Origin of the sequence: Spirosoma agri (assembly GCF_010747415.1) — a bacterium.
GTDB classification, from domain to species: Bacteria; Bacteroidota; Bacteroidia; order Cytophagales; family Spirosomataceae; genus Spirosoma; species Spirosoma agri.
The window spans coordinates 3806313-3863983 of record NZ_JAAGNZ010000001.1; the positions used below are offsets into that span (position 1 = coordinate 3806313).

Annotated in this window: 49 protein-coding genes and 2 tRNA genes (1 of these 51 only partly in view); 25 read left to right on the top strand and 26 right to left on the bottom strand. The window is 52.1% G+C overall.

Annotation, left to right across the window (positions count from 1 at the left end; translation table 11 throughout):
• The 3 genes from GK091_RS15930 to GK091_RS15940 all read right to left on the bottom strand — a co-directional run.
• Window positions 1-960 carry the 5' portion of a zinc-dependent alcohol dehydrogenase gene (locus GK091_RS15930; RefSeq protein ID WP_164040173.1) on the bottom strand. 54 nt of this gene lie to the left of the window's left edge, so only the first 960 of its 1014 coding nucleotides appear in the window; the start codon lies at window positions 958-960; the stop codon falls past the left edge of the window.
• A 182-nt stretch (window positions 961-1142) separates the two neighbouring features.
• A tRNA-Leu gene (locus tag GK091_RS15935) sits at window positions 1143-1229 on the bottom strand.
• A 110-nt stretch (window positions 1230-1339) separates the two neighbouring features.
• Window positions 1340-2578 (bottom strand): ABC transporter permease, encoded by a 1239-nt coding sequence (locus GK091_RS15940; protein WP_164040177.1) that lies wholly within the window; start codon window positions 2576-2578, stop codon window positions 1340-1342.
• A gap of 172 nt (window positions 2579-2750) precedes the next feature.
• On the opposite strand from GK091_RS15940, the gene GK091_RS15945 reads away from it, so the two are divergent.
• The gene (locus GK091_RS15945; protein ID WP_164040179.1) at window positions 2751-4013 is read left to right on the top strand and encodes an asparagine synthetase B; all 1263 of its coding nucleotides are present in this window, start codon (window positions 2751-2753) and stop codon (window positions 4011-4013) included.
• A gap of 1 nt (window position 4014) precedes the next feature.
• Window positions 4015-4452, top strand: a complete 438-nt coding sequence (locus GK091_RS15950) for a hypothetical protein (protein WP_164040181.1) — start codon at window positions 4015-4017, stop codon at window positions 4450-4452.
• Here GK091_RS15950 and GK091_RS15955 read toward each other — a convergent pair.
• On the bottom strand, window positions 4449-5513 hold the full coding sequence (locus GK091_RS15955) for a DNA/RNA non-specific endonuclease (RefSeq protein ID WP_164040184.1): 1065 nt from the start codon (window positions 5511-5513) through the stop codon (window positions 4449-4451). The genes GK091_RS15950 and GK091_RS15955 overlap by 4 nt on opposite strands.
• Before the next feature lie 120 nt (window positions 5514-5633).
• Between GK091_RS15955 and GK091_RS15960 the strand changes: the two genes are divergently transcribed.
• Both GK091_RS15960 and GK091_RS15965 read left to right on the top strand, forming a co-directional pair.
• Window positions 5634-6854, top strand: a complete 1221-nt coding sequence (locus GK091_RS15960; RefSeq protein WP_164040186.1) for a BaiN/RdsA family NAD(P)/FAD-dependent oxidoreductase — start codon at window positions 5634-5636, stop codon at window positions 6852-6854.
• A gap of 54 nt (window positions 6855-6908) precedes the next feature.
• Entirely contained in the window at window positions 6909-7337 is a 429-nt protein-coding gene (locus GK091_RS15965; protein ID WP_170312659.1) for a hypothetical protein, read from the top strand.
• Window positions 7338-7342: 5 nt separating this feature from the next.
• On the opposite strand, the gene GK091_RS15970 is transcribed toward GK091_RS15965, so the two are convergent.
• Window positions 7343-8485 (bottom strand): acetamidase/formamidase family protein, encoded by a 1143-nt coding sequence (locus GK091_RS15970; RefSeq protein ID WP_164040188.1) that lies wholly within the window; start codon window positions 8483-8485, stop codon window positions 7343-7345.
• Between the two features lie 148 nt (window positions 8486-8633).
• On the opposite strand from GK091_RS15970, the gene GK091_RS15975 reads away from it, so the two are divergent.
• Complete coding sequence (locus tag GK091_RS15975) at window positions 8634-10103, top strand: MFS transporter (protein WP_317166308.1); 1470 nt, start codon at window positions 8634-8636, stop codon at window positions 10101-10103.
• A gap of 66 nt (window positions 10104-10169) precedes the next feature.
• Here GK091_RS15975 and GK091_RS15980 read toward each other — a convergent pair whose 3' ends face one another.
• Window positions 10170-10580 (bottom strand): Dabb family protein, encoded by a 411-nt coding sequence (locus tag GK091_RS15980; RefSeq protein WP_164040190.1) that lies wholly within the window; start codon window positions 10578-10580, stop codon window positions 10170-10172.
• Window positions 10581-10836: 256 nt separating this feature from the next.
• Between GK091_RS15980 and GK091_RS15985 the strand changes: the two genes are divergently transcribed.
• From GK091_RS15985 to GK091_RS16005, 5 genes are all read left to right on the top strand, one after another.
• Window positions 10837-11565, top strand: a complete 729-nt coding sequence (locus tag GK091_RS15985; RefSeq protein ID WP_164040192.1) for an SDR family oxidoreductase — start codon at window positions 10837-10839, stop codon at window positions 11563-11565.
• Between the two features lie 286 nt (window positions 11566-11851).
• Complete coding sequence (locus GK091_RS15990) at window positions 11852-12349, top strand: molybdopterin-dependent oxidoreductase (protein WP_164040194.1); 498 nt, start codon at window positions 11852-11854, stop codon at window positions 12347-12349.
• Between the two features lie 53 nt (window positions 12350-12402).
• Window positions 12403-13146, top strand: coding sequence for a molybdate ABC transporter substrate-binding protein (modA, locus tag GK091_RS15995; RefSeq protein ID WP_164040195.1), 744 nt, complete (start codon window positions 12403-12405; stop codon window positions 13144-13146).
• 16 nt (window positions 13147-13162) lie between these two features.
• Window positions 13163-13828 carry a molybdate ABC transporter permease subunit gene (gene modB, locus GK091_RS16000; RefSeq protein ID WP_164040197.1) on the top strand — a complete coding sequence of 222 codons (666 nt, stop codon included), beginning with the start codon at window positions 13163-13165 and terminating at the stop codon, window positions 13826-13828.
• Window positions 13825-14664, top strand: a complete 840-nt coding sequence (locus GK091_RS16005) for an ATP-binding cassette domain-containing protein (RefSeq protein WP_164040199.1) — start codon at window positions 13825-13827, stop codon at window positions 14662-14664. The genes modB and GK091_RS16005 overlap by 4 nt, the downstream gene beginning before the upstream one ends.
• A 36-nt stretch (window positions 14665-14700) precedes the next feature.
• Here GK091_RS16005 and GK091_RS16010 read toward each other — a convergent pair whose 3' ends face one another.
• Window positions 14701-16287 (bottom strand): carbohydrate-binding domain-containing protein, encoded by a 1587-nt coding sequence (locus tag GK091_RS16010; RefSeq protein ID WP_164040201.1) that lies wholly within the window; start codon window positions 16285-16287, stop codon window positions 14701-14703.
• A gap of 305 nt (window positions 16288-16592) precedes the next feature.
• Between GK091_RS16010 and GK091_RS16015 the strand changes: the two genes are divergently transcribed.
• The 3 genes from GK091_RS16015 to GK091_RS16025 all read left to right on the top strand — a co-directional run bounded on the left by GK091_RS16015 (window position 16593) and on the right by GK091_RS16025 (window position 23004).
• Window positions 16593-17381, top strand: a complete 789-nt coding sequence (locus GK091_RS16015) for a DUF2490 domain-containing protein (RefSeq protein WP_164040203.1) — start codon at window positions 16593-16595, stop codon at window positions 17379-17381.
• 712 nt (window positions 17382-18093) lie between these two features.
• On the top strand, window positions 18094-20832 hold the full coding sequence (locus GK091_RS16020) for a T9SS type A sorting domain-containing protein (RefSeq protein ID WP_164040205.1): 2739 nt from the start codon (window positions 18094-18096) through the stop codon (window positions 20830-20832).
• 252 nt (window positions 20833-21084) lie between these two features.
• On the top strand, window positions 21085-23004 hold the full coding sequence (locus GK091_RS16025; protein WP_164040207.1) for a M14 family metallopeptidase: 1920 nt from the start codon (window positions 21085-21087) through the stop codon (window positions 23002-23004).
• Between the two features lie 110 nt (window positions 23005-23114).
• On the opposite strand, the gene GK091_RS16030 is transcribed toward GK091_RS16025, so the two are convergent.
• The 3 genes from GK091_RS16030 to GK091_RS16040 are packed head-to-tail and all read right to left on the bottom strand — an operon-like array spanning window position 23115 to window position 25376.
• On the bottom strand, window positions 23115-23621 hold the full coding sequence (locus tag GK091_RS16030) for a shikimate kinase (protein ID WP_164040209.1): 507 nt from the start codon (window positions 23619-23621) through the stop codon (window positions 23115-23117).
• A gap of 8 nt (window positions 23622-23629) precedes the next feature.
• Window positions 23630-24772: a BT_3928 family protein gene (locus GK091_RS16035; protein WP_164040211.1), complete on the bottom strand. Its 1143-nt coding sequence runs from the start codon at window positions 24770-24772 to the stop codon at window positions 23630-23632.
• A 37-nt stretch (window positions 24773-24809) separates the two neighbouring features.
• Entirely contained in the window at window positions 24810-25376 is a 567-nt protein-coding gene (locus GK091_RS16040) for a DUF1599 domain-containing protein (protein ID WP_164040213.1), read from the bottom strand.
• 82 nt (window positions 25377-25458) lie between these two features.
• Here GK091_RS16040 and folP point away from each other — a divergent pair, with 82 nt between their 5' ends.
• The 4 genes from folP (at window position 25459) to GK091_RS16060 (ending at window position 33295) form a co-directional block, all read left to right on the top strand.
• Entirely contained in the window at window positions 25459-26301 is an 843-nt protein-coding gene (folP, locus tag GK091_RS16045) for a dihydropteroate synthase (RefSeq protein ID WP_164040215.1), read from the top strand.
• Window positions 26302-26380: 79 nt separating this feature from the next.
• Window positions 26381-26456, top strand: a tRNA-Lys gene (locus tag GK091_RS16050).
• Window positions 26457-27118: 662 nt separating this feature from the next.
• Window positions 27119-31789: a glutamate synthase large subunit gene (gene gltB / locus GK091_RS16055; RefSeq protein WP_246202242.1), complete on the top strand. Its 4671-nt coding sequence runs from the start codon at window positions 27119-27121 to the stop codon at window positions 31787-31789.
• Between the two features lie 15 nt (window positions 31790-31804).
• Window positions 31805-33295: a glutamate synthase subunit beta gene (locus tag GK091_RS16060; protein ID WP_164040217.1), complete on the top strand. Its 1491-nt coding sequence runs from the start codon at window positions 31805-31807 to the stop codon at window positions 33293-33295.
• A gap of 68 nt (window positions 33296-33363) precedes the next feature.
• Here the strand turns inward: GK091_RS16060 and GK091_RS16065 are convergent, their stop codons facing one another.
• Window positions 33364-33810, bottom strand: a complete 447-nt coding sequence (locus tag GK091_RS16065; RefSeq protein WP_164040220.1) for a RidA family protein — start codon at window positions 33808-33810, stop codon at window positions 33364-33366.
• A gap of 15 nt (window positions 33811-33825) precedes the next feature.
• A complete protein-coding gene (locus tag GK091_RS16070; protein WP_164040222.1) occupies window positions 33826-34536 on the bottom strand; it encodes a DUF2461 domain-containing protein in 711 nt (236 codons plus the stop codon).
• A gap of 178 nt (window positions 34537-34714) precedes the next feature.
• Between GK091_RS16070 and GK091_RS16075 the strand changes: the two genes are divergently transcribed.
• Complete coding sequence (locus GK091_RS16075) at window positions 34715-34903, top strand: hypothetical protein (protein WP_164040225.1); 189 nt, start codon at window positions 34715-34717, stop codon at window positions 34901-34903.
• A 48-nt stretch (window positions 34904-34951) separates the two neighbouring features.
• Here the strand turns inward: GK091_RS16075 and GK091_RS16080 are convergent, their stop codons facing one another.
• From GK091_RS16080 to GK091_RS16095, 4 genes are all read right to left on the bottom strand, one after another.
• Window positions 34952-35989 carry a spore photoproduct lyase family protein gene (locus GK091_RS16080; protein ID WP_164040227.1) on the bottom strand — a complete coding sequence of 346 codons (1038 nt, stop codon included), beginning with the start codon at window positions 35987-35989 and terminating at the stop codon, window positions 34952-34954.
• A 321-nt stretch (window positions 35990-36310) separates the two neighbouring features.
• The gene (locus tag GK091_RS16085; RefSeq protein WP_246202243.1) at window positions 36311-39538 is read right to left on the bottom strand and encodes an efflux RND transporter permease subunit; all 3228 of its coding nucleotides are present in this window, start codon (window positions 39536-39538) and stop codon (window positions 36311-36313) included.
• Between the two features lie 95 nt (window positions 39539-39633).
• Window positions 39634-40800, bottom strand: coding sequence for an efflux RND transporter periplasmic adaptor subunit (locus GK091_RS16090; RefSeq protein ID WP_164040228.1), 1167 nt, complete (start codon window positions 40798-40800; stop codon window positions 39634-39636).
• 114 nt (window positions 40801-40914) lie between these two features.
• Window positions 40915-42252: a TolC family protein gene (locus GK091_RS16095; RefSeq protein WP_164040230.1), complete on the bottom strand. Its 1338-nt coding sequence runs from the start codon at window positions 42250-42252 to the stop codon at window positions 40915-40917.
• A gap of 191 nt (window positions 42253-42443) precedes the next feature.
• Between GK091_RS16095 and GK091_RS16100 the strand changes: the two genes are divergently transcribed.
• From GK091_RS16100 to GK091_RS16115, 5 genes are all read left to right on the top strand, one after another.
• Window positions 42444-44171, top strand: coding sequence for a glutamine--tRNA ligase/YqeY domain fusion protein (locus GK091_RS16100; protein WP_164040232.1), 1728 nt, complete (start codon window positions 42444-42446; stop codon window positions 44169-44171).
• Entirely contained in the window at window positions 44171-44500 is a 330-nt protein-coding gene (locus GK091_RS30075; RefSeq protein ID WP_394351869.1) for a DUF6883 domain-containing protein, read from the top strand. The genes GK091_RS16100 and GK091_RS30075 overlap by 1 nt, the downstream gene beginning before the upstream one ends.
• Window positions 44501-44511: 11 nt before the next feature.
• Complete coding sequence (locus tag GK091_RS16105; protein ID WP_164040234.1) at window positions 44512-44727, top strand: DUF4926 domain-containing protein; 216 nt, start codon at window positions 44512-44514, stop codon at window positions 44725-44727.
• An 88-nt stretch (window positions 44728-44815) separates the two neighbouring features.
• Window positions 44816-45733, top strand: coding sequence for a hypothetical protein (locus GK091_RS16110; protein WP_212592964.1), 918 nt, complete (start codon window positions 44816-44818; stop codon window positions 45731-45733).
• A gap of 62 nt (window positions 45734-45795) precedes the next feature.
• Window positions 45796-46011, top strand: coding sequence for a hypothetical protein (locus tag GK091_RS16115; protein ID WP_164040236.1), 216 nt, complete (start codon window positions 45796-45798; stop codon window positions 46009-46011).
• 84 nt (window positions 46012-46095) lie between these two features.
• Here GK091_RS16115 and GK091_RS16120 read toward each other — a convergent pair whose 3' ends face one another.
• The 3 genes from GK091_RS16120 to GK091_RS16130 form a co-directional block, all read right to left on the bottom strand.
• Window positions 46096-46599, bottom strand: coding sequence for a YybH family protein (locus GK091_RS16120; RefSeq protein ID WP_164040237.1), 504 nt, complete (start codon window positions 46597-46599; stop codon window positions 46096-46098).
• Window positions 46600-46648: 49 nt separating this feature from the next.
• Window positions 46649-48313: a M14 family metallopeptidase gene (locus GK091_RS16125; RefSeq protein ID WP_246202300.1), complete on the bottom strand. Its 1665-nt coding sequence runs from the start codon at window positions 48311-48313 to the stop codon at window positions 46649-46651.
• 93 nt (window positions 48314-48406) lie between these two features.
• On the bottom strand, window positions 48407-49999 hold the full coding sequence (locus tag GK091_RS16130) for an amidase family protein (RefSeq protein WP_164040241.1): 1593 nt from the start codon (window positions 49997-49999) through the stop codon (window positions 48407-48409).
• Between the two features lie 185 nt (window positions 50000-50184).
• Between GK091_RS16130 and GK091_RS16135 the strand changes: the two genes are divergently transcribed.
• Window positions 50185-51516: a M20/M25/M40 family metallo-hydrolase gene (locus GK091_RS16135; protein ID WP_164040243.1), complete on the top strand. Its 1332-nt coding sequence runs from the start codon at window positions 50185-50187 to the stop codon at window positions 51514-51516.
• Between the two features lie 78 nt (window positions 51517-51594).
• Here the strand turns inward: GK091_RS16135 and GK091_RS16140 are convergent, their stop codons facing one another.
• A complete protein-coding gene (locus GK091_RS16140; protein ID WP_164040245.1) occupies window positions 51595-52623 on the bottom strand; it encodes an SDR family NAD(P)-dependent oxidoreductase in 1029 nt (342 codons plus the stop codon).
• Between the two features lie 199 nt (window positions 52624-52822).
• Between GK091_RS16140 and GK091_RS16145 the strand changes: the two genes are divergently transcribed.
• Window positions 52823-53392 carry a type 1 glutamine amidotransferase domain-containing protein gene (locus GK091_RS16145; RefSeq protein WP_164040247.1) on the top strand — a complete coding sequence of 190 codons (570 nt, stop codon included), beginning with the start codon at window positions 52823-52825 and terminating at the stop codon, window positions 53390-53392.
• A gap of 68 nt (window positions 53393-53460) precedes the next feature.
• Here GK091_RS16145 and truA read toward each other — a convergent pair whose 3' ends face one another.
• From truA to GK091_RS29380, 6 genes are all read right to left on the bottom strand, one after another.
• Complete coding sequence (truA, locus tag GK091_RS16150) at window positions 53461-54231, bottom strand: tRNA pseudouridine(38-40) synthase TruA (RefSeq protein WP_164040250.1); 771 nt, start codon at window positions 54229-54231, stop codon at window positions 53461-53463.
• Between the two features lie 86 nt (window positions 54232-54317).
• The gene (locus tag GK091_RS16155; RefSeq protein ID WP_164040252.1) at window positions 54318-55703 is read right to left on the bottom strand and encodes a DUF6600 domain-containing protein; all 1386 of its coding nucleotides are present in this window, start codon (window positions 55701-55703) and stop codon (window positions 54318-54320) included.
• Between the two features lie 101 nt (window positions 55704-55804).
• Entirely contained in the window at window positions 55805-56257 is a 453-nt protein-coding gene (locus GK091_RS16160) for a hypothetical protein (RefSeq protein WP_164040254.1), read from the bottom strand.
• 333 nt (window positions 56258-56590) lie between these two features.
• On the bottom strand, window positions 56591-56761 hold the full coding sequence (locus tag GK091_RS16165; RefSeq protein ID WP_164040256.1) for a hypothetical protein: 171 nt from the start codon (window positions 56759-56761) through the stop codon (window positions 56591-56593).
• Window positions 56762-57064: 303 nt separating this feature from the next.
• Window positions 57065-57277 carry a hypothetical protein gene (locus GK091_RS16170; protein ID WP_164040259.1) on the bottom strand — a complete coding sequence of 71 codons (213 nt, stop codon included), beginning with the start codon at window positions 57275-57277 and terminating at the stop codon, window positions 57065-57067.
• 6 nt (window positions 57278-57283) lie between these two features.
• A complete protein-coding gene (locus tag GK091_RS29380) occupies window positions 57284-57433 on the bottom strand; it encodes a hypothetical protein (RefSeq protein WP_170312660.1) in 150 nt (49 codons plus the stop codon).
• Window positions 57434-57671: the final 238 nt, after the last annotated feature.

Here is a 57671-nt window from a genome sequence, read left to right on the forward strand (position 1 = left end):
CAGCTGCAATTCATCGAGAGGCATTCTCTTTGAAATGATGAATCCCGGCTTGATCACGCGGGCGGACATAAGCTGGAGCGTTCGTTTGAAGTCGAACGGATGGTCGTAAACGATCGAGGGAATGATCTGAATGCCTTCCCGGGCAATTTTGAGCGGGGTGAACGTAGCCGCCTGCGCTGACAAGCCAACCAGTACAATCTCCGAGCCACGGGGGGCTGCCGATGTCGCCAGCGAAGCCGTGGCCGCACTACCTGCGCATTCGAATACGGCGCAAACGTCGTTTTCCAGCCAGGTTTGGGCAATGAGCGTGCGCTGCTCCTCCGGTGTACCAGATGGACAGAGTGCAACAGCACCCAGCGACTGGGCCAATCGACTCTTCGCAACGTTCACCTCCGTCGCATACACCCGAAAACCAAGCGATAACGCCAGATGAGTCAGTAACAGTCCGATGGCCCCCAACCCGATAACTGCGATGGTATCGCCAGGCTTGGCGCTCGATGCCAGCAACGCATGCAGCGCCACCGCCATTGGCTCGACCGTCACCGCATCATCGTCGGAAATAGCGTCAGGAACATTCCAGCAAAAACCAGCAGGCAACACTATGTACTCGGCAAAACAACCGACTTCATTGACACCCACGACTCGCTTGTTAATGCAGATATTTCCCTTTCCCGCATAACAGAAGCGACAGCGTCCACAGGGAATATTCGGCTCAATGACAACCCGCTCCCCTACTTCCCGACCCACTACGCCCGGTCCAATTTGATCGATATACCCTAACCCTTCGTGGCCAATCACGGTTGGTTTTTCCAACAGGCGATGACCCAGAAACAGGTGCACGTCGGAGCCACAGATACCAATCTGTTTCAATTTGATGCGCAGTTCACCAAAACCCGGCTCCGGAAGGGATATATCCTGAACCCGAATCTGTTTCGGTGACTGTAGAAAAGCCGCTTTCATGGGTGTACTTGGTTAAAGTCAGGTGGGTACTTGACTGGGGTACTAGTTCGTTTTACATTCCACAATGCCAGCAGGACTTACCCAACTACTGGGCTCTCGGGTTAAGTCAGAATGGCAGTCTATACACAGCTACAAACAAGAAACGCCTAACAAACTGACGGGCAGCGTATTAGGCGTTTTTGTGGTACCGGGAGCCGGACTCGAACCGGCATGTCCTTGCAGACAATGGTGTTTGAGACCATCGCGTCTACCGATTCCGCCATCCCGGCGACAGAATCGTCTCTGTTTCCAGAGATGCGTTTGTCAAACGTGGGTGCAAAAGTAAGGAGAAAGGTGAAACGGCCAAAGAGACCCCGCAAAAAAAATCATTTATTCTTGCTTATTCGTAACGGAGCGCTTCGATGGGGTCCAGTTTTGAGGCCCGGACAGCCGGATAGATACCCGCGAATAGTCCAACCGTCACGCAAACCAGAATACCAAGACCCATCCAGGCCCAGGGAACAACGAAACCGCCCTGGCCTCCGCTGATCAGCAGCGAAATCATGTTACCGATGCCCAGTCCGAGAACGATGCCACCCACGCCCCCCAAAATACAGATAACGACGGCTTCGATCAGAAACTGCTCACGGATCCGCTTCGGTGTGGCACCCAGTGATTTCCGGATGCCGATCTCTCGCGTCCGCTCCGTAACCGACACCAGCATGATGTTCAGCAAAGCAATCGATGCACCCAGTAGTGTAATAAAGCCGATGCCGAATCCACCGATGCGCAGGTAGCCGGTAATATTTTCGGTTTCTTTCGCCAGATCATCGGCGCGTTCAATATCGAACGAGTCCTGCTGGCCCAGTGGATCACGGCGAATCTGACGCATAACACCCCGCGCTTCCCCAACGGCTTCATCCTGATCAGACACGGTAGGTACGGAAGCGGTAATGTTGAATGTTTGCTGTTGGGTCCCGGCCAACGCACGGGCATTATCCAGCGGAATTAATACCATCCGATCTTCGTCTCCACCGGTGAGTCCGCCTTTTTTGTCCAGTACGCCAACAATTTTGTATTGCTTACCGGCCACCCGTATGACCTGATTGAGAGGGTTCAGTTTTCGCTCGAACAGCGCACTCGCTACCTCGCTCCCCAGAACGGCCACGTTGAGTGCAAAATCAAGGTCATTCTCGGTAAAATTCCGACCGCTCTGCAAGGTGAACCCCTTCACCGGAACGTATGACGCATCGCCCCCAATAACCTGAACGTTCGGATTTGTCTTCTTCGATCCAAACTTAACCTGGGCCGCCCCGACTGCTACGGTCGAAACGGTAATCGTTGCGCCATAGGGGAACCGCTTTTTAAACTGAACGGCATCGTGATAATCGATCGGTTCATCCTTCTTCTGAATCTTGCCACCCTGCCGGAATGCGTCCTGACGGGCAACGATACTAAACGTGTTTGCTCCCAGCCCCGCAAAGCTGCTAGCCACCGAGTTCTGTATCCCATCGATCGCGGTCAGGATGCCAACCAGTGACGTAATACCGATCGCGATGATGAGCGATGTTAGGATCGTGCGCAGTCGGTTGCCGGCAATGGAGCGCAGGCCTTCGCGAATATTCTCAATAAAATTCATTTGTCAACGAGTGATCAGGAAAACAGGAAATGAGCAAAATTCAGACGCATTAACGACACTATTACGGCACACATTCATTCACTGGCTCCGTCACGCTACACATTTATTGCACAAAATTTGCTTATCTTTCGTTATCACAAAACTACCATTAGCATTCTTAACGGGGAAACCAATGAAACGGCTGCTGTTACCGCTTATCCTAATTCTGATCCTGACGGGCCACGCGTGGGCCTCTAAGATCCTGATTCCGATGGATGACTCCCAGAAGAATCACCTTAAAGCGTACGGCATTGCCTATTGGGTACTGAAAACGCATGATACTGAAATTGACTGGCTGCTCAACTACCGGGGTGGCTCGTTCATGATGCCTCAAACGCAGGCGTTCGTCAACGAGATGGTGATCCGGGGGGTTAGCTACGAAGTTATCTCCGATGCGCAGTCGGCACAGATTTTGTCAGAGGTCGGAGCCGCCGATGCGAACATGGACGCGGTGAAACTGCAAAAGCCACCCAAAGTAGCGGTTTATTCGCCGAAAACGAAACAGCCCTGGGATGATGCCGTCACCATGGTGATGACCTACGCCGAAATTCCGTACGATGTCGTTTTCGACGAAGAGGTAATGAACGGCAAGCTCCCCGAATACGACTGGCTGCACCTGCATCATGAAGACTTTACGGGCCAGTATGGCAAGTTCTTTCATTTTAAAGATCAGCCTTGGTACATCGCCCAAAAGCAGGAAGCGGAGAGCATAACCCGTAAATTTGGCTTTACGAAAGTTCCTCAGTTGAAGCGGGCCGTCGCCCAGAAAATCCGGGATTTTGTGCTGGGTGGCGGTTATCTGTTCGCGATGTGTAATGCAACCGATACGTACGATATTGCACTGGCGGCTCAGAACACGGATATTGTCGACTCATTCTACGACGGCGACCCTGCCGATCCGAACGCGAATAACAAACTCGATTACAGCCAGACGTTCGCGTTCCGAAATTTTCAGGTCTACACCAATCCTTATCTGATCGAATTCTCAAACATCGACAATCAGCCCGAAGAGCGGGGTCTGAGCGAGCACAACGATTACTTCACCCTGTTCCAGTTCTCGGCTAAATACGATCCCATCCCGACGATGTTGACGCAGAACCACCTGAACGTTATCAAGGGATTTATGGGGCAGACAACGGCGTTCAAGAAAAATCTGATCAAACCCGAAGTGGTCATCTTGGCGGAGAATCGTTCGGCGGGTGAGGCCCGCTACGTTCATAGCCCCTACGGTCGTGGCTTCTTCACGTTCTACGGTGGCCATGACCCCGAAGATTACCGGCACGAAATCGGCGAGGAGCCTACGGACCTCAACCTGCACCCTAACTCAGCCGGTTATCGACTGATCCTGAATAACATCCTGTTTCCAGCGGCCAAGAAAAAGAAACAGAAAACCTAGCATGAACACGTTCTCCGAAACGCAGTATTTCCGGCAGTGGTGGCTCTGGCTTATCCTGGCGGCCAGCGGCTCTTCGGTCCTGTACGGCGTCCTGCACAACCCCAGCGACTGGCCGGGCCTGATCATTTTCGGGCTCGTCATCGCGCTGCTCGTAAGCTGGCGGCTGGATACGCGCTACGACGACGACGGAATTCATTACCGCGTGCGACCGTTTCTAGGCTGGCGAACGATCCGTTGGGATGACATTCAGCAGGCGACGCTGGTTAAGTACAATTTCGTTGGTTATGGGATTCGCTGGAATTTTGGCGAATGGGTGTACAACGTAGCCGGCACAAGAGGAGTCCGCATTCGTACCACCACAAACAAGCGACTCCTGATCGGCACGCAACGCCCCGATGAACTACAGGCTTTTCTGGAGAAACTACACGTTTCCGGTTAGTTGCTGAACCACTCGTCCACCATCTCGGATCGACCTTTGCTCTCTAATTTACGTTCCAGATCATCGGGAAGTTTAGGGAAGAAATCAAGTCCGGTCAATTGCTCGATCTGGTCAACGGGTACGACGAACTGCTTCAGCGAACTCGTTGATGCCTCATTATCGAGCAGAAAGCCGATCATGCGAATAGCGGGTTTGTTGCAATACAGAATAACCTTGTAAAACTTCTGAGGTACACTTACTTCATTGGCCTTCCCAATGGTGGGCAGACCCGCTTTCAGAACGGGTCCTGTAATGACGTAAAGACCATTATCGCGTACGGCCCACGTTCGGATGAGTTCTTCCAATTCTTTCCAGATGCCCCGGTTAAAATCAGGCGTCTGGGGTGTTATGTTGCTCATCAGGAAAGTCTCACGCATCATCCGCTGCGAATACTTGAAATCGCCGGCGGGTGCCAGATGCCCCCGGTCGTAGCCCGATCGGGTGTAGTCAGCGGGCAACGCGGTCCCTTCCGAAACGGCAGGATCAGGCTTGAACTGCTCGTTCTTACGGTCGGCATCGCCCGTCGTTTCATAATCCAGCAGCGGATAAGCGACCCACTGGGCATCTTTAAACTCGTCCCGATAACTAAGCGTATACCCCTCATGGCGAATCAGTTCGCCGGCCGATGACCTGGACACCGGAAGCAAAAAATCGACCTGCTTCTCAAAATCGAACCGTACCGTTTTGGAACTCTGCCCATCGTTCGCTTTGGACGAGCGATCGCTAGCTTCATCGCTGGCTTCACTTTCGGACGACGACCGATTGTCTGTCGCTACATCGGGACCCGAATTCGGTTCAGGTACTTTATACGGATTGGATTCCTCTCTATCAGCACGCGACCGGCCCAAGCCAATGATCTGCCGGACATCGTTCCAGAAGGCAACGACGGGCTTGGTCTTACCGCCGTAGTGCAGAAATAAGCCAACCATGAAAAACGCGAATAGCAGCACGAGCGTGTTGCCCCGCAGTCGAAAACCACGGCGAGAATAGTTTTTGGTCGAAAATCGGGGTTTGAAAAACATAGACGTAAAACTACAGAGTTTGACTGGAATACAGGCGTTGGCTACTACGAAAACCGGGTAGCTGTGGCCTAAAGACGCTACCCTGACGAACCACAATCCGCGATCAACTGTTGAAAAAATATGTCGTTAACCATTGCCGTTATTGGTGGAGGAGCGGCCGGTTTCTTTGGGGCTATCACAGCCGTTGAAACGTTTCCGGATGCCACCGTCACCATTTTAGAGAAGACCCGCACTGTGCTGAACAAAGTCCGTATTTCGGGTGGTGGCCGGTGCAACGTTACCCATGCCTGTTTCGATCACCGCCAGCTCGTGAAGCATTACCCACGCGGTGAGAAGGCCCTGCGACCGCTGTTGACCCAGTTCGATGCCGCAGCTACGGTGCGATGGTTCGAGCAGAAGGGCGTTCAATTGAAAACCGAAGCCGATGGGCGCATGTTTCCAACGACAAACACGTCAGACACCATCGTTGACTGCCTGCTTACTACCGCCCGGCGGCTGGGCATAACCATTCGCACGAGTTGCGGAGTCAGTACGGTACAGCCAACAGAAACGGGCTGGCAGCTTGACCTGCTCACCGGCGAAACACTCTACGCGGACCGCGTTCTGGTGGCAACGGGTGGCTATCCACAGCGGCCATCCTACGACTGGCTACCTGAACAGACGGAAGAGCTAGTAGCTCCCGTGCCATCGCTGTTTACGTTCAATGTGCCGGACAGTTACCTGTTGCCGTTGGCAGGCGTGTCGGTTCCCGATGCAGGGGTATCCGTTACGGGCACCAAACAGCAGCAACGGGGTCCCCTGCTGGTCACGCACTGGGGGTTTAGTGGTCCGGCGGCACTGCGCTTATCAGCTTGGGCCGCCCGCGATCTGGCAGCCGTCGATTATCGATTTACCCTGCGCATCAATTGGGTGCCTACCCTATCCGAGAACGATCTGCGAACAACGTTGCAGACCTTTCGGCAGCAGCATGGACGCAAGCAGGTTAGCTCGCAAAATCCGTTTGGGTTACCGTCCCGGCTGTGGATCGCCCTGGCGCTAGAGTCGGGTATCGAGGAAAGTCAACGCTGGGCCGACCTGCCCGCTAAACTGTTCAACCGGCTGATCGAACGACTGACCAACAGCCAGTTCCAGGTCGTTGGCAAAAGCACGTTCAAGGATGAATTTGTGACGTGCGGGGGCATTCAACCCGGCGGTTTACATCCGCAAACGCTCGAAAGTAAAGCACAACCGGGCCTGTTTTTTGCGGGCGAAGTATTGGATGTAGACGGCATCACGGGTGGGTTCAACTTTCAGAATGCCTGGACAACTGGCTACGTCGCTGGCAGGCACATCGGTCTTTAAATCCGGTGCGCTTGATTTCCTGAACTGTTAGGCCTTCCGGCAGTTATAGAAGGTATGAAAGCCACGCGATTGACCAAATTTTTACCTCATTCAGTAAGCCCGCTCCGGCGAGCCCTTTCCCTGCTTTTGCTAACCGGACTGCTGGCTGGATCATCGGCCTGTAGCTCGACTAAATCGTCCGGTTCCCGACAACAGATCAAGTTGATGGTTGGCGAGATCAAAGAGATTACCCTTTCCAGTCGTGGAGACGGTTCGCGGCAATTGATTGGCACATCCGACAATCAGGAAGTGGTCGAAGTATCGCGGCCGGAGCTGGCTCCGGCCGTCGATACCCTGAAACAGGCAAATTCCAAGCCCGCTATTTTTCAACTCAAGGGGATTACGGTTGGTACGGCCAACGTCGTTTTCACCGAAAAGCAACCTGCTGAAACGGGGAGCGGACAAGTCAAAAAAACCTACGTTGTTCAGGTAATGAGCAAATAGTATGGCTACCAGTAGGTGAATTTCTTGGTGGTGAAAATTGCTTTGGGAATCATGGCATGAACACCCAGTGTCTGATCAACCACCTGACTGACTTCAAAATCGACGGCGGTGCTGGCAATCGATAAGGCTTCATTGAACGTAAAGCCTAGCTCTGTCTGTATGAACGCAACGGCTTCTGACAGCGCGTTTTTCATCGCTCTGTTCAAATCTTTGTCCAGGCCAACGGCAATAAAATGGGTAGGCGTTTCGGCTCGTGGCAGTTTCAGCGTTTTTCCTTTGTGAACAATAAACTTGACCGTCAAGGTGATGGCCGTTTCGATGGCCACCCCGCTGACCTCGCCGTTTCCTTGTGCCCCGTGTCCATCGCCCGTTGTGAATAAACCGCCGGACACCGATACCGGAAGGTGTAGGGTCGTTCCTTTTGTCAGGTGTTTGATATCCAGATTACCACCGAAAAACGCTGGAGGAATCGAACTGACCCGTCCCGTTTCGGGCGGGGGCGACAGCGCCATCACGCCCATGAACGGCTTTAACGGCACTTCGACGCCTTCTTTCAGGATGGCCACTTTTCGTTTGGCATCATAGCGGTACACGAACGTCTCGCGGGTTTTAACCTCATCCGGAATACCGCCCCCGCCCGGCCATACGCTATTAACCCCAAAACCCGCCGGAAAGGTAAGATCGAGAATCCGGATCTCCAGACTATCACCGGGCTCGGCACCGTCGATGTAGACCGGGCCCGTCAGCATGTGTCCACGTATACCCGATGGGTCGGGTTTTACGGTTTTCATGATGGCGATCACCGCCTGCGCGTGGGCATCGATGGGCAATTGGTTTTTGGTATAAAACTCTTCCGGATTGGTCCGGCTAACACCCGACGGATTGACGGTCTGGATTTCGACGACATCACCGTCTTTCACCGTATAGACAGGTTTCACGTCAGCACCGAAATAGCCATAGACCATGTTCTCTGGTATTGAACGGACCACATGATCGGGTTTTACTACCCGACTGGCAATTGATTTGTCCAACGGGTCGGGGGCCGGACTCAGGAGCGATTCCGCGTTGGCGGACAGTCCACCCAGCGAGAGAGCCGCCAGCCCGCTTTGTGTTGTTCGGTGTAAAAATTTTCGTCGCGACGTTTTCATCAGGTTGTATGGTTGGCTGATCTCTAAAGATAAAAATTTACCGACCAATCGGTTATTCAGACCCTGTTTTATGATCAGTTATTATCCCTGCTTACGAAAACAACCTGTCGGCTGAACCGGTTACGACCTAGATATAACGTACTGTACCGTGACACAACCCGTTTCAATCGCTGAACCGTCGGCCCCCAACAAGTGGATTATTCTGGGCACCGTCATGTTCGGCACGTTCATGTCTACGCTCGACAGTAGCATTGTGAACATCGCCTTGCCTACCATCCGCCGGGAACTGGGCGCGGGCGATAGTGTCGAATGGATTGTCCTGTGCTACCTGTTGACCACGACCAGCACCCTGCTCATTATGGGCAAACTGTCGGACTGGGTGGGTCGTCGGCAATTGTACATAAGTGGATTCTGCGTTTTTGTACTGGGGTCTTTGTTGTGCGGTTTTGCCTGGAGCCTCTGGTCGCTGGTGGCGTTTCGGGTGCTTCAGGGGCTGGGTGCTTCCATGATCTTCGCCGTTGGTCCCGCCATTATCAGTGACACATTTTCTCCGAAAGAACGCGGGCAGGCACTCGGCTTAATGGGTTCCGTTGTGGCAGCAGGCTCCAGCGCGGGACCCGTCATCGGCGGATTATTACTGGGAAAATTCGGCTGGTCCAGCATTTTTTTTGTCAACGTCCCCATTGGTTTACTGGCTATCTGGCGAGCGTGGACGATACTACCCGCCAGTCCGAAAGTTAGCGGACAGCAGTTCGATCTGGTTGGCGCGGGGTTGTTTCTGATCGGTGTTATTACCTTGCTGACGGGACTTGATTTTGGTCCGGAGCCTCGTTATGGCTGGGACAATGCCCTTGTCGTCGGACTGCTCAGCGTAGGGGGTATTCTACTGCTGACTTTTTTTCTGTGGGAGATGCGGGTCAAAGAACCGATGCTTCGACTTAGTTTATTCCGGGTCCGACCGTTCACCGCTGCCATTCTCGCGGCTTTCTGCGGGTTTGTTGCTTCCGGCGCAAACCTGTTTGTGATTCCCTTCTTTTTACAGCAGTTACTGCAATTGACGCCCGAGAAAGCAGGCTTGATCTTGCTGGCCGGTCCGCTGACACTCAGCGTTGTCGCACCACTGGGTGGTTATTTATCCGGCAAAATCAGCGCCCGATGGTTGTCGAGTTTCGGCTTATTGGTTACCACTTGCGGCTATTTTGCTTTTTCGTTTCTGGATGTCAACTGGGACTGGAAAGATGTCGTCTGGCGAAGTGCGCTGGTTAGCCTAGGCTTTGGTTTGTTTCAATCGCCAAACAGCAGCAGTGCCCTGAACGCGGCTCCTCTGGCGCAACGCGGCATTGCCAGCAGCATGATTGCGTTCATGCGCAATTTGGGATTTGTGATCGGCATTGCGCTGGCCGCTGCCGTCTGGTATAGCGTCCGCAATCGGTATGCACTGGCAAATAACGTTGCGCCCGACACAACGCCTGCCCAACTGCTGGGTATGCATTACGTCTACCTGACCATGACGGGTCTGGTCTTGACGGGCGCGATCATTTCGCTGACCCGTGGTAAGACGCAGGAACCCTCACAACCCGCCTATCCCGAAAATCCAGTTCCCGCAGTAGCCAATTAGCCATTGTCGTGTAAGAGTATTGGATTGCCAGATTCGACACCCCTACACGACAAGACACCACTACTTTTACCGCTTTGGGCCGATTGAATCGTAGATGACCACTTTTTCCCAGAGCGACGCATAATTCTTGCGAAAATCGTCGTGAATAGGATCTTTCTGGTAGCTTTCTTCGTCCGCGGGACTATCAAAGAAACACAGCCACGAATAGGCGTATTTGCGCTCAATGACGTCACGGGTTGTATTCGCGGGTGTTCCGATATGCACGAGTTTGATGGTCGGGCATTTCGCCAGTTTGTTCAGCCCTTCCAGCAGCTTGGCTTTGTCAGCGGCATTATCCGGGTTTTTCAGGTAAAACAGAACGTGGTGAACAAACATTTCTTTTGGAGCCGCTTCGGCTATGCCCACGGCGGGAAGCGTTGCACCCAAGCCTGCCACAACACTACTTTTGACAAATGATCTGCGAGATTGCTCGTTCATAAACGATTTCGATTTGGTCAACGCGGTATTTGTCCGCTTGCAGGAACAAAAATGAACAACAGTACGTCAACAAGCAACCTTCGGGATCGTCTCGCCGGGCGTTTCAGCAAAAAAGGTTTGATTCCTTCCCCCCGATCTACGTCAGAGCTAGCTACTCGTCTACCGTTGCGCTCGTCAATCGCTATGTAAACCGAATAGGCAGTCCGGAACGTTTACAACCCGTCAACTAATAACAACTCAGACACGTTAGAAGAACATGAACCTATCGAACAACAAAATTCTGATTACCGGTGGCGCATCGGGCATTGGCCTGGGCCTTACCGAACGGTTTATCCAGGAAAACAACACCGTCATTATTTGTGGACGACGCGAATCGTTGCTTCGCGATGTAGCCAAGAAATTTCCGTCCGTCATTACAAGAACCTGCGATTTGTCTGATGCCGACGAACGGCAGGCCCTTTACCAGTGGATTGCCACCGAACACAGCGATTTATCGGTGCTGGTTAACAATGCGGGCGTTCAGCAGTGGATGTCGGTTTCGGACGAGGACTTTTTCGAACGGGCCAAACGTGAATTGGCGATCAACGTTGACGCTCCGCTTCACCTTACCTCGTTGTTCATCAACCTGCCCTCGCTAACCTCAATTCTTAACGTAACGTCGGGATTAGCCTTTGTCCCACTGACAAAAGTGCCGGTCTATTCGGCCACGAAAGCGTTTTTCCATTCGTTTACCTTATCTCTGCGAGCTCTCTTGAAAGCGAACGACATTGAGGTGATCGAGATCATTCCGCCCGCGCTCAATACCGATCTGGGTGGCAAGGGTTTACACGATCATGCGCCACCGGTAAGTGATTTTATCGACGCTGTTTTTGACCAGTTAAAACAAGGTAAAACAGAGGTAACCTTCGGTTTCAGCGACGCGATGGTTAACGCAACGCCCGATGACCTGCGGAATACATTCAACAGAATGAATGCAATCAATTAACGGCCATGCAGCACAGCCTGGTCGGTTACGCGCTTAGCATCCGCATGATCACAATTGCGATAGCACACTGATCATAACTGTGCGACTACTAAAAAGTAAGCCGAAACGGGTCTTGAGCGTGTTTGACGGGGTGTATCGTTTTAGCATCTGCGAACTGAACCCATTTCGTTGAATACGCTCTCGATAGCCGTTGGATCGTCATCTGAAAACCAGCGTGCATGGGAGTTATAGTCTGGATCGTTATATTTGTTCGAACACAACGCTTAATCTCCTGGTTTCTCCCATTATGACTCGTTTTTTACGCCCTAAAAAAGCCTTTAACCTGATTATTCTTTTTCTGTTGACTGGTAGTGCTTACGCTCAGACAGTACTGACCATTTCGGGAAATGTAGCCAAACCACTGACGCTACAGGCAGCGGACCTAAAGTCCATGCCGCATGCTATGGTAACCGGCACCGACAAAGATGGAAAGGAACATCAGTACTCGGGTGTTCCGTTGGTCGATTTACTCAAACTGGCCGGGGCCACACTGGGCGGTGAACTTCGCGGGGGAAATCTGACTAAATACGCGGTTGTGAAAGCGGTTGATGGCTACGAAGTTCTGTTCGCCCTCCCCGAAATCGACCCGGAGTTTGCTACCCGAACGATTCTACTGGCCGATAGCGTCGATGGAAGCCCGTTACCCAAAGGGGTGGGCCCCTACCGGGTGATCGTTCCCGGCGAAAAGAAACCAGCTCGCTGGATACGGGAAGTCAAGGCTATTGAGATCAAAAGCAGCCGTTAAGGGCGCTGTTTCGTCTAACCGATTTCCATTTCCAGGCCGTCAATCGCAACTAAATGAAAAAAATCGTTCTTCTCTTTATACTCCTGCCTACCTGTCTACAGGCGCAAAAGCTTCGGGTGGCGGTGGCGGCAAATGCGCAGTTTGTCATGGAGCCACTACGCATCGCCTTTCAGAAGAATTCCGGCGTTGCGGTTGAGTCCATTGTCAGTTCTTCCGGCAAACTAACTACCCAGATTCAACAGGGAGCCCCGTATGATGTGTTTCTGTCAGCGGATATGATGTATCCGGAAACACTACACAAGGAAGGCCTGACGCAAAACGCGCCTACGGTTTACGCGTACGGAACGCTTGTGCTCTGGACAATGGGTAAGTTACCGCTTTCTTCGGATTTGAAGGTCCTTCTCAACCCTTCCGTTCGACACATTGCCCTGGCCAATCCGACGAAAGCGCCCTACGGCGAAGCAGCAATGGCACTGCTTCAGCAAGCGAACCTGCTGGACAAGATTCAGCCCAAAATCGTCAATGGCGAAAGCATTGCGCAGGTCAACCAGTATATTTTATCAGGCGCTGCTGAAATTGGCTTTACGGCCAAATCGGTTGTCCTGGATTCCAGCCTGAAAAACCGGGGTCATTGGATCGAGTTACCGCCCAAAGGCTATTCACCCATTGCGCAGGGCGTTGTTGTGCTGAAACGAACCACTGACCCAAAAGCCTCCCAACAATTTGTTCAGTTTTTGCGTAGCCCAGCCGCCCGGCGTATTTTGCAGCGGTTTGGCTACCGGCTGCCCACCACTTAACTGATTGCATTCGCATATGCCCATTGACTGGGAACCCATCTGGCTTACCTTCGAACTAGCCAGCATTACCACGCTTATTCTACTCTTTATCGGTGTACCACTGGCGGGGTGGCTGGCGCTGAGCCAGTTTCGACTCAAGCCCGTGGTTGAAACGTTCATCAGTCTACCACTGGTGTTACCGCCTTCGGTTGTCGGATTTTATCTGCTGCTGGCTTTCAGCCCGACTAGCTGGCTGGGCGAATGGCTTCTTCACACGGTCAACGTACAATTGGTTTTTTCGTTCGAGGGGCTGGTTTTTGCCTCGCTACTCTATAGTTTGCCGTTCATGGTGCATCCGATCCAGGCGGGCCTCGAAAATCTACCCGCGTCCTGGCGCGAAGCGGCCTACACACTGGGTCAGTCACCGGCCAGAACCCTATGGCGAGTCTTACTGCCCAATTGCAAACCCGCCTTACTGACCGGCATTGTGCTGTCATTTGCCCACACGATCGGTGAATTTGGGCTGGTTTTGATGATCGGTGGTAACCTGCCGGGACAGACTCGCGTGGCGTCCATTGCCATTTATGATGAGGTTGAACTGCTGCATTTCCGGACAGCACACGCCTATGCGGCACTGCTGCTGGGTGTTTCGTTCCTGATTCTGCTGCTCGTTTATGGGATCAACAAACGCGTGACGGTATGATCAAGCTCGACATTAGCATACCGCGCCTGTTTGCCGAAGGCGCTACGGAACTTCAGTTAAACCTAGAGCTGGTGCAGGGTAGTCTAACCGCCCTGACGGGTCCTTCGGGGTCGGGCAAAACGACGCTGCTGCGGGTATTGGCCGGACTGGAAAAACCACGGCGGGGTCATATTGCGGTGAATGGCACGAACTGGTTCGATGCCGATCAGTCGATCAATCTGTCTCCGCAGAAACGGTCAATTGGGTATGTTTTTCAGGATACGGCCCTGTTCCCGAATATGACCGTCCGTGAGAATATCCAGTTTGCCGCCCCCGCCGATCAGCGCGACCTTATCGATACGCTGATTCAGGAAACCGGTCTGGAATCATTTGTCAACCAAAGACCGACCGTTCTATCGGGTGGTCAGCAGCAGCGGGTTGCGCTGGCGCGGGCCCTGGTCCGCCGTCCAGCCGTGCTGTTGCTCGATGAGCCCTTTGCCGCCCTCGACCCGGAGGCCAGTCAACAGCTGCGGCAATTGCTGCTACGCCTTCACCAGACCTGGGGTACGACCACACTATTGGTCAGCCACCACGATTCCGATGTTCAGTTTCTGGCGGATCGGATTATTCGTCTTGTACAGGGCCGCGTCTACAGTGATCAATCCAGTACAAAAGCGCCCCCCCTCCAGGCGACGCTCCAACCAGAACAAATCCGACGCGTTTATTTTGACGATACCCGGCAAGAGTGGGTCATCGAAACCGACACGGTTTCACTGCGGTCGCCAAATCCGGCGTGGGGTCGCCTTCGGGTTCATGAGTTCATCCAGATAGCGCACTCAGGGCCAGGGAATCAGTGATTGATCCTGAGTGCGCTACCTGTTCAAGTCCGGCTATCAGCCCGGCCCGTTACTCCCACCCACTTTAGTGACCATACCGTTCGTCGTGAACGTACTCGATTGCGTTCCCAGCATATACGTACCACTCGTGTACAATCCATTGAGATTCGTTCCATTCGATACGCTGCCTCCCGTATAGACCTTATACGATTGGGTCGATTTCAGTTTTGGACTCGAAAACAACATGGTAGCGTACGAACGTGGAATGAGGAACGTCAACACTTCGGCACCATCACTCGATTGTATATTGATCAGCTGATTGGCCGTACCAGCGCCCAGAATAACCGAGGGCTGAGTACTCACACTCGCCGTGGGTGAGCTGGTAGCCCCGCCGATGCCAACCATAAACCCGCCGGTTATTTTAAAGGTGTTCCGGTCACAATCGAAGCCCTCTTCGGGCGCGGTGGAGCCGACAGATACCACTTTCCCACCCGTAACGGTGATCTTGCCGTTGGAGTCGATACCATCATTGGAGGTACTATAGGCATAAATTATACCGCCGTTAATGTAGATAAACGTACCGGCATTGATGCCATCGTCTTTCGCTTTGGCCGTGATCGTACCGCCGTTGATGGTCAGTATGCTTTTGCTTTCGATTCCTTCGCCAGCGGAGGAATTTATGGTAATCGTACCCCCATTGATGGTCATGTAGGGATCAATTGTCGTGTCCGTATCGTACGATGCCGACAGCCCTTTATCCACTACGTTAATCGTGAAAGTTCCGTTATTGATAACCACATAGCCTTCGTCGCACTGAATCCCGTCGCCCAGCGTCGTCATTGTTGCGGTGCCCCCATCGGCAATGAACGCGTCTTTAGTATGAATACCATCCGAGGCCGCGCTGGTGATGATGATGGTTCCGCTGATCAGCCGGATGTAGTCATCGCTGGCAATGGCGTGTTTGTTATTCCCCTTCACGGTCAGGCTACCCGTACCGCTGAAGATCAGTTGCCCTTCACTAAACAGCGTTCCTTTCATATCCTCCGTACCGCTGGCGGTATACGTGGTGCCGTCGGTCAGTGAATTGGTCGTGTTGTCCGCCAGGATCAGAAAAGCTCGTTTGCCCGACTGAATGTTGATGGCCGGACCGTCATTATTCGTGATGTTGACGCCGTTTAGCGTAAGCTTGAACTTTTTGTCGCTGTATACTTTCACCGATCCGTTGGTTGTCGTGCCAGTCAGTACGTACGCCACTTCCGACGCCGTCGAATTGATGGTAACATCACCGTTGGCTTCGGTGATCGTCACCCCTTTGGCCGCCATCGGATTGGTAATGGTTATCGTACTGCCGAACCCAATCGTTACCGTGGACGAAAAGGTTGAGTTTGCCAGCAGATCGTCCGCGTTGGCCGCCGTGACGGTACTTCCTTCCGGTGTGCTGGCATAGGTGGTTGTGCTGTCGATAAGTACGGAGCTGCCCGTTGTCGCGGTCGTTGATGTTGTGCCGCCGGCAGTAATGTTTTCAGCGTCTTTTGAGCAGGCGATCATCGATGTCATGATCAGCAGGGTGAGCATGGGTAAACCGATGCCACGCCTGGTCGCCAATCCGGCTACGTCAAGTGTTTGTTTTTTACGTTCGTTCATGCTGGTGTCTTTGCGGGGAAGCCCCTTACCTGGTGATGACGGTCACGACCAGAAAAATGGCTGGCAGTCGTGCGTCTTTTTACTATATCGCAGCAATAAGGGGTTTCGTTGCACGCGATGACCAATTAGCGGTAAAGCAGCTGATTGTGCCGGTCAATACGTCCCTCGTATGATTCGCCCCTGAACGATGGCGCGATCGTTAAAAAACTTTGGGGTCAGATTACGAAATTGTTAAGAATGAGACTACTGGCTTTACGGCTTATTAACATCACCTACTTTTGCGGTATCGTAATGAATTTGTACTTGTGAACCGCATCCCATTCGCTTTTGCCCTGACAGTCACTCTGTTTACGTTTATTTCTCACCGCACATCAGCGCAAACATCGCTTACACCGTCGACACCGTGGGGTACCTGGCTCATCGGTACGGTTCAGCTACCAGCGGGTGAGAAAAAATGGGGTGGTTTTGCCGAAATTCAGGCACGGAGCAATGGGGTCATGCACCAGTTTTTCTACAACGAACTGAAAGGCGGAGTCACGTATGATCTTGATCGGAATTTTACGCTGATGGTTGCCGGAGGACGCTATGCAACCTATGATTATCAGGCTCTGTCGGATGGTCCATTGAACACAGAAAAACGCCTTTGGGAACAGCTCATTATCAACCAATACCTGTCCCGGCTGAAATTCGAGCATCGCTACCGCATTGAGCAACGCTGGTTTACATTCCGCGATGGCAGCCACCCATTCAGGAATCGGATTCGTTATCGGTTGAATACATTCGTGCCGCTGAATCACCGGACTATTACGGACAAAACCGTGTTTCTGTCGGCCTATGACGAAGTCTTTCTGAACCCCGTTGGCCCCACGTTCGAACGCAACCGGTTATATGCTGGCATCGGTTACCAGCTGAGTCAGCAGTTGATTTTTCAGATCGGCTGGGTCAATCAGACTAACTATAGCGCGGCCACGTTTGAGCAGGGCGTCTTCACACCGGTAGCTGCTTCCGGAAAAAACAACCTGGTCGTCGGGATCACTTATCGGCTGTCACGCCATAGTTTCAACCCGGAGAAGCTCCCCTCCCAACCAGACTGATTATACAGCTTCGTCGGACCGTTCAGGTAAATTTTACGGCAGCGTACCTGTTACCGTATTGGTTATTTCATAATGCCCTTTATTTTTGCTGGATAATGCTGGAACTGGCATCTTCCCGGAATCGTCCTACTCATGGCTGACAACGGTGGTATTCCGCATCGCGTCTTACGCGTGCAGAATTTATAATTTTTCCATTTTTCAGTCTTGTTCGCACCGCTACCTTACGTTGTTAATCAAATCGTATCCTGTCCCGATATGTTGGTTAACTAACTCTTTATCAATAGTCTTTATTTGATGACGGTTGGACCGAAGCCCCATTTTTCACCATGTCGTCAACTGAAAAGAAAAATCAACGTAGGATTATTTAGCTACTAAGTACACGTATTCACCTGCTAAATGAGCTGTTCGGCGAACCGATTCATTACAATAGTTCATCAGTAGATACTATACCCTCCCTTTCTACTGTTATTCCATTTTGGAGGTGTTGGTTCTCCAGTCCTTGGAACAGTTCCGTTAACCGATTACAACCGCTTTATTCAACTTATATGAAAACGTTTTCTGTCAGATTCCCCGACGATTTGTGACCCTTCTGCGGCCATTCTGCCCTTAACCGATCTGTTTTTGGCAGTACCTACAGACCTGATTTATGACAGGAAGCGTTTAATGCTCCCTGATAAGCAGCAACGCACAATCCGGAATTTTACTACGATTTATGAAACGAGTTTTTGTTACGCATTGGTTTTTACTAGTATGGTTATCCCCTGTTCTAGCAATCGCCCAGATTCAGGTATCGTTTCCGGTCAGCCGGGCCGTTTTTCAGCGAAATACGAATAACGAAGCGACGATCCGCATCAATGGTTTTTTCACAACAGCTGCAACCCGGATCGATGCCCGTGTGCAGGCCCGCGATGGGCAGGGTACATCGACCGATTGGGTAACCCTGCAAAACAATCCCGCGGGTGGAGTCTTTTCGGGTGATTTAACGGCCAAAGGCGGCTGGTACAATCTGGAGCTACGAGCCATCAACGGCGATCAGCAAGTGGGTACGACGACGGTTGAACGGGTTGGTATTGGGGAGGTATTTGTCGTTGCCGGGCAGTCAAATGCGCAGGGCGTTTACGATGACATGGCGAGTGCCAGCGATGATCGCATCAACTGCGTCAACTACTTTGATGCCTCCGAATCGCCCAATGATCCGCCGAACGATGTGCTCAACCGGTTTTCGCACATTAACCAGGGTGGCAACATAACCCCGCGCGGGGTCGGTAGCTGGTCATGGGGACGATTGGGTGATTTACTGGCGCAACGGTTGAACGTACCCATTCTATTTTTCAACGCGGGCTACATCGGTACCGCCGTTATAAACTGGCGGGAAAGTGCAGAATCGGGCCGTACGGAAAGTATTTACTCGCAGGGGCTGTATTATCCCAATGGCCAGCCGTACGCCAACCTGCGCATTGCGCTTCAGTTCTACACCAACATGCTGGGTGTTCGGGCGGTGTTGTGGCAACAGGGAGAAGCCGAAAATTTCGATAATACCAGCCAAAGCAGCTACGTTACGAATTTACAGTATATCATCAATCGCAGTCGGCAGGAAGCGGGGAAGAACATTCCCTGGGTCGTGGCTCGTGTTTCCTATTCGGGCGATTCCAGGGGGACACGACCAGGAATCATTGCGGCTCAAAATCAAATCATCGCGACGGTTTCCAACGTGTTCGCCGGGCCCGCTACGGATGGCATTCAGATTCCCCGCCAGCGCGCACCACGTACTGTTTTTGACGATGTTCACTTCGACGTCAACGGTCTTCTCGAAGTGGCCAGCGCCTGGAACAACAGCCTGAACGACGCCTTCTTTGCCGCGGCCCAGCCCCAGCCACCGGTTCTGTCGCCAACGGTCACGGTTTCCTGCTCCGGAACGAACCAACTGGCGATTGCCGTCAACGGGTCGTTTTCGTCGATCACCTGGAACTCCGGCGAATCTTCACAGTCGATCAGCAAGGGAGCGGGTCAGTACCGGGCCAAAGTGAAGGATGCAACCGGCAACGTACTGTTCACCCCCGTCATTCGGGTGGCTGCAGCCCCAACGATTCAGGCATCCGGTCAAACAACGCTTTGCGCGGGCAACAGTGTTACGCTGAGAACTGATTATGCGAATAACCTTACCTGGAACAACAACACGACCAGCCAGCAATTGACCGTATCGACTGCCGGTGACTATTCGGTCCAGTATCGTGATGTGAGCGGCTGTACGTTCGTCTCTGGAACCGTATCGGTGCGGGTCAATCCATTGCCTGCGGCACCAACCGTTACCGCCCAGAATACGACGACATTCTGCCAGGGCGGAAGCGCCACCCTGAGTGCAAATGAAGTAGCCGGGTACTCCTACAGGTGGAATTCGGGGCAGACGAATCGGGTAATCGATGTGCAGACGGCAGGCGCTTATACCGTGGCCGTTACCGATCAGAACGGGTGTACCTCACCCCAGTCGCAGTCGCTGGCGGTGGTCGTGAATCCGTTGCCAACCACGCCTGTCGTAACCGCCAACCGAAGCACTACCCTATGCGCTGATCAGCAGGTAACGCTTACCTCAACCGCCGATGTGGCTTATCAGTGGACGGGTGGACAAACGTCGCGGGCGGTTACGCTGAACCAGTCGGGTGTCTACACGGTCCGGACGCTAAATGCGTTCAACTGCCTGTCCGCTCCCTCCAACGCCATCAGCATCCGGGTGAATCCGTTACCGAATCCGCCCACGCTAACGGCCAATGGCCAAACGGTCTTCTGTGAAGGCGGTCAGATTACACTAACCGCGAGCAGCAATTTGAAACCGTTCTGGACGACCGGTGACTCGATCTCAACGATTCAGGTAAACCGATCGGGTTCCTATTCGGCCCGGGTTCGTGATGCGAACGGTTGCTTATCCCCGCTGGCTACGGCCATTGCGGTCGATGTGAAGCCCGTACCGAGCACCCCATCGGTAGCCCAGGTAGGTACGTATACGCTCGAAGCGATGGGGTCCATACCAGGCGATTATTACCGATGGGTACTGAACTCGGATACGTTGGCCACCCAGACCGCTACTATTAAAGCCAATCGGTCGGGTTCTTATAGTTCCCAGGCTTTCATTCGCTACAGTTCGGCGCTTACCTGTTTTTCCAGCCCTTCAGCCCGGTTAAACTTTGTCGTCGATGAATCGAATCAGGGATTGAGTATCTACCCAAACCCGAGTCCAACTAAAGTCATTACGCTGGAAACGCAGGAGAATCTGACGAATGCCGTGGTGCAAATCTTTACGCCATCGGGTCAGGCCGTAGAGACGATCTACGTACCAGCGATCGATGAGCGGAAATCGATCGAACTGAACCGACTGGCTCCGGGCCTGTATATCATCCAGGTCAAAGCCGCCAATTTCTCGGTATCCAAACGTTTCCTGATCGGCATGGGCAACTAGAATTTTTGGTCATTATCAATACAACACTGTGGCGAGTCCACACTGGATAGGTGTTCATCTATTCCGGTGTGGACTCGCCATTTTACGGTAAAAAGAATATGACTTTACTTCTATTTTATTTTGATTTTAGTAAAATATTCAACCAGACTATTGGCGAACTCGTCACTACACAAAATCTTCTATAAATTGCTCACCGAACGGACCGTTCACAGCAACGCACGTACCTTCCTCCTATTTTGCCATCACCCTTCTATGAGAACGTATTGTACAGTACTCGTTTCCCTCCTGACGCTATCAACCGTATTCGCGCAAAAGTCGTATTACGGCACCGAAGAAAAATGGCCCGAGCAGGACACCGCCCGTAAAGTATACACCGTAAAAGGCGAACGACACGGCATCAGCTATTTCAAAAAGCATACGTTCAAGGACGTACAATACCAGATGGGATCGACGCTCACCTTCGATACGTACCATGCACCCGATGTGATGTATGGCTGGTGTCGCAAGTGGGCTGAACAATACCCGAACCTGGTCGACTTATACGAAGTGGCAAAGAGCTACGAAGGGCGGCCCATTCTGCAATTGACGCTGACGAACAAGAAAACAGGCAAACACACCGATAAACCGGCTGCTTATTTTGAAGGCGGTCGGCACAGTGGCGAGGTGACCAGTAGCGAAGCGGTACTCTGGCTGGCCAAGCACCTGCTGGACAACTATGGCAAAGATGCGTCGATCACGAAGCTACTGGACACCAAGACGATCTACCTGCGCCCCGAAAATAATCCGGATGGCGCAACTATGTATTTGTATACGGCGCAACGCAACCGCAGTTCCCTCCGTCCGAATGACAATGACCGGGATGGGCTGATGGATGAAGACTCCGAAGACGATCTGGATGGCGACGGCGTTATCTACCAAATCCGAAAAAAAGCGACGACCAAGGCCGATCTCGAAAAAGCGGACTACGTCATCGATCCGAAAGATAAATCGGGCCGGTTGATGAAACGGGTGCAGGCGGGTCGCGGAACCCACCTAGTCTATACCGAAGGCATTGACAACGATGGCGACGGCAAATACAACGAAGATGGCATTGGTGGCTTGGATAACCACCGCAACTATCCCGAAAACTGGCGTCCCGATCAGGGGGGCGATTTCACGGGTCGGGGGTATACGCAGGGGGGAGCCAGTGAGTACCCGCTCAGCGAACCCGAGACCCGAGCCACCTACGTCTGGCTGATGGGACATCCCAACATTACGGTCGTGAACTCAATGGATACGAGCGTACCCATGCACCTGCGCCCACCGTCCACATCCGCCAGTGCCGAAAGCATGTTCCCCGCCGACGAGGCTATTTACAAACGCATGGACAGCCTGGGCCTCTCGTTCACGGGCTATCCGTGGGCGGGTGATGTCTATGAGGTGTACAATACGCGCAATAAAGTTAACCGCCTAACCGGCGACCCGTCGAAACCACAACCCCTGTTCGGGCACGGACCGGATTTTGGCTATTTTCAGTACGGGGCGGTTTGGTACGGCGATGAGCTCTGGAACAACGGAGCTATGAAGGATTACGACGGCGACGGTGACCGGGATGAATACGACGCGCTGATGTGGGACGACGAAGCGAACGGTAAACGTGGCTTCAAGCTCTGGTCCAAGATGACGCATCCACAACTGGGCGAAGTAGAGATTGGCGGCTTCAATCCGAAATTTTTCTCGCAGAATGGTCCGGCCTGGATTCTGGAGAACTGGATCTCCAAACAGTCGAAATTCAATTTGGCAATGGCGAAAGAGCTTCCCCAGATCGATCTGACCGATGTAACGGTGAAGGCGTTGGCAGATAACGAATACGAAGTCAAAGCTACGTGGACCAATTCGGGCAAACTACCCGTGGCGCTGGAACAGGCAAAACGCGTTAAAATGGTTCAGGAAGACCGGGTAACGCTGGACATTGACAAGGAACTGCTGAAAGGGTTCAACGAGGCAAAAGTCATCATTACGCAGCCGGCCCTGTTCGACAAAACGATTTTCGCGGGTTACACCAACGTCGGCGAGAAGAAGGAAGCCACTTTCCGCGTGAAACTCAACCAGCCGGGCCGTGTTAAAGCAAAGGTAAAATTACTGTCAACACGGGGCGGTTATAAGGAGAAAGAGATCACCATCGGAAAATAAGCAATGAAAGCGCTCAGTCCTCTCGGAACGCTTCCGCACTAAAAATCGGCAACGGGCAAGGCGTATGAAAACGGCCTGATCCGTTGCCGATTTTGTTGTTACGTAGGGTTCTACATCCAGACACCAATCCGGCGGAGCACTTCCTCCTCGTTCGTCTCACCCGCCACAATGATCGCGGCCTGGTTATAAAATTGCAGGCGGTGCTTGTAGCGCTGCTGCAAGGTATCGAACAGGTTGGGGTCGCTCGGATTGTTCAGTGGTCGATCATCGGTAGCGTGAGCCAGTAGCCGCCGAACCAGTATCTCAACCGGCACATCCAGAAAGACAGAAATGCCGGTTGCATTGATATAGGCCATGTTATCGTGAAAGCAGGGCATTCCGCCACCGGTCGATACCACCGTATTGTCGCCAGGCCGGATGGTCCGCAAAACACGATGCTCAGCTTCACGAAAATAAGCCTCTCCGGATTCTGCAAAAATCTCGGGAATGGAACGTCCCTCATCGCGAACGATCTGCTTGTCGGTATCAAGAAAGCGATAATGCAATGCGTCGGCCACGCGCTTCCCCAGGGTGCTCTTACCGGACGAGGGCATGCCAATAAAAAAAATGTTTTTCACTCACTCACTCATTTTACCCGTTCCAGTACTTCAGCGGCATCGGGCGTCGTATTATAATGCCATTTGCCGCGCACAACGCCGTCTTTCAATAGCCACGTGCCCGGATTCGACCGCATAATCGTCTTTAGCACAGTCGCATCCGCTTTGTAATACGGTATATTGTCCAGCTGAAACTCTTTGCGGAATGCTTTGATCTCGTCATCACCAGCCGAAGTCAGTATGTACGGGGTTACGCTGGACCCTTTCAAGCCTTCGGCCAGCGACCGGATGGCGGGCAGGCTACCGGCATCGATGTCCTTGATATTCTTGACGATAATGAACAGCTTATTGCCTTCGAATGTCTGCGGGGTAAAGTCGCCGGCATCATTCCAGACCCGGTAATCGGTAATTTTAGGCTTGGCATTCTCATTGACCAATACCATCTCCTTAAACTTGTAGCTCGGATCGGTGGGATACTGCTCGTACTCACTCGTTTTCCCATCTTTCTCCATAACGTACTTGTAGCGTAGCGGCTCGGAGGGCTTCATCTGATCGGGCACACTCTTCCCAACCGCATAGGGTAGCATGTCGATCGGCGGCAGGAACGAAATTGCATAGATACCTAATCCCAGCGTCAGAAAGACCGTAAGCGCAAATACCCAGCCCGTTTTACGGGGTGTTATCCGGTTCCGATGCCCAATGATGAACAGAATCAGAATCGTCAGGACAACATCTTTACTAAATGAAGTCCAGGGTTTTAGCTTAATGGCGTCGCCGAAACAGCCGCAGTCGGTCACCCGGTTGAAATAGGCCGAGTAGAAGGTCAGAAACGTAAAAAATACAATCAGGAAAAACAGCAGCCAGGTTGTAACCTTGGGTTTGTAAGAAACCAGCAAGGCCACGCCCAGAATAATTTCGGCCGCGCAGAACAGCACCGACATCGCCAGCGTGAAGGGTACTAGCCCCATGAAGAAATCGTGCAGAAACGGGACATCCTGCGCAAAAACCTCAAAATATTCTTCAAACTTGATCTGCGTGCCAACCGGATCGTTGAGCTTGATCAGGCCCGAAAAGATAAAAATGGCACCGACCAGAAACCGGGCGATCCGGGCGGCAATCAACATGGGGGGTGTCCCCGTTTTAATTTTGGGCGGAGGGGTTGCTGTATTCATGCGAGTAAGGCGGAAAAAGCCCGCAGTGCAGTCTCTTTTATAAGGATTTCGACAGCAACGTCGGACCGTCCGCGTTACTTTTTATCAAACAAAAAACGGCGTAATTGATCATATCCATATAGTTGGCTTCGACACCTTCCGAAACCAGCGTGTTCCCCTGATTATCCTCGATCTGCTTGGTCCGCAACAGTTTCATCAGAATAATATCGGTCATGGAGCTAATACGCATTTCGCGCCAGGCTTCCCCGTAATCGTGATTCTTGGCAAACAATAATTCGATGACCTGACCAACCTGTTTATCATACAGTCGTTCGAGTTCATCGGTCGGAATATCGGTACGCGGATCATCATGCAGCTGCACCTGGATAAGGGCCATGACACAGTAATTGATGATGCCAACGAATTCAGGTTCAATCCCTTCACCCACGCGACTCACGCCCGTTTCCTGCAAGGTACGAATACGTTGCGCTTTGATGTAAATCTGATCGGTAATGCTGGGTAGACGCAGAATTCGCCAGGCCGTGCCGTAATCTTTATTTTTTTTCAGGAATAAATCTTTGCAGCGTTGAATGACGTGCCGATATTCGGTTTCCGTATGTTGCATAGTCCTCACTCACGAGTCGACTGGTGCCAGTGAGTTTGCGCTGTGCATTGAAGCGGGTCACTGGCGACTATCGCCTACTTTTATGCCGAAAGTTACGAAAAAAACACTAAACTGCCGGGGGCGACTTGTTTCGCTGGAAACGCCCGTCGTGATGGGTATCCTGAATAGTACGCCCGATTCCTTCTTTGCCGGAAGCCGGATTTCGCTCGAAAAAACGGTCGATACTGCACAGAAAATGCTGGCCGATGGCGCAACGTTTCTGGATATTGGTGGCTACTCGACCCGGCCCGGAGCCGCCGAGGTTAGTCCCGATGAAGAATCAGACCGCGTCCTGCCCGTCATCGAAGCGATTCTGGCAAGTTTTCCGGATGCCCTGCTGTCGGTGGATACGTTCCGCGCGTCGGTTGCCCGCCAGGCAGTAGACGCAGGGGCAGTGCTCGTCAATGATGTGGGCGGTGGCACCCTTGATCCAGCCATGTTTGACACCGTGGCGACGCTTGGTGTACCCTACGTACTCATGCACATGCGCGGAACCCCCGCGACCATGCAGTCCATGACGACCTATCAGAATCTCGTGACTGATCTGCTCGACGAGCTGGCCGTTCGACTGGCTGCGTTACGGGCTTTGGGCCAAAAAGATGTGCTTATCGACCCCGGTTTTGGCTTTGCGAAGACGCCTGAGCAAAATTTTTTTCTACTCAATCAGCTCGATGCCTTCGACCTTTTCGATGAACCTTTACTCGTCGGTTTGTCCCGCAAAACCACCATTTGGAAAACTCTGAAAATCAGCGCGGATGAAGCCCTGAACGGGACCACTGTTCTGAACACGATCGCCCTCATGAAAGGGGCGTCTATCCTACGCGTTCATGATGTTCGGGAAGCGGTCGAAGCCATAAAATTGACGCAGCAGCTAACTTTTTTTTAGGCAAGTTCTTGCGTTTAGAAAAACAAACTCCTACTTTTGCATTCCCAAACGACAACGACCTGTTTGCTACGAGGGAAATGATTTGGTAGCTCAGCTGGTAGAGCAATACACTTTTAATGTATGGGTCCTGGGTTCGAATCCCAGCCGAATCACCAAAAACGTCAAAAGCCGCCCATCAGAGCGGCTTTTGACGTTTTTATCATACCCGATCCTATCCGTCGATTCCCCCTTTACCCTACTCCAACCGGCTCTGACAATTCGTGGGACCAGGCTTGTTCGAGTTAAATTGACTGGTCGCTTGGTTGAGCTCGTTTACAACTCCGCTCATTTCGTTTCGTTCTTACGTGGCTACGTTGCCACCCGCACCAAAGACATGGACAAGGCATATTAACGCAGCGAATTCCTGCGCGCCAAATGCCCTTCACACGTTGACCATTGATTCCTGAAAACAGTCCACCCAAGCACCCCATAACTATACGATCGGGTTAGGTAATTTCTGCATTGATCTACGTGTAATCAGTTTAAATTAACCTTGAAAACACTGCCTTTTGTTCTCTTTTCAAGAAGATCTATAATCAAATTCACAATTAGCACCGTTTACTAGTAAATTCTGACAATGCTGATTTTTACCAAATTTTTTTGGTAGTATATTGCATGACTTTATCGCAAACGCCCGTCAACTCGGCTGCCAACTTCGAATTAAATTACCAGCCGGTACGTTAATTAATTTAGAATTTCCCAATTAAAGCTGCCATTTTTTACAATTCTGATAATCAGGAGGCTAAAAACGGCAGCATAACCCAACGCTGTTACGACCATGTCTGATCAGGTTGACCAATTAACGGACTGCCAGCAACAAGCCTTGCAGACTCCATCTACTCAGGGACTTTTCGCGGGCCAATCCAGTCCGGAACCATCCAGTTCGGAACCATCCAGTCCGGGACTCTATCGTCCGGAGTTCGAACACGACAATTGTGGTATTGGCTTTGTGGCCCACATTAAAGGGCGGAAGTCACACCGAATTGTATCGGATGCGCTTCAGATGCTCCGCCGGATGGAACACCGGGGTGCTGTTGGTGCCGAAGCCAATTCCGGCGATGGCGCGGGCCTGCTGATCCAGATTCCACACGAGTTTTTTCTGGATGAAACCCGTAAACTAGGCGTTCATCTGCCGCCAGCGCTCGAATACGGCGTTGGTATGGTTTATTTTCCGAAAGATGTCTGGCTGCGCGAAGAGTGCCGGGCCATTCTGAACCGGAACATGAAAAAACTGGGGCTGGAACTGCTCTGCTACCGTGTTGTGCCCGTCAATAACAGCGATTTGGGCAATGGCTCGCGCTCTGCCGAACCGCAAATGGAGCAGGTGTTTATCAAACGCCCGGTCGATATTACAAACGCGGATGATTTTGAGCGGAAACTCTATATTCTCCGTAACTACAGCACGCGCATCATCAACGAAACCGTTGCGGGTGTCGATCATTTCTACTTCTCGTCGCTATCCTGCCGTACCATAACGTATAAGGGTCAGCTTACCACGTTACAGCTGGAGCCTTACTTCCCTGATCTTCAGCAGGAAGAAGTGGTGTCGGCATTGGGCGTTGTGCACTCCAGGTTCTCAACCAATACGTTCCCATCCTGGAAACTGGCCCAGCCGTTCCGCTACATTGCGCACAACGGTGAGATCAACACGGTGCGCGGCAACGTCAACTGGATGAAAGCCGCAGAAGGGCTGCTCGAAACAGCGAAGTTTACGAAGGATGAGATGGACATGTTATTGCCCATCTGCGATCCGAAGCAATCCGATTCGGCCAACCTCGACAATGCCATTGAGCTATTGGTCATGAGCGGTCGTTCGCTGCCGCACGTAATGATGATGCTCGTTCCGGAAGCCTGGGATGGCAACGAGCACATGGACCCCATTCGGAAAGCCTTTTATGAGTACCATGCGGCCCTGATTGAGCCCTGGGATGGTCCAGCGTCGATCTCGTTTACCGATGGCCGCATCGTGGGTGCGACACTCGACCGTAATGGTCTGCGCCCTTCCCGGTTCTGGGTAACCAATGACGATATCGTCATCATGGCTTCGGAAGTGGGCGTGCTGGACATTGATCCGGCCAAGGTCGTGTCAAAAGGTCGCCTGCAACCGGGCAAAATGTTCCTGGTTGACATGGAACAGGGTCGTATCGTAGCCGATGAGGAAATCAAGGCACAGATTTCGACCCGCAAGCCGTATCAGGACTGGCTGGATGCCAACAAAATCCGGATTTCGGATCTGGAAGCCCCCATCCGTGCTTATCGCAACTATGACCCGGCTAAGCTGATGCAGATGCAGCAGGCTTTCGGCTTCACCTCCGAAGATCTGCGGATGATTCTGGCGCCGATGGTCGAAACGGGCAAAGAAGCGCTTGGTTCGATGGGCATCGATATACCGCTGGCCATTCTGTCGGAACAGAGCCAGCACATGAGCCATTACTTTAAGCAGTTGTTTGCTCAGGTAACCAACCCACCGATTGATTCGATTCGGGAACGCTCGATCATGTCGCTCATTTCGTTCGTTGGTGCGACCTATAATCTATTGAGCGAATCGCCCGAACATTGCCGGCAGGTTGAACTGGAACAACCAGTGCTCACCACGCAGGAGTTCGATAAGCTTCGGTTCATCGATAAACCGAAATTCCAGGCGAAAACCATCAACTGCCTCTTTACCGCCGACGGAGACGGGAAATCCCTCGAACGGGCGCTTGATCGGATTTGTCGCTACGCCGAAGATGCTATTCAGGACGGTTATTCCATTCTGGTTCTGTCTGACCGGGCCATTGATTCGAGCCATGCGCCGATTCCGTCCCTGTTGTCCACCTCGGCTATTCACCACCACCTGATTCGTCAGGGGCTGCGGGGAAAAGTGGGTATTGTGGTTGAAGCGGGTGATGTTTGGGAAACGCACCACGTGGCTACGCTGATTGGTTATGGCGCGTCGGGTGTGAACCCTTATATGGCGTTCGAGACCATTGCCAACATGCAGGAAAAAGGCCTATTGCAGGTTGATTACGACCTCGACAAGCTGTATAAGAACTACGTGAAGGCGGTCAACGGCGAATTACTAAAAATCTTCTCGAAGATGGGTATTTCGACGCTGCAATCGTACCAGGGCGCGATGATCTTCGAGTGCCTTGGTCTGAATCAGGATGTCGTTTCGCGTTACTTCACCGGCACGATTTCGCGCATTGGCGGCATGGGCCTGAATGAAATCGCCCGCGAAATTCTCGTTCGCCACTGCATCGCCTTCCCCGATACGCGGGTGCTGGCGCCCCGGCTCGAAGTGGGTGGTATCTATCAGTGGAAACAGCGGGGTGAAAAGCACATTTTCAACCCCGACACGATTCACCTGCTGCAACAATCGACGCAGAAAAACGATTACGCACTTTTCAAAAAATACTCGAAGCTCATCAACGACCAGACGCAGAAAGCGATTACGCTGCGTGGCTTGCTGAAATTTAAGAAGGGTGCCGCGATTCCGTTGGATGAAGTAGAACCGATCGAAAGCATCTTCAAGCGCTTTGCAACGGGAGCGATGTCGTTTGGCTCGATTTCGTGGGAAGCGCACACAACACTGGCCATTGCCATGAACCGCATTGGTGGCAAAAGCAACTCCGGCGAAGGGGGCGAAGACGAACTTCGGTACAAGCCACTTCAGAACGGCGACAGCATGAACTCGGGCATCAAACAGGTCGCTTCGGGCCGGTTTGGTGTAACGAGCAATTACCTCACGAATGCCAAAGAGTTGCAGATCAAAATGGCGCAGGGTGCCAAACCCGGCGAAGGTGGTCAGTTACCCGGCTTCAAAGTAGACGACTGGATCGGTCGCACGCGTCACTCAACCCCTGGCGTTGGCCTGATTTCGCCCCCTCCTCACCACGACATTTATTCGATCGAGGATTTGGCGCAGTTGATTTCTGATCTTAAAAACGCCAACCGTGCCGCTCGTATCAGTGTTAAACTGGTATCGGAAGCCGGTGTAGGAACCATTGCGGCTGGTGTTGCCAAAGCCCACGCTGACCACATCCTGATTTCGGGACACGATGGCGGTACGGGTGCATCTCCCCTATCGTCGATCCGTCACGCGGGTCTGCCGTGGGAGTTGGGCTTAGCCGAAGCGCATCAGACGTTGGTTCGCAACAAACTACGTGGCCGGGTAACGGTACAGACCGACGGGCAAATGCGTACGGGTCGCGATCTGGCCATTGCGGCACTGCTCGGTGCTGAGGAATTCGGCGTTGCTACCGCTGCGCTGGTGGCTACAGGCTGTATCATGATGCGGAAGTGTCATTTGAACACCTGCCCCGTTGGTGTGGCTACGCAAAATAAAGAACTTCGCGCGCTCTTTACGGGCAAGCCGGAGCATGTAGTGAACATGTTCACCTTCCTGGCGATGGAACTTCGTGAGATCATGGCTGACCTTGGTTTCCGCACCATCAACGAAATGGTTGGCCAGGCGCAGATGCTCGAACTCCGCGACGATTTGCCACACTGGAAATACAGAAACGTCAATCTTGATGCGCTGCTGTACAAAGAACCAACGAACCTCGACGTTGCGCTGTACAAGCAGGAAGAGCAGAATCACTACCTGGACGACGTTCTCGACCGGAAACTGATCGACGTGGCCCAACCAGCCCTTGATTCTGGAGAATCGGTGTACGCCGAGTTTACGGTGCAGAACATCGACCGGAGTATTGGGACCATGTTGTCGAACGAAATCTCGAAAGTCTACGGTGGACTAGGTCTGCCCGAAAGCACCATCCACGTTAAATTACGGGGTACGGCTGGTCAGAGCTTTGGGGCATTCGGCACGAGCGGTATTAAACTCGAACTGGAAGGTGACGCCAATGACTATTTCGGAAAAGGTCTCTGCGGCTCGCAGTTGATTGTGTATCCGGACCGGGCCGCTCAGTTTAAACCCGAAGAAAACAGCATCGTTGGCAACGTGTCGTTCTATGGTGCCACATCGGGTGAAGCGTTTATCCGGGGTATGGCCGGCGAGCGGTTCTGCGTTCGTAACTCCGGCGCGAAAGTGGTCGTCGAAGGTATTGGTGATCACGGTCTGGAATATATGACTGGCGGCCTTGCCATCATCCTCGGCCAGACGGGACGCAACTTTGCGGCTGGCATGTCGGGCGGGGTGGCTTACGTGTACGATCAGGACGGAACCTTCGCGTCGAAAGTAAACCCGGAAATGGTCAGTCTCGAACCGTTGAATGACGAAGATCAGGGGATCGTTCGGGAATACATCGACAAGCATTTCCAATACACTACTAGTAATGTTGCCCTGGCCCTGATTCAGGACTGGGACCAGCAGATTGGTCGGTTTGTCAAGGTGATGCCGGGTGATTTCCGCGCTGCACTCGCCGGACGAGGCATCTCGCTGGCGGATCAGATTCGAGACAAAAGCATTGTTTATCAGGACATTGTAGTGGACGTGACGCAGGGCTAAGCACTGCATAGTATTATGGGAAAACCTACCGGATTTTTAGAATTCGCGCGCGAACTGCCTAAGAAGCGCGAACCACAACAGCGGATTCACGACTATAAGGAAATTGAAATGCCCTTTTCGGGCGATGACTCCCAGCGGCAGGCCGCTCGCTGTATGGACTGTGGAACGCCATTCTGTCACAGCGGTTGCCCGCTTGGCAACATCATTCCAGAGTTCAACGATGCTGTCTATGAACAGAACTGGGCCTATGCCTACGAGATTCTAAGCTCGACCAATAATTTTCCCGAATTTACGGGGCGTATCTGTCCGGCTCCCTGCGAAGCTTCGTGCGTGTTGGGGATCAACAAGCCCCCCGTTGCGATCGAGTTTATCGAGAAATCGATTGCCGAGATTGCCTTTGAGCGTGGTTACGTCACCCCGAAAGCCCCTAAGGTGCGGACGGGTAAGCGAGTAGCGGTCATTGGTTCCGGACCCGCTGGTCTGGCGGCTGCTTCGCAACTGAATAAGGCCGGTCATACGGTGACGGTGTTTGAACGGGCCGATCAGATCGGTGGGCTACTACGTTACGGTATTCCGGACTTCAAGCTCGAAAAATGGACGATCGACCGGCGGCTGGCGGTTATGGAAGCCGAAGGCGTAACGTTCAAAACGGGTGTTAATGTCGGCGTCGATCTGAAAGCGCATGACCTACTGGACCAGTTTGACCTGATCATGCTTACTGGCGGCTCTACCGTTCCGCGCGATTTGTCCATTACAGGTCGCGACCTGAAAGGAGTTTACCCGGCGATGGAGTTCCTGAGTCAGCAGAATAAACGAAACGCAAACCGGCCCGTACATGTCGATCATCAGGGCGTTCCTTATGCCGATAGCGAGCTTTGGGCAACGGATAAAAACGTCGTTGTTATTGGTGGTGGCGATACCGGTTCCGACTGCGTTGGTACGTCGAACCGGCACGGTGCCGCCAGCATCACGCAAATTGAACTGATGCCACAGCCGCCGAAAGATCGTGCCACCAGTACCCCCTGGCCCAACTGGCCGATGATGCTCCGCACCAGTACCTCGCACGAGGAAGGCTGCGAACGTTATTGGTCGATCAACACCAAAGCGTTCATTGGGGACGACAACGGCAATCTGAAGGCGATGCGTATCGTTGATCTGGAATGGAAAAACGAGAATGGTCGGATGCAGATGGTTGAAGTACCCAATTCAGAGCGCGACATCCCATGCGAACTGGCGTTGCTGGCCGCTGGGTTTCTGCACCCGCAACACAACGGTCTGTTGGATGAACTGGGTGTTGAATACGACGAACGGGGTAACGTACGGGCATCGAATTACCAGGTAACGACCAATCCAAAAGTATTTACGGCTGGCGATATGCGCCGGGGGCAGTCACTGGTTGTCTGGGCCATCTCCGAAGGTCGTGAAGCAGCCCGCGCTGCCGACGTTTACCTCATGGGCGAAACGCTCCTCGAAGGCAAAGCAGTGTCGATGCTGGCCGAAGTATAGACGGCCGCAATTCGCGTTTAAAAATTATAGTTAAAAAGCCGCTGGTAGATCTACCAGCGGCTTTTTAACTATTTCTCCGCGATCACTTCGATTTCAACCAATACCTTGTCCTGAACGATTTGGGGAATGCTTTTTACTTCGGCAATACCGGGCATACCTTGCGTAAAATACGCTGCGCTGGCGCTTGTTACCTCTTGCGTAAGTGCCGAATTGACCTGAGCATCCTGGCCTTTAACATGGTAAGTCACTTGTTTCACATCTCGAAGTGTCAGACCGACAGCGCCAAGTGCCGTTTTCAGATTTTCGAACACCTGCTGCGTCTGCGCCGTTAAATCACCGGCACCGACAAGCTCACCATTTGCGTTAAAAGGACGTTGATTGCTTATATATACCTGCCGATTCCCCACACCTGTTTCTACTCGATACAGGTAGCCGGTAGGGTATGTCGAGGACGTTTGTGCCTGGGCAAACGAGGCAATCAGCAGCACTGGCAGTACAGTCAGGAAAAATCTCATGTCTATATCATTTGTTTAAAGCGTAACGGGTTCCTCTTTCTCGTCAAAGAACAGGTAATTCAGAAAGTCGCAGTAGGGTTTGATCAGTCCGCAACCTCGTACAATTTCGTCGGCGAAGGTTGGCTTCAACACCTCTTTATCCGTGTAGCGATGGATAAAGAACAACTCCTTTCGACGCAATAACTCACTTTCGGCATGGTCAGCGGAGTACCCCTTCGGCATGACTTTCAGGCTTTCGCCACTGATTTCCGGGAAATACGCCTTAAAGGCATCGGCTTCTATGATCTCCTTTAGTTCATCAACGTTATAGTCAATTTCCTGCCGGAATTTAGCCAGGTTAGTGGGTGTCGGTTGCCACATGCCAGCTCCCAGAAAGGACTGGTTCCCCGGCTGAATCTGCACGTAATAATCAATCCGGCCCGAGTGCCGCCCGCCGGGTCCAACAGCAAAGGCCAGATTGGATTTGTAAGGAGCCTTGTCTTTCGAAAAACGAATATCGCGGTTGATCCGGAAAATGCAATCTTTCACAGCCGTATTGGCCAGTGGTTCGAAGGGGCTCAGACCAGCCAATACACGCTCGACGACGCCACAAAGTTCATTTTTAGCCGCATCATACCGAGGTCGGTTGGCCTGAAACCAGTCGCGGTGATTGTTTTCGACGAGATCGCGCAGGAAATCGAGCGTTTGCCGGGTAAAGACAGTGTTTGAAGGTGATTTTGTTGTCATAACTAACCAAAGATAGACAATTACGTCTGTAAGTCAGTCGCGGAGTCAATCAGTTTCTGGTTAAAAACTGCGGTAAGCAGCCTGGTCGGCAATTAGTTCCAGGTGCTCGTTTATGCATGAATACATGAACAAAATACGTGCCAGGCAGTTTGGCTTTTATAACTCAACAAGAAAAGTCATGGCTGATAAAACGCTTGAAAAAGTCGAAGAAGAATACAAGGATCAACGGGTAACGGGCAACCAGGATAACGGCACGCAGCACGGTCAGAAAGGCAGTTCGACCTCGCACAAGAGCGCGAAGCATTCAAAAGGAGGCAGCAGTGCAGGCCACGCCAGCGGTGGCAGCAAAGGCGGGCACTCGAATTAAGATTAACCAGCACAGAGCCCGATGCCAGTGAATCGGGCTCTGTGCTGATTAGAAGATATAGCGAATCTCACACCAGGGAATTTCTTCCTGTACCAGTCGTTCAAACACCATAATCATCTTGCTCTTCAACTGATGGTTGTAGCGGATATTCCAACCGCCAAACTGACTGACCTTACTCTCCTGCAACTCAGGCACCCATAGTAACTCTTCTGCTTTTGGATTGATCGCCAGATTAGCCTGATGCTGTCCCTGGTTGTGCGTCAGAAAGATGATCTCCGCTTTCAGTTGCGTCTTCACTTCGGGACGCAAAGCGCTATCCAGTTGCTGGAACAACTCTCGGTAGTCCGTACGCCATTGTTTACCACCGTAGACGATCACCGGGGCAAAGTTGACGTGTACTTCATAACCCGCATCGTAGAACTCATTGATAGCGGCAATACGTTTGTCAATACTGTCCGTCCGAACGTCCACCAGTTTACTTACGTGGGCCGGCATCAGGCTAAAGCGAATGCGTACTTTCCGTTTTGGGTCAACATCAAGCATAGACCGGTTGACGAACTTTGTGGCAAAGGTTGCCTTCGCACGAGGGTGATCGCGGTAGAATTCCAACACCTGCCGAATGCCGCTGGATAGGTCATAATCGACAGAAATATCGGAGTTACAACCGATGTCGTAGGTATAAAAATCGGGGTCTGTCTGATTGGCAACCCGAGGCCACGCCTGACTCATGACGTGCTTATCCACCGATTCAACGATCTCTTCGACGTTGGTGAATAGCGTAATCGGGTTGACGTTTTTGTGCCGGTCAACGTAGCAATACGCACAGCCGCCGAAACAACCGTTGGCAAGGCTCGGCGCGATATAGTCCGAACTGCGACCGCTCCATTTGATAGCCTGCGTCTTGAGTTTCCCTAGTACCAGCACATCCGATTTGACCTTAAAGTGGTTCATACCCAACTCGGGCAGGCGGTTGTGCTGTTTTACTTCAAGTGTCTCTGCATCAGGAAATTGAGCCACCACTGCTTCGCCCCGTTCATTGAGTGCATCCGCCGTATACAGGATAATGTTGGGCTTGAAATCAGGCATGAATTAGTCGTTGAGTCTAGTAGTATAACAACGATTTTACCTACTGGATAGTTCGATTAAATTTCCGCACAAATCACTGACATACAGTACATTAATCAACAGTCGGTGGCAATTGTAGTGTAAATAGAGCCAATGTATTCAATGCCATAGGCACTGGAGGAAAGGCGAGATTGTACGGAGTTCGGTATTCGACAATTCGTACGCCGTATCTTGGAGATACGGCGTATGAATTGTCGAGCAGCACGCACCATTCTGCTAAAAACAGCAAAGGGAGCCAATTCGTAAATCGGCTCCCTTTGCTGTCAACAGATTAAACTACTATCAGGCTCTGTGCTCACCATCGTTCTGGCTATTGGTTGCCGGAACCGTTTGGGTAGCTGGCGTTGTGGATTCTCCCTCTTTCTTGGCGTTTGCCTTTAACGCTTCCAGCCCTTTCTTACCGTAGGCCAGTCGTGTGATACCCACGTAGAGCACCGGCACAACAAAGATTGCCAGCGACGTAGCGGCCAGCATACCACCAAGCACCGTCCGGCCAATCGTTGCACGGGCTACCCCACCGGCTCCACTGGCAATCGCGAGCGGAACGACACCCAGAATGAACGCCAGTGAAGTCATCAGAATAGGCCGTAAGCGCAACCGAACCGCTTCAATGGTCGATTCCAGCAGGTCTTCCCCTTTGTCTACCCGTTCTTTCGCAAATTCCACGATCAGAATGGCGTTTTTAGCGGCCAGACCGATCAGCGTAATCAGCCCGATCTGCGCATACACGTTGTTGTTCAGATAGGGAAAAAGAAGCAGCGTCAGGATGGCACCGAATGCCCCGATCGGAACCGAGAGCAGAACGGAAAAGGGTACTGACCAGCTTTCATACAAAGCTGCCAGAAACAGGAACACGAACGCCACCGACAGCATGAAAATGTAAATGGAGCTGTTACCGGCGTTAATTTCCTCGCGGCTCAACCCACCGAAATCGTACGAATAACCCGCCGGAAGGACTTTGGCGGCTACTTCACGCAGGGCGTCGTTTGCCTGACTACTACTGAAACCCGGTTTGGCAGCCCCGTTCAACTCGACAGAGCGGAACAGGTTGAAGTGAGAAATGAGGGGCGCGTTTTCGATGACGCTGGTTGTGATAACCGCGCTGATCGGCACCAGTTGCCCCCCCTGATTCCGAACATAATACTGACCCAGATTTTTTACATCGGCCCGGTACATCGTATCAGCCTGGGCCACTACCCGGAATTTTCGTCCGTAAATAATGAAATCATTGACATACTGACTACCCAGAAATGTCTGCATAGTTCGGTACACGTTACTAACCGAAATACCCAGTTTCTTACACTTGTCGCGGTCCACATCGACCCGGTAGGCGGGCGCTTTCGCGGTGAAGTAGGTAAAGGCGCGGGCAATTTCAGGCCGTTTATTGGCTTCGGCGAGAAAGTTCTGCACCACGTTATCGAAGGCTCGTACGTCGTCGTTGCTTTCCCGCTGCTGGATCTCGAACGTGAACCCTGACGATTGGCCCAATCCCGGAATGGCAGGCGGCTGCAAGACCTGAGGCCGGGCATCATTAAGCACCGACAATTCCTTCTGTAACTTGAGTACCAGTGAATCAGCCTGTAGGTTCCGGTCTGTACGCTCATCCCAAGGTTTCAGCGACATGAAGACCGTACCGCTGTTGGACTTCGAAGCAAACGTAACCGCGTTCAAACCACCCAATGCCGCAAAGTGATTCACGTAAGGCTGCTTCTTCAATATATCCATTATCCGGTTCAGAACTTCCAGACTTCGGGTCGTGGAAGCCGCTTCGGGAATTTCGTACGTGATGATCAGACGACCTTCATCCTCCGTCGGAATAAAGCCCGTTGGTTTTGCCCGGAACATCAACCCCGTTCCAATATACAGAACAACCAGTCCAACCAGCACTAAGGGCGTCGCTTTGATAAGCCGCTGCACAGTGTTTGAATACGAATTCGTTACCCGTTCGAACCACTGGTTAAATTTATAAAAGAACTTGTTCAGACCTGTCGCCTTTTCGTCAATGTGCATCGGGCGAAGCAACAGCGTACACAGCGCTGGTGTCAGCGAAAGCGCAACGAAAGCCGAGATCAATACCGATACGGCGATGGTGATTGCAAACTGCTGATACAACCTCCCGACAATACCGGGAATGAAACCGACGGGTACGAATACAGCCGCCAGGATCAGCGCAATGGCAACAACCGGAGCCGAAATTTCGCGCATGGCCTCTATCGTCGCTTCCTTGGGTGTCATCCCTTTGTCGATGTTCACCTGCACGGCCTCGACCACCACAATGGCATCATCGACCACAATACCAATGGCCAGTACGAAGGCAAAAAGTGTCAGCGTATTGATCGTAAAACCGAGCGGTATAAACAGGGCGAACGTTCCGATAATCGACACCGGAATAGCCAGCAGCGTGATGAGCGTGGCCCGCCAGCTTTGCAGGAATAAAAAGACGACCAGAATAACCAGCACCAGTGCTTCGAGCAATGTCTCGACCACTTCCGAAATCGAAACCTGAATAACCGATACCGACTCAAATGGCACGACATATTCAATATCTTTCGGGAACGTCTTTTTCAGGTTATCCATCGCGGCATAGACGCCTTTCGCCGTTGCCAGTGCGTTACTGCCCGGCAATTGGTAGACCAGCAGATAAGACGCCCGTTTCCCATCGACGAACGAGTTGCTGGCATACGAAAACTTACCAAGCTGCACCCGCGCTACATCCTTCATGTAGACCAGCGACCCACTAGCCGGATCACTGCGAACGACGATGTTGTTGAATTCGGACTCTTTGCTGAGTCGGCTATTGGTAAAGACCGTGTATTCGAATGCCTGTGTACCGGGTTGTGGCGGAGCACCTACCGAACCGGCCGCAACCTGAAGGTTTTGCTCCTGCAATGCCGCGACTACCTCATCCGCTGTCAACCCAAGTTGCGCCAGCCGATCGGGTTTGAGCCAGATCCGCATACTAAAATCATCGGCCCGGCTGAAAATATCCCCGACACCGGGGACCCGCAGCAGGGCATCCCGGATATAAATGTTCGTGTAGTTGTCCAGAAAGGAAACATTGTGCGTGCCCTTAGGTGAGTACATAGCCACCAGCATAAACAGCGACGGGTTCCGCTTGCGCACGACGACGCCCAACCGGGTCACCTCTTCGGGTAACTGTGGTTGAGCGATACCAACGCGGTTCTGTACGTCCAGCGCGGCAATGTTTACGTCCGTACCGACATCGAATGTTACATTCATCGTCATCCGGCCATCGTTGGTCGCGTTGGTTTGCAGGTAGCTCATACCCGGCGTACCGTTGACCTGCGTCTCAATCGGCGTTGCAACCGTTTGTTCGACCGTCTGCGCATCAGCGCCGGTATAGGTACCGGTCACCTGCACAACCGGTGGGGTAATGTCGGGATACTGACTGACCGGTAAACTTAAAAGAGCCAGCACACCCAATGCCATAATCACGATGGATACGACAATGGCGGTTACGGGCCGGTTGATGAAAATTTCTGCGAACATGCTACTTTGGTTTGACGGTTTACGTTCGTTTACAGTGAATCACTCACAGACCGGCGAATCACTAGTTGCGGTAAACCGAATAGGGTATAAAGATTTTATTTGGCAGCCTGCTTGTTACCGGAATCAGGCTTCGTGCCACCCGGTCCGGCGGTAGCCTGCCCCGGTGCGGTCACCTTCACCACGGCCCCTTCGCGAACTTTCTGGGTTCCTTCGGTAACGATGGTTTCGCCTTCGTTCAGCCCATTTTTGACAATAACCTTATCGTTAATCCGTGCGCCGAGCGTCACTTTCTTCTGCGTCACCTTGCTGCTGTCGCCAACCACCCAGACGAAATACTCACTCATCTGCTCCGTTACCGCCTGATACGGAATCAGCAATTGCGGTTGGCCCGTGTTATTTCGAACCCGTACATTGGCCGTCAAGCCGGGCTTGAGCAGTTTTTTGGGGTTTGGGAAAGCAATCCGGATACGGAGTGTTCCTGTCTGCGGATCAACGGCCCGGTCAACAATCCGAACCGACCCCGGATACGGATAACGACTCCCATCCGGAAGCATCAGAATAAAGGTAGAGTCCCGAAGTACCGATTTCTGATTTTGAAGTTGCAGAAAGCGGGCAATTTCGCTGTCATCAATCTGAATGTCAGCGGCAATTGGATCGTCGGACGATATGGTGTTCAAGGGCGCCGAACCGGGAGCGACAGCGGCACCCAGCCGTACCTGCGAAATCCCGATCGTACCATCTAAAGGAGCCTTTATCGTTGTGTATTTCAGGTTCGTAGCCACCTGCTGAATGGCTGCCTGCGATGCCTCGACCTGCATTTTGGATGCTTCCAGCGACGCATTGGCATTATCGACCAGCTGTTTGGCAACGGCATCCTGCTGAGCCAGCGTATTGTACCGATCCGCATCTTTCTGAGCGCGGTTCAGATTCGCCTTTTGAACATTCAGATTCGCTACCGCCTGATCGTAACCCGCCCGGTATTGCTGCGCATCAATGGTGTATAGCTTCTGGCCTTTACTGACGCGCTGACCATCCTGAAAGAAGATGCCGGTGATGTTGCCAGCCACCTGCGGCTGAATATCGACCAGTACCAACGCGGTCACCGTTGCCGGAAACTGATCATAGTAAGTTGCACTTCCTTTCGACACCTTCATCGCCGAAACGGCTGTTGGTGGCGGTGGGGCCTGCTGCTGTTCGTCTTTTTTGCCACCACAAGCGGTGAGCATTACGGCTATAACGGGAATGAGAAGGCATTTAATCATAATAACTGGTATGTTGTGTGCTGTCGACTTTAGAAACCCGACATACATGATCTGTATAAGTGAGTGGAGTTGGAAGAACACCCGTCCGGGAAATCGGCATGGCGTCGCGAAAATCTAGAATCGAATCAAGCCCAGCGCCCGCTGAACGTCCAGCTTGCTGATCAGAACCTGATACAATGCATTGAACACATTGAGCCGGGCCGTACGCAGGTCTGCTTCCGCGATAGTCACATCCAGGTAAGTTTTTATGCCGGATCGGTATTGCAGGTTAATGATTCGATAGACATCTTCAGCCAGCAATTGATTCTCGCGCAATGCCAGATAATTTGCCAGATTTCCCTTATAGGCTGACAGGGCCTGGGCATACTCAGCATCGACGGCACTAGTAAGCGCGGCCAAATCCCAGTCCAGCCGCTGCACCTGTAACTCCGCAATCTTTAGCTGCTGAATGCGCCGGCCACCCTGAAAAATGGGCAAGGCTACCGACAGGCCAATCAAGGAGTTCGGAAATGTCTGGGTATACAATTGGCCGAATGCGTTGTTCTGATAAAGCAGATTGTAGTTACCAAAGGCCGCAACCGTGGGCAGGTAAGCCCATCGATTGTATCGCACATTGGCATTCAATAGTCGGCCCTGTGTTTGCAGTAACTGGAATTCAATGCGACTTTGCGGGTTGGCCAGTTGCATCGTATCGAGCACTACTTCATTGGCGAGTTGCAGTGTATCGTACGTAACGCTCAACTGAGAGTTAGGTGGATAACCCATCAGTTGCTTGAGTGTCTGATACTTCGCACCAATCAGGTCCCGATACTGCTTTCGTTGCGCGAGTGAATTGTTGAGTGCTATTTTCGCCCGTTGCGGGTCCGTCTTATCGACAATACCGCCCTGATATTGATTGGTCGCATCTTGTAAGCTGCGCTGTAGCCGCGTGATGTCCTCGCTCAGAATATCGACTTGTCGCTGGGTCAGAATCAGATCGTAGAACGCCTTGCTGACGTTTATGACAATATCAATTTTATTGTTGATCGTCGTCTGAGCCGCCTGAAGCCGGTACGCATCAGCGGTTTGACTGGCAAGCAAAAGATCACGGCTAAAAATGCTCTGCGACACCGATAACGAGACCGTCGACGTGTTTTGCGCGCCCAGTGTTGTCGGAACCCGTTCGCCGTTCGCATTCGGGATCAGGGTAACCGGCAGTTTCAGATAATGCTGTAGGTTATACCCAGCCGCGATTTGCGGGTACCAGGCGGCCAGTGAACTCTGAATGGTTCGCTCGGCCACTTCCTGATCAATGATCGATTGTCTGACGACTGGCTGGTGACCCAGTGCGTACTGTATACAATCCGGCAGATACGCTTGTTTTTGTAAGGAGTCGGTCGTTTTCTGGGCCTGTATGTTACCGGACAGGAACCAGCCAAAGACAAATAGAAACGCAATAAACCTATTTTTCATAACCTTAAAGAGGGCAACACAAACGCCCCCGGCAGATAGTCAACGGCGTGTACTATCTACAACTCGTTTCCCGCACCGTTTTGTTCGATTATAGCCTAAAATATGAGAAAGCTTTCTCTGATATTGCACCCATTCGTTTGCCAAACCCAGTTGATCACTGTAATTTCGGGACTTTATCAGTACACAACGCCATGGCGGAAACATCGAACGACTCACTGGAGAATAGCACTACAGACCGCAGCAATGCCGGAAATTCTCTGAACTTTATAGAACAATTTGTAGAAGAAGACATTGAAGCGGGCAAAAACGGCGGTCGCATTCACACGCGCTTTCCGCCCGAACCAAATGGCTACCTGCACATTGGCCACGCTAAATCGATTTGCCTCAACTTCGGTCTGGCCGATAAATACGGTGGTCAGACCAACCTCCGTTTCGACGACACAAACCCCGTTACGGAAGACACCGAATACGTTGATTCGATCAAGAACGATGTGCATTGGCTGGGTTTCGACTGGGAAAACGAGTTTTATGCGTCCGACTACTTCGACCAGATCTATGCCTTCGCCGAAACGCTGATTCAGGAAGGACTGGCTTACGTAGACGATTCGACCGCTGAAGAAATTGCGGCTCAGAAAGGTACGCCTACCGAACCGGGTCGCATGAGCCAATACCGGGACCGGAGCGTAGACGAAAACCTCGATCTGTTCCAGCGCATGAAAGCCGGTGAGTACCCCGACGGCGCGAAAGTATTACGGGCAAAGGTCGATATGGCGTCGCCGAACATGCAGCTTCGCGACCCGATCATTTACCGGATCAAACACGCCCATCACCACCGGACGGGCGATACCTGGTGCATCTATCCGATGTATGATTTCGCGCATGGTCAGTCGGACGCGATCGAGCACATCACCCATTCGCTCTGTACGCTGGAATTCGAGGTTCACCGGCCTCTGTACGACTGGTTCATCAATAAATTGGACCTGTTCCCCTCCCGCCAGATCGAGTTTGCGCGGCTCAACCTGACGTATACGGTGATGAGCAAGCGGAAACTTAAACAACTGGTCGAAGAAAGGCACGTCAATAGTTGGGATGATCCCCGGATGCCTACCATTGCGGGGCTTCGTCGGCGTGGCTATACCCCCGCCAGTATCCGCGAATTTGCCGACCGCATTGGCATTGCCAAACGCGATAACCTGATCGATGTGGGGCTGCTGGAGTTCTGTATCCGCGAGGAGCTCAACAAAACGACGCACCGCGTGATGGCCGTGCTCGACGAAAAGCCGCTGAAACTCGTTATTACCAACTATGAGGTTGGCCGGGAAGAGATCATGCACATCGAAAACAACCCCGAAGACCCCGCAGCGGGCGAACGCAACGTTCCCTTCAGCCGTGAGGTCTATATCGAGCGGGACGACTTTCTGGAGAACCCACCGAAGAAATTCTTCCGGCTGTTTCCGGGTGGCATGGTTCGGTTGAAAGGAGCTTATATCATCAAGTGCGATGAGGTTGTCAAAGACAATGCGGGCGAAATCATTGAACTGCGCTGTTCCTACATTCCCGAAAGCCGGAGTGGTTCGGATACATCCGGTATTAACGTAAAGGGAACCATCCATTGGGTGTCGGTTCCCCACGCCGTCGAGGCTGAAGTGCGCCTGTATGACCGCCTGTTTTCGGTTGAAAATCCAGCGGCCGATGAACGCGAGTTCCGCGACTTACTGAATCCAAACTCGTTGGAAGTCGTGCGGGCCTTTGTTGAACCGGCCTTGGTGGATGCAGCCCGTTCCGGCGCACAGACCAATTTCCAATTTATGCGGAAAGGGTACTTCATTCTCGATCAGGACTCTACTACCGACCGACCCGTTTTCAACCGGACCGTCACGCTGAAAGACAGTTGGGCGAAAGAAGTAAAACGGAGTTGATGTTACCGTTCGCGGAACGTGCTCAGGCAGATGACTCAAAATTTTTGGGTTACTGCCTGAATACAAACCATCCATACGGTAAGCACGAAGCTCGTGTCTTTCCATCCGCCCTGGGTATCACGAGTGTGAACTGGCGGGTTTTACGAGACGCTGTTTTAGCGGCAGTATTGCTAAATTCGGCCAGTCATGAAGGTATAAACAGTTACGGCGAGATCTACGTAGTTGACTTCCCAATGGTACATCAGGATAAATCTGCCACAGTACGTACCAGTTGGATTATTCACGATGAAGAAAACTTTCCACGATTGACAAGTTGTTACATAGTATAAAGCAAAGAGTCATGGACGAACTTCATCTGCATGATCTGGTGGCATTAACTACACCACTGTCTGCCTACAAGTTGCGCCGGGGCGAGATCGGCGTGGTTATTGATCTTGGCCCGAATGGGGAGTATCTACTTGAATTTGTCGGTAAGGATGGCGCTCCATATGCTACGCCCACCGTTTCATCTAATCAGTTAATGAAGGTCTACCTGCATGCTGACATGGTAGAGTAAACCCGCGTTACTTACCGATCTGTTCCTCTCAAAGCCGGGCATTGTCGCTATGGTTTCTAAGTAACTCCCCGCCTATACGCTGATTCGTATGCAAACAATAAAAGCCAAGCGCAAAAAATACGAGCCAGCAATCTATGCCCAGTTATTGACTGCGCTTACTCAGGTAATGGACGGAACGAATCTGCTTCGTCCTGACCGGGAAACCTGGGATATCGAAGGCGACTGGTCAATGACGGGGACGATGCACTTTGTCGATTCAGCCTACCAGCCCCTATTCGAACCCTTCGCCGATTTCGATTGCCGGACGATAAAAATTGTCAACTACGGAAGACCAGCCGTTCGCATGACGTTCTACCGGAAGCACCGGTACTGGCTGCTCAAGGACAGAGACCTGCCCATTCTGGAGAAGAAAGCAAGGGTAACAGAATACATCAATCAACTGATTGTCAATAGTGAAATTCTGGTTCAGAAGTCGACTCAGATGACGGGCACCAAACTCAGCGAAGCCAAAGGTCAGCTCGCCCTGATGAACGATCAGATCAAGGCATGGTCTATCGTGCGGGAGAACGTTGCTGATTATGAACTGGCCATCTCGAACTACCAGCGCGAACATTATTACTGCTACATCAACTATAAATACCGAACGAAGGAGGATGACTTTGCCAATGAGCAGGTTCATCTACTCAATCCCCAACGCGACCGGCTGGGAACGATCACACAAGTACGACATAACATCGTATTCATCGATACAAGCGAAATCCGGCGCGAACACCCTTATCAGAACAAAGAAATCGATGGATTTCTGGGGCGGTTTACGATGCAGTCGGAGGTTGGTCGTCACCAGCTTTACGCCCGCTTACGCCCGGATGCCGACTCGATTGAAGCGTTTGAGCAGAACGTGTCTGTGCCCGATCCGAAAAATGAGGTAAGTTTGGTAAAGCCGAAAAAAGGTACCAAGCCTAAACGCGCCAATTCCTCCACACCCCTGTTCCCGGATTGGGAATAATCGACAACCCGTTAAATCTGCCGGGTGCCTCTGGCGGACCGTCACTTCTATTATTGAATCCTATGACCACCATCCACAAATCCAGCAACTTCAACGATATCCCATCGTATGACCAAGCGTACTGGTGGGCCAAAACACCGGAGGAACGGCTGGCGGCTGCATTGAAATTGATCCAGCGCGCGAAAGCCATCTATAAGTCAAACCCCGCAAACCCCCCGTTATCCAATGGAGGACAAGTACTTAAATCTGATAAGCCTATTCAACGAAGAGGGCGTTGATTACGTTGTCCTTGGCAGGATTTAGGATCTCACTTGATCTGGGAAACCTGCCGCATCCGCCAGAGGACGCCTAGTATAGCAACGCTACTTGCCACAGGCGGCACTACCCGTACAGGTCAGGCTGACAAACAGTTCGGAACGGATCTTCCAGCCTGCGTCCGTTTTTCGCCACATAGCCAGATAAACACCCGTTATTATCTGAATGCCATCGGGTCGCTGAAAACGACCCGTCCAGCGACCGTGTTCAGCAGCTAAAGGGCCAGCAGTGCTCACCTGTATACTATCGGGAGTGCGTTCGTAACCGAGAAAATTTGGATCGCGGAATTGTACGGCTACTGAGGCCAGCACCGAATCGCGTCCTGACACGTGTGGCCCACTGCCCCGCGTCACTTCGATATCGGGCAACATCGTCTGCCCGAAAGCCGCCAAATCACGACTCTGGATGGCACGATTTGATTGCATGCGCAAGGCACGAATCACAGTCCCTTCCGATGCAGCCGCATTCTTCTTAGCGATCGGTTGAGCGAACCCATTGAAAGACAACAGCATCAGGCCAGCCAGCAACGAACGGATGAGAACGAAATTCATAAGGGTTGACTCTTCACAGGACTAAACAGGCGCTAATGGTTCAAATCGGTTAGTTTACGCGATACACGGGATAGCGATTGTGCGTCTTTTCGTAATAAGGCGTTTGTCGATAAATAAAGTCCAGTTGTGCATCGGCATTTTCGGCGAAGGCTTTATCGGCGGCTCGTTTCTCATCCAGTTGCTTGCGCAGAGCCGGGTTTTTCTTCACAATATCAGCGGCTGTATCTTCAAAAATATAATCAGAAAAGTACTCTTTCTGATCGAGGATGCTGTCGAAAAAGTTCCAGGCAAAGAACGAATCGACGCCCTGCGGCTCCAACGTTTCGACAATGAAGCGATTGGCGGCCTGATTGGTTTTAACCAGATAATCGCCCTTATAAAACTGAATTGACTGAGGTTCCGTCCTCACCTTCACCCCCGTGTGAACATAATGCCCTTCAAAAGGTCGCTGCGCACTCTTGAAGTCCGTCACGTAATAGGCCGAGACCGCCATCGTAGTATCGTTGGTCAATCCCTGAAGTTGCACCCCATTTCGTTTAAGGTGCGCAATCACTTCGGCCCACGCCTGCGGAATTACGTAAGCACCAGGCTTATCAACCTGCGCATCGACCACAAACGTATTCAGATACGGAATACGCTTCGTGAAGGGTTTCGCTCTGTCGTAATAGAGTCGTTTCAGACCCGACACCTCGCTGGGTTTGTAGGCAGCTGCATAGCCCAGAAACGTGATCGAATCTGTTTTTGTCCGGTCCAGTTTATAGCTGAGCGGGAACGTTGTCTGCTCCCGAACGGCCTTATCAGCCTGTTGCTTGTTCGCCAGAATCGTTTGGGCGTCCTGCTCACACAGCCGGAGTACCGCTTCATCGAATACATACGATGCCTTGACGCGGTCCGGATATGCCTTCCACATATGGGTTTCCAGCGTAAAGCCTAAACAATTGAACAGCGCTGCGTAGCCGGTCGAATAGCGGGGCGAGTCATTGAAACCCAGCAGGCCGCTCTCGGGCGTATCCGAAAAATTGTTGACGTAGGGAGCCGGTGGAAATCCTTGTGCCGTCAATCGTTTGTCCAGTTCGGGCATGAATGTCTGCACCATGTAGCCCGAAACAGCCGGATGTAGCTTGTCTTTCTGGGTTGAGAAATAGGTCAGAACGTGCTGGTAATCGGCCCCGTCGCTGGTGTGGTTATCGATAAACACCTGCGGTTTCAACGATTGATACATCGACTGAAACGAGCGCGTATTCTCGGCTTCAGCCTTGATGTAATCGCGGTTCAGATTCAGGTTTCGGGCGTTACCGCGAAAGCCGTATGATTCCGGTCCGTTTTGATTCACGCGCGATACGCCCCGGTTCAGGCAACCATCTACGTTATAGACGGGCACAATGGCCAGCAAAACGTTTTTAGGAAGTTTGTTGGCTCTGAGCAAGTCCCGCGCCAGCATCATGCAGGCATCGATACCCTCCGGCTCACCGGGATGAATACCGTTGTTGATCAGCAGCGTTACGCGGTCAGGACGGGACGTAAACTGTTTATCTGCCGATACCAGAAAGAGGTGCAGCGGCTTCCCGATATCCGTTTTCCCTATCTCGACAAGCTTGGCCTGCTCGTACTGCCGGTCCAGTTGCTGATACCAGCTGATAATCTGGGCATACGTAGCTGTCTGATTCGAATTGTGCTCAAAAGGCGTTAGCATCGATGCGTTGGACTGGGCCATCACAGCACTCGAAACCAGTTGGCTGACGGCCCAGCCAGCGCTGAATAGCCGAAGGAAGCGGGACTTCATAAACGGAGAAATGGATCTCATAAGCTATAGATAACGGCCGGCAAGTACGCGCTTATTTTTCTTCTTCGGTAATGGTGGCGTACTGTCGGGGGGGCTTCGGTGGTGCGTAGCCTGTTCGTACGCATAGACAAGTTTTATCAGAACGGGCTCACTGTATGGTCGTCCGAGGAACTGTAAACCAGCGGGTAACGTATCGTACGTAAAGCCCATCGGCACGGAAAAAGCCGGAAAGCCCGTTGGGGGCGACAGCGCGTTATTGTTCGTTCCAGACGGCGTATTGAGATCGCCAATGAGCCGGGGTGGATAACTGAACGACGGATAAACCAGTGCGTCGACCCCTGTTGAATCCATAGCCCGCAGCAGCAACTGGCGCAATCGGGCACGGAGAGCCATGTTTTTTCCCCATCCTTTATGTGCTTCGGGAGCCAGCGTATCGGCATTGGCATCGAGCAGCGTTTTTTCGAGATAGGGATGGAATTGCTTCGATTTGATGATGGACGTTAATGTTTTGTGGGGTGCATTCGGTCCCAGATTTGCCAGATACAGGTTGAAATCGCGTCGTAACTGCGGAATGGTATCAAATGATTTATTGATCGTATCCAGCTCCGGAACCCGTACCGAATCGATGACAATGGCCCCGGCGGCCCGCAGCTCATCCAGTGCCTTGTTGAACAGCGCATAGACCTGCGGATCGGAATTTTTCGGTGTACACAACTGGCGAAATACACCGATCCGGGCGCCTTTCAACCCATTTTTATCCAGAAACTGACGGTAGTTCGCCGGAATTTTACCCTCACTCTGACGAGTAACGGTATCGGCTTTGTCGTAGCCAGCAATTACTTCCAGTACCCGAACGGCATCTTCCACGGTCCGGCAAATGGGCCCGCCCGTGTCGTTGGTCATCGCCAGTGGCGCAATACCATCGCGACTGACGAGCCCCAGCGTAGGCCGGAAACCAACCAGACTTTGGTGCGAAGCTGGTCCGCGAATAGAGCTTCCGGTGTCGGTCCCCAAGCCGATCGTTCCGAAATCAGCCGCAACAGCCGCAGCTGTCCCTCCACTCGAACCAGCCGTTGTTCGCTTGGTATCATACGGATTTCGTGAATAGCCGGGCAAAATCGAACTGACCGAAAATTGCCCCGATGAAGCAAATTCAGCCAGATTCGATTTGGCGATAATGATCGCGCCCGCTTCACGGATTCGGCGCACAACAAATGCATCATCGGGCGGAATGGATTTTTTCATGGCCAGCGTACCATTAGTCGTTGGCAAGTCGTAGGTGTCGTAATTATCCTTTACAATCACCGGAATACCGTGCAGCGGCCCGACCAGTTTACCGGTTGCTTTGTATAGGGAATCCAGCCGGTTCGCTTCAGCCAATGCTCTCGGATTCACCAGGATAATGGTGTTCAGATACGGCCCCTGTTTGTCGTAGGCATCGATACGATCCAGATAGAGCTGGACCAGTTGAACCGCCGTCAGTTTACCGTTTTGCATGGCCTCGTGCAGGCTGGCAATGGTTGCTTCACGGAGTTGCGCTGGCTTGAACGACTGGCCACTGGCGACGCCCGACAGCAGCCATAAACCAAGTAAAAGAGGAAGTAAGTGTCTTGCCATCAGGAAGGGATCGTTTGGGTTAATTAGCGATTCAAACGCAAAGCGACAGAATAAACAATAACTTTACGCTCGCTTCAGCAAATTTTTACTATAAATCTACGCTTCCCGACAGAACAATCAATACTACTCCACAAAAAATACAATTTCAAATTCTTTTCCGAACGTTTTCCATACAACCGCTAGTTATGAATCGACTACTCGCCCCGGCTGCTTTTACGTTGTTGCTCATCGGCTCCGCAGGTCAGCTTCTAAAGGCCCAGCCAGCACCAACCGTTGATAAACGCTATCTGGACGAAATTAAGAAACTGGCCGATCAACCCGCCGTAAAATCGGCCTTTCAGACTTTTATCGATCTCGAACCACAGACAAAACAGGATTTGATTACCCTGACGGAAACCCCATCACCGCCCTTCAAAGAACAGGTCAGAGCAAAAAAATTCGCGGCTATGATCAAAGAAGCCGGTGCCGACTCGGTCTGGATCGATGACGTGAACAATGTGCTGGCAAAACGGAAAGGCCGCTCCGGCAAAAAGACGGTCGTTGTTGAAGCGCACCTTGACACCGTTTTTCCCGAAGGAACAGACGTAAAGGTCAAACAGAAAGGCGATACGCTTTATGCACCTGGTGTGGGCGACGACACCCGCGGGCTGACTGCTGTACTGGCGGTTCTGAAAGGGATGGAGAAAGCGGGTATTGAAACCGACGCCGATGTGCTGTTTGTCGGGGCAGTTGGCGAAGAAGGACTGGGCGACCTGCGGGGTGTTAAGCATTTGCTGCGGAAGGATGGCGGCATCAAACCCGATGCCTACATCGCGGTCGATGGGGATGGTATTGGTACGATCACGCATCGCGGGCTGGGGTCGCACCGCTACCGAATCACGTTCAAAGGGCCGGGTGGTCACTCGTACGGTTCATTCGGCATTGTTAATCCGCACAGTGCTTTGGGAAAGGCAATTTATTATTTCACGGCCGATGCGGATAAGGCAACGCGGCAGGGCGTTAAAACGACGTACAGCGTTAGTGTGATTGGTGGTGGTACGTCAGTAAACGCAATTCCCTATGAGTCATGGGCGGAGATCGATATGCGCTCCGAAAGCCCAGACAAACTCAACGAAGTTGATCAGTTATTACAGAACGCGGTTCAAAAAGCGCTTAAAGAGGAAAACAGTATCAAACGGCAAGGCCCCGATCTGACAGTTGACGTGAAGAAAATTGGTGACCGGCCATCGGGGAAAACGGAGGCAACGGCGGCTATTGTCCAGCGGGCTATGGCGGTGTCGACATACCTGAACGCAGAACCCCAACTGGAGGTCTCGTCTACAAACGCCAACACGCCAATTTCCCTGGGTATTCCAGCCGTAACGATCGGTAGCGGGGGCATCGGTGGTGGCGAACACGCGCTAAACGAATGGTGGCTCAACGACAAAGGCTATCTGGGTATGCAGCGGGTGTTACTACTGCTGTTAGCCGAAGCAGGCCTGAATAAAACTACCGGCGCGCCAATCGGCAAAAAGTAATTCAATGGTTTTGATTTCGTTGTTGGTTTCATACGCCGTATCTTGGAGATACGGCGTATGAAACCAACAATCCGCTCTTTATTCACCCATCTCATTGTTGGCAACGGCCGCCTTATCAGTAAGTCGAGTAAGTATCGACTCCGAAAGCGGGGTTTCGCTGTCCTTACCGAACGTACGCTGCTCACCGATCCCGCCCGGTTCCGGCAAAAACTCATTAGCCCAACCTAATGTATCCGTTATGAAGCCCGGCGCAAATCCGTGGATAGCAGAACCTATTTTGGCCGGTAAGGTGATGATTCGCTCGGCTTCACCCGTTCGACACGCATCTACAATTTCACGAGCGCAGTCATCGGATGCGATTGTAAAAAAAGGGATCGAATCACTGATCTTGAAAACACTGTACTCTTTCTCGTTCTGACCTTTGAAGATGGCATTGCGCGGGCTTCCCGTTCGAATCAGACCGGGGCAGATCGTTGTCACAAAGATACCATCCTTGAGCAGTTCTGACCGAAGCCCTTCGGAGTATCCGACGAAGGCGAATTTACTGACCGAATAAGGAGCAAGATGAGGCACTGCAATTTTACCCCCAAACGAAGTGATATTGACGATACGCCCTGCTTTCCGTTCGCGCATCCGAGGAAGTACCGCGTTGACCATGTTAAAAGCTGACCAGAAGTTGGTCTCCATCGCTTCCCGAAAATCGCTTTCGGTAGCGTGCTCAAGCGGACTCACGATAATCGTTCCGGCATTGTTGACCAGCACATCTACTGGCCCTAATACCTGATCGACGGCTCTTATAAAATCCGCAACCTGATCTTTATCGGTAATGTCGCAGGCATACGTAAACACGTCACTGCCGCGCATTCGCAGGTCTGCCTGAGCGCGGTTCAGTTCATCCTGATCGCGGGCGCAGATCGCTACATTGGCACCTTCCTGCGCAAAGTGGCGGGCTAGTTCGAGACCCAGCCCGCGCGAGCCCCCGGTGATGACAACGGTTTTATCGTGAAAATCTATCGTTCGTTTTTTAGTCAGAAACGCTTTCGCAACGGCCACAGCCCCAATACCCGCCAGCGTCCACCACAGTCCGTTATGATTCAAGGCACTCATTGTTTTAGTCGTTTTTTGTTCGTCTTCCAGTCAACTCATGCCGCAACCCGATTGTTGACGGCTTTGAGTAAGTGGGACCGGTTCGAAGCACGGCTCCCTACCAATCGCACAGTGCCACTTCGCGAATCTTTCGTAACCAAATGAGCAAACAGAGCGTTATCTTCTCTGTACAACAATCAGTATTACGAACTCAACAATCATGGAAAATCAACAAAATCTGGCGGGCAAAAAAATAGCGGCCCTGATGACGGAAGGTTTCGAACAGGTCGAACTGACCAAACCCCAGCAGGCCTTCGAAGATGCCGGTGCAACAGTACATATTATTGCCCCGAAAGGTGGCCAGATCAAAGCATGGGACGAAACCGAATGGGGCGAAACATTTGATGTTGACCTGCCACTCGCCGGAGCGGACCCCGCCAGTTACGATGCCTTGCTATTGCCAGGGGGCGTTTTGAACCCAGACAAACTACGCACGGAACCACAGGCGGTTAAATTCATCCAGCACTTTTTTGATCAGCAAAAACCCGTTGCCGCCATCTGTCACGCACCCACGATGCTGATCGAAGCGGATGTGGTCGATGGCCGTACGCTAACGTCGTACCCTTCGATCCAGACGGATCTTAAGAACGCCGGAGCAACTTGGGTCAATCAAGAAGTTGTCGTTGATGGCAACTTGGTTACCAGCCGTAATCCTGACGATATACCAGCTTTCAACCGGGAAGCGATCAAATTGATCAGCGAAGGCGTCAAAGCCAATCAGACGGCCTAGTTTTTTTAGTGCAGATCGGGGAATCGGAGCCATGGCTCCGATTCCCCGATCTGCATTCATCCATAGTATCACTCCCCCGGGCTTACCCGCTGCGCTAATACGCCATCGGGATAGCCAACTTCCACCAGATACAGGCCATTGGCCGGAGCCGCCCGTCCAGCCAGGGTGCGGTCCTGATCGTTGATCAACTGGTCGAACTGGTCAAGCGTCATTCCGTCCTGCCCTATTTCGAGCATGGTGCCCACAATGGTGCGCACCATTCCCCACAAAAACCGATTGGCTTTGATGTGAAACGTCAGCAAATTGGCCTCACTACGCTCCCAGTACGCAAAATCAAGCCGACATCGAAAGTGCGTCACGTTGGCCCGCGCCTTACTGAAGCTTTTAAAATCAGTATGATTGAGCAATATCCGGCAAGCTTCGTTCATACGCTCGACATCCAGCGCAGGCCGAAAGTGATAGGTCAACCCGGATTCAAACGCGTTTTTATGACGCGTAATATGATACTGATAATACCGTGAGATGGCCGAAAAGCGAGCATGGTCAGTTGGTCGAACGGGAAAGATCGCTCGTATGGCAATGTCATCCGGCAGCATGCAGTTGATCGAATAAAGCAACGCATCCGTCCATATGATCGGCTCTTCGACCTCAAAATGAGCGAATTGTTGTTGCGCATGAACCCCCGCATCAGTACGCCCGCTTCCCATAACGAACACCGGCTGTCGCAGTCGCCGGGTCAATGCCGCTTCCAGCGTCGTTTGCACACTTACGCCGTTTGCCTGTGTTTGCCAGCCGTGGTAGGCGGTTCCTCTGTACGATAGTTCGATAAAATAACGCATACCGGGCAAAAATACGCCCAAACCGTCTAAAACGATGAAGCCGCCCACCCATAGGTGCACGGCTCCGTCAAAAAGCTTAATGAACGCTATCGTGGCCCGCGACCACCGCCACCCGGAAACCCACCCTGCCGACCACCCGATTGGCCCGGCTCCTGTGTGCGCTGCTGAATCTGAGGCTGTGCTCCACGGTTTTCGGGCGCACGCTGGAATCCGCCTTCGCGGCCAGCCGGAGCCATCTGCGTTCCGGGTTGAGCCTGAGAACCTGGCCGCTCGAATGATCGGTTCGGTTGCTGTTGTGGTTCAAATCCACCCTGCCGACCACTATTGCCCGGTTCCGCCCGCTGGTATGTCCCCCGGCTTGTACCACTGGACCGATCAGGAGCCGGATAAGTACCAGGATTTGGCGTAGCTGGGCTCATTCCGGGGTTCGAAAAAGAACCGCGTCGATCGGGCGAAGTATTTCCATTGTAGTCCCGATTTGGCCGGCTGTTTCCATTAAAGTCGCGACCAGGCGTGTTATTCCCATCAAAATCACGACCGGGTGCGTTGTTGCCATTGAAGTCTCGGTTAGGCCCTGCGTTCCCGTTGTAGCTGCCCCGGTTAGGTACGTTGTTCCCGTTGTAGTCGCGATTCGGCATATTGCTGTTGTAGCTGCCCCGGTTCGGTACGCCGTTATTGTTGTAATTTGGTCGGGCACCATTGTCGAACCGATCACGGTCATTGCGGCCATAGTCCTGACGGGCATTGTTCGGACGATAGAACCCTACCGAGCCATTGCCAATCACAGAACGACCGGGACGGTCCATATTATCGATCCGATAGACCGGAACGCTTCGGCGGGTTACCCGTTCGATATCACCACGCGGTGGTCCGTATGCATACGCCCGGTTGTTGGTCCGGTAGTAATTGTTGATGATCGTCGTGTTCTGGTAGATGTTGATAACGTTGGGCCGTGGCACGCAATAGCTATACAGACGAGGGCTCGTGATGTAAATCTGAGGGACAAATGTCCAGTAAGGAGCCGGTATGTTGATATTGATGTTCACGTTCATACCAGGGGCTAGCGGTGCCCATCCATAATATCCACCGCCCGTACGCCACGACACCCAGGCTGGTCCCCAGTCGGAATCAGGAATCCAGAGCCAGCCGCCATAGGCCGGATCGTAAATCCAGCGACCGTAGTGGAACGGCGCCCAGCCCCACGCGTAATCGGACACCCAGGTGTTGCCGTATTCTGTAACGACCCAGTGACCGCCAGTGGCATAGGGCTGGAAATCAGGACCGGCATCCGGAATCCACACATTGCCGTAGCTAGGGTATTGCGTCCACTGTCCGTAAGGCGCTAATTCATCATAGAAGGATTCGACCGGTACGCTGACACCCGGCTGCGCCATCGCTTTCGGCAGGAAAGACGGGCTAAAAGCCAGCATAGTTATCAGACCGAGGAGCTTTATCGTTTTCAGAACTGTCATGACCGAACTAGTTTGCGTGTGAGTTTCGACACTCAACATGAATTAGATTGCCCAAATGCGCAAACGTTTAACCACGGTTGAAAACTTATTTCTACGCGTAGCTAGGCTTTTAGCCGCTTATAAACGGCTCCCGCAACCAGTCCACCAAACAGATACCAGCCAATGGTCATGGCAGCCGTAGCGGGTGTGCGTTTAGTTGGTTTTTCGCCCAGGCCCATCGGCCCCGGCAGCGTGACGGCACCAATACCAGCGAGTAGGCCCAAGGCGGCTCCGGCCACTACAGGTTGCTTCGTGTTGACACCGACTAAACTGTAATACAGGGCATTCGAAGCAACGTCACCGGCCATAGCCAGCCTGTAAAGTTCCTCTCCCTGAGGAGGTTGTTCACCGACGGCTCGAAACCCTTTGGCAATACTGCGCATGCCGAGCAAATCAGCGCGTGGCGCATCGGGAATGAACTGGCGGGCAATTTCGTGCAATACATTGAGGGCCACGGCACCGGCGAGACCACTACCAAGTGATCGGGTGATGGTTGGATTGATTGTAGCAGGCATAAACGTTGAGCGGTTCGTTAACTAACCCATGAACCGGTTAATCGGGAAGTTGTTCAGTTAACACCGGCCTGCTGTAACGGGCGGGCTTGACGATTGCAAAAGAAGTCCGATACCGTTTTAGCAGGAAAGTACGCCGACTCTACCCATAACCTAGCAAACGGAAACCAGCAGGAGCAAAAAGCGGATCCGTACGCAATCGACATATGGGTTCGATCTACGTACGGATCCGCTTTAAAGTAGAGTCGTCGAAGGCGTACAGTAGATGGACTATCCTTACCACTACTCTATCACCGAGACAACCAAATCTATTTTTCTGTCGTCCTGTGGGACTGACTATTCCTGGTTACGTCTGCGGGGGTCGAATCGATCCACGCGAACCGGCTGAACCATCAACGTCGTTGACTTAATCAGCGGACGAAATGCCCGATCGAGTATGTCACTCCAGCTAACAATTTCAATATTCCGAAGCAATCCATTAACGACTTGACTAACAATATTTTGCATAACTTTTACTAGTTTTAAAAAGAATGTATAGCTCGGGTATTCGGCAAAAGGCGAGAACAGATTCCTTGCGTTTCGCCCGACTGGGCTACTAAACAGGGTACGCTTATCACCCGTATTGGGTAATGCACTGGAAAAGCGAGGAATTTACGTAGTGTAAACTAATCACGGCTGCCAGAACCGGTAAAGGCGGGGCAGGTAGCTAAATAACCCCATTGAATCTGTTTATGTTACAAGAACAGGTTATTTATTTAAAAATTGCATTAAAATAAATAACACTGAATTAAAACAGGGGGAATAACGCCTTTAATCGGCCAATCCTGCAATAGAGTAGACGCCATCATTGATCGTCACGTCCAGATTTTTATCCACCCATTGCTGAATATCAACGCCTTCTGAGTTAAGTGAATCTAGACGCATGCCTTTCAGTAGTACGTCTTTGTTTAGCATTCGTACCGGAACGCGGCACACGAAGCCGTCACCCGACTTGGTAAACAGGTAATTGAAAATGATCGTCATGGGTAGCTATTTCTTGCCCTTTGTGGCTACGTTCGCTGTTGATACGGCCAGATTTGATGCCGTTTCTTTCTGCTCGTACTTCGGCACTTTAGGAGACCCGTGTACTTTAGCTGATTTAGTAGCCACTTTCTTCGCTTCTTTTGGGTTATTAGCCATTTATCTAGTTGTTTTTATTAAAATGAACCTGGGTCGACAGGGGAAGAAGGGAAAGCTGTAACCAAGTAGGATAAGAGGAGCGTTTTATCCCCTCTGGTTATCTGGTGTTGTCGTTGCTTCTGGCAGGATGCAAACCAGTCAAATGTAGACGCTGATGGGTGGGAAGCTGACCAGAAAGACAGTTTGCCTTCTTGGTTGTAGAGCGAACAACGAATCCGGATTAATTAAAACGGACCGT

Coding starts and splice junctions, on each gene's coding strand:
- GK091_RS15940 (WP_164040177.1), bottom strand. CDS start 2,578: ATGAATTTTATTGAGAATATTCGCGAAGGCCTGCGCTCCATTGCCGGC.
- GK091_RS15945 (WP_164040179.1), top strand. CDS start 2,751: ATGAAACGGCTGCTGTTACCGCTTATCCTAATTCTGATCCTGACGGGC.
- GK091_RS15950 (WP_164040181.1), top strand. CDS start 4,015: ATGAACACGTTCTCCGAAACGCAGTATTTCCGGCAGTGGTGGCTCTGG.
- GK091_RS15955 (WP_164040184.1), bottom strand. CDS start 5,513: ATGTTTTTCAAACCCCGATTTTCGACCAAAAACTATTCTCGCCGTGGT.
- GK091_RS15960 (WP_164040186.1), top strand. CDS start 5,634: ATGTCGTTAACCATTGCCGTTATTGGTGGAGGAGCGGCCGGTTTCTTT.
- GK091_RS15965 (WP_170312659.1), top strand. CDS start 6,909: ATGAAAGCCACGCGATTGACCAAATTTTTACCTCATTCAGTAAGCCCG.
- GK091_RS15970 (WP_164040188.1), bottom strand. CDS start 8,485: ATGAAAACGTCGCGACGAAAATTTTTACACCGAACAACACAAAGCGGG.
- GK091_RS15980 (WP_164040190.1), bottom strand. CDS start 10,580: ATGAACGAGCAATCTCGCAGATCATTTGTCAAAAGTAGTGTTGTGGCA.
- GK091_RS15985 (WP_164040192.1), top strand. CDS start 10,837: ATGAACCTATCGAACAACAAAATTCTGATTACCGGTGGCGCATCGGGC.
- GK091_RS15990 (WP_164040194.1), top strand. CDS start 11,852: ATGACTCGTTTTTTACGCCCTAAAAAAGCCTTTAACCTGATTATTCTT.
- modA (WP_164040195.1), top strand. CDS start 12,403: ATGAAAAAAATCGTTCTTCTCTTTATACTCCTGCCTACCTGTCTACAG.
- modB (WP_164040197.1), top strand. CDS start 13,163: ATGCCCATTGACTGGGAACCCATCTGGCTTACCTTCGAACTAGCCAGC.
- GK091_RS16005 (WP_164040199.1), top strand. CDS start 13,825: ATGATCAAGCTCGACATTAGCATACCGCGCCTGTTTGCCGAAGGCGCT.
- GK091_RS16010 (WP_164040201.1), bottom strand. CDS start 16,287: ATGAACGAACGTAAAAAACAAACACTTGACGTAGCCGGATTGGCGACC.
- GK091_RS16020 (WP_164040205.1), top strand. CDS start 18,094: ATGAAACGAGTTTTTGTTACGCATTGGTTTTTACTAGTATGGTTATCC.
- GK091_RS16025 (WP_164040207.1), top strand. CDS start 21,085: ATGAGAACGTATTGTACAGTACTCGTTTCCCTCCTGACGCTATCAACC.
- GK091_RS16035 (WP_164040211.1), bottom strand. CDS start 24,772: ATGAATACAGCAACCCCTCCGCCCAAAATTAAAACGGGGACACCCCCC.
- GK091_RS16040 (WP_164040213.1), bottom strand. CDS start 25,376: ATGCAACATACGGAAACCGAATATCGGCACGTCATTCAACGCTGCAAA.
- folP (WP_164040215.1), top strand. CDS start 25,459: ATGCCGAAAGTTACGAAAAAAACACTAAACTGCCGGGGGCGACTTGTT.
- gltB (WP_246202242.1), top strand. CDS start 27,119: ATGTCTGATCAGGTTGACCAATTAACGGACTGCCAGCAACAAGCCTTG.
- GK091_RS16060 (WP_164040217.1), top strand. CDS start 31,805: ATGGGAAAACCTACCGGATTTTTAGAATTCGCGCGCGAACTGCCTAAG.
- GK091_RS16065 (WP_164040220.1), bottom strand. CDS start 33,810: ATGAGATTTTTCCTGACTGTACTGCCAGTGCTGCTGATTGCCTCGTTT.
- GK091_RS16070 (WP_164040222.1), bottom strand. CDS start 34,536: ATGACAACAAAATCACCTTCAAACACTGTCTTTACCCGGCAAACGCTC.
- GK091_RS16075 (WP_164040225.1), top strand. CDS start 34,715: ATGGCTGATAAAACGCTTGAAAAAGTCGAAGAAGAATACAAGGATCAA.
- GK091_RS16080 (WP_164040227.1), bottom strand. CDS start 35,989: ATGCCTGATTTCAAGCCCAACATTATCCTGTATACGGCGGATGCACTC.
- GK091_RS16085 (WP_246202243.1), bottom strand. CDS start 39,538: ATGTTCGCAGAAATTTTCATCAACCGGCCCGTAACCGCCATTGTCGTA.
- GK091_RS16090 (WP_164040228.1), bottom strand. CDS start 40,800: ATGATTAAATGCCTTCTCATTCCCGTTATAGCCGTAATGCTCACCGCT.
- GK091_RS16095 (WP_164040230.1), bottom strand. CDS start 42,252: ATGAAAAATAGGTTTATTGCGTTTCTATTTGTCTTTGGCTGGTTCCTG.
- GK091_RS16100 (WP_164040232.1), top strand. CDS start 42,444: ATGGCGGAAACATCGAACGACTCACTGGAGAATAGCACTACAGACCGC.
- GK091_RS30075 (WP_394351869.1), top strand. CDS start 44,171: ATGTTACCGTTCGCGGAACGTGCTCAGGCAGATGACTCAAAATTTTTG.
- GK091_RS16105 (WP_164040234.1), top strand. CDS start 44,512: ATGGACGAACTTCATCTGCATGATCTGGTGGCATTAACTACACCACTG.
- GK091_RS16110 (WP_212592964.1), top strand. CDS start 44,816: ATGCAAACAATAAAAGCCAAGCGCAAAAAATACGAGCCAGCAATCTAT.
- GK091_RS16115 (WP_164040236.1), top strand. CDS start 45,796: ATGACCACCATCCACAAATCCAGCAACTTCAACGATATCCCATCGTAT.
- GK091_RS16120 (WP_164040237.1), bottom strand. CDS start 46,599: ATGAATTTCGTTCTCATCCGTTCGTTGCTGGCTGGCCTGATGCTGTTG.
- GK091_RS16125 (WP_246202300.1), bottom strand. CDS start 48,313: ATGGCCCAGTCCAACGCATCGATGCTAACGCCTTTTGAGCACAATTCG.
- GK091_RS16130 (WP_164040241.1), bottom strand. CDS start 49,999: ATGGCAAGACACTTACTTCCTCTTTTACTTGGTTTATGGCTGCTGTCG.
- GK091_RS16135 (WP_164040243.1), top strand. CDS start 50,185: ATGAATCGACTACTCGCCCCGGCTGCTTTTACGTTGTTGCTCATCGGC.
- GK091_RS16140 (WP_164040245.1), bottom strand. CDS start 52,623: ATGAGTGCCTTGAATCATAACGGACTGTGGTGGACGCTGGCGGGTATT.
- GK091_RS16145 (WP_164040247.1), top strand. CDS start 52,823: ATGGAAAATCAACAAAATCTGGCGGGCAAAAAAATAGCGGCCCTGATG.
- truA (WP_164040250.1), bottom strand. CDS start 54,231: ATGCGTTATTTTATCGAACTATCGTACAGAGGAACCGCCTACCACGGC.
- GK091_RS16155 (WP_164040252.1), bottom strand. CDS start 55,703: ATGACAGTTCTGAAAACGATAAAGCTCCTCGGTCTGATAACTATGCTG.
- GK091_RS16160 (WP_164040254.1), bottom strand. CDS start 56,257: ATGCCTGCTACAATCAATCCAACCATCACCCGATCACTTGGTAGTGGT.
- GK091_RS16165 (WP_164040256.1), bottom strand. CDS start 56,761: ATGCAAAATATTGTTAGTCAAGTCGTTAATGGATTGCTTCGGAATATT.
- GK091_RS16170 (WP_164040259.1), bottom strand. CDS start 57,277: ATGACGATCATTTTCAATTACCTGTTTACCAAGTCGGGTGACGGCTTC.
- GK091_RS29380 (WP_170312660.1), bottom strand. CDS start 57,433: ATGGCTAATAACCCAAAAGAAGCGAAGAAAGTGGCTACTAAATCAGCT.